Raw genomic sequence first — 55,806 nt, 5'->3', positions numbered from 1 at the left:
CAGCCCGGCCCGTTCACTAGGGAACGAGCTGCCGGGCTTGATGTCGTATCGTGGTCTCTCCTGATCGCCTGGACTGCTTGCTGCCGGCTTCGCGAAGCCGGGCTCAGTCGATCCGCTTGCCTGTCGCCGCATCGAAGAGATGCGTCACATTGGTGTCGGGCGTGATGCCGATGTTCTCGCCGGGCTTCGCATCGATCCGCTCGCGGAAGACGCAGGTCATTTCCTGGCCGCCGCAACGCACCACCACCTGCGTCTCCGAGCCGGTCGGCTCGATGACCACGACCTCGGCCTTCAGGCCGTTGGGATCGAGCCGGAAATGCTCGGGCCGGATACCGTAGACCGCGGCCTTGCCGTTCGAATCCGCCGGGTGCTTGCCGATCGGCCAGGTGACACCGCCCTCGGTCACGAAGCCCTCGGGCTTGATCGTGCCCTTCAGCAGATTCATCGAAGGCGAGCCGATGAAGGCGGCGACGAAGAGGTTGTTGGGCTTGTCGTAGAGATCGAGCGGGGCGCCCATCTGCTCGACGATGCCGTCATGCATCACCACGATCTTGTCGGCCATGGTCATGGCCTCGATCTGGTCGTGGGTGACGTAGACCGTGGTGGTCTTCAGGCGCTGATGCAGCTCCTTGATCTCGGTGCGCATCTGCACGCGCAGCTTGGCGTCGAGATTGGAGAGCGGCTCGTCGAACAGGAAGACCTGCGGATCGCGCACGATGGCGCGGCCCATGGCGACGCGCTGGCGCTGGCCGCCCGAGAGCTGGCGCGGATAACGGTCGAGCAATTTGTCGAGCCCGAGAATCCCCGCCGCCTTGCCGACGCGCTCGTCGATCTCGGCCTTCGGGGCTTTGCGGAGCTTCATCGAGAAGGCCATGTTGTCGGCCACCGTCATATGCGGATAGAGCGCATAATTCTGGAACACCATGGCGATATCGCGCTCTTTCGGCGGCACGTCGTTGACGACGCGCGGGCCGATGCGGATTTCGCCGCCGGAGATGTTCTCCAGCCCCGCGATCATGCGCAGCAGAGTGGACTTTCCGCAGCCGGACGGGCCGACGAGAATGACGAATTCGCCATCGCTGATGTCGATGTCAACGCCATGGATGACTTGCGTCGTGCCATAGGCCTTGCGCACGTCGGCAATCTGGACTGAGGCCATGTGAGCCTTCCTTTGGACTTGCTTCCCCGAGGACATGGTGCCGTCCGGACCAAGGCCCGAGCGTTCCACGCCGCTTGCTCTATCGGCTTCTTGTGACCGATCGATGCCAATGGCCGCAGTCCAGGCCACGCCTGTTGCGTCCAATTTCATCTGCGATAAAGTCATACGATACGGACAGGCGTGTCAAGCGCCGGAAGCGCAGTGAAGGCGCCGGGTTTCCCGGCGCGTTTTGTTGCAATGCGGAAGGAACGCCAAGACGATGCGGGTGCGCGATTTTTCGCGGCCGACGACCTTGAACGCCGACCGCCTGTTCGGGCAGGTCGCGCAGAAACTCGCTGTCGCCATCATCTCCGGAACCTTCAAAGCCGGCGAGCTCTTGCCCAATGAGGACGCGTTGCGCTCCGAGATCTCGGTCTCGCGCACCGCCTATCGCGAGGCGGTCAAGGTGCTCACCGCCAAGGGGTTGGTCGAGTCCCGGCCGAAAAGCGGCACCCGCGTCGCGCCTCGCGAAAGCTGGAACCTGCTCGACCCCGATGTCCTGTCCTGGCATTTCAAGGCCGACCCGAACGAGAAATTCATCCGCGATCTCTTCGAGTTGCGCCGTTTCGTCGAGCCGAGCGCCGCGCGCCTTGCCGCGATCCGCCGCTCTCCCGCCGACCTTGCGCGCATTGAGGCCGCCTATCGCGGCATGACCGACAACCCGCCCTATGCCGAGGCAACGATCCGGGCCGATCTCGCTTTTCACGAGGCGATTTTTGCCGCGACGCAGAACTCCGCCCTGCAATGCCTGACGAGCGTCGTCACCGCGGCGATTCAATGGACGCTGCTGCTCAAATCGGCCGATGACCGCAACTTCTTTGTCGAATCACTCGTCGATCACGAGCGGGTCCTGGAGGCAGTGATACAGCGCGACGGTGACCTTGCGGCCTCGCGGATGACGGCGCTGGTGATCGACGCCCTGAACTCGACGCTGGCCTTTCTGGGGCCGAACAGCAGTGCGCTAACCCACAAAATCGCGTGAATAAATCATACTACATATGCGCTCATCGGTGCTTTTCCCGCATCGCGAGGCGTGTAGAGATGAGTGGCAGTTGCGCGCGGAAGTGCTCGACGTCGCAATCTAATCGATTCAGATTCGCCGAATCAAGTTTTCTCCCATTCTCCCCCAGACGATGGAAACGCACGCCATGACACGGCCCAACGCAACCGAGATCATCATGACGGGCCCGCTGATGGCCTATGCCGCCGACCAGTTGAAGGCGCGCTTCACCGTGCACGAGCTCTGGAAGGCCGAGGACAAGGCCGCTTTCCTGCGCGAGGTTGGCGAGCGGGTGCGCGGCATCGCCGGCGGCGGCCATATCAGGATCGACGGCGCGCTGTTCGACGCCCTGCCCAAGCTGGAGATGATCGCGAATTTCGGCGTCGGCTACGACAATGTCGATGCGACGGAGGCCGGCAAACGCGGCCTCGTCGTCTCCAACACCCCCGATGTGCTCTCCGACGAGGTCGCCGATCTGACCATCGGCCTGCTGCTCTCGACGATCCGGCAGTTGCCGCAGGTCGACCGCTATCTGCGCGAAGGCAAGTGGTTGAAGGGCGCCTATCCGCTGACGACCTCGCTGCGCAAGCGCTCGATCGGCATCGTCGGCCTCGGCCGCATCGGCAAGGCGGTCGCGCATCGGCTCGAGGCTTTCGGCGTGCCGATCGCCTATCACGGCCGCTCGCGCCAGGCCGATGTGCCTTATCGCTACTATCCCTCGCTGGTCGAGATGGCGGCGGATGTCGACACGCTGGTCTCGGTCGCGCCCGGCGGCGCCTCGACCCATCACATCATCAATGCCGAGGTGCTGAAGGCGCTCGGCCCCAACGGCATCGTCGTCAATGTCGGGCGTGGCACGGTCATCGACGAGAAGGCGCTGATCGAGGCGCTGCAGAACAAGACGATCCTCTCCGCCGGTCTCGACGTCTTCGAGGACGAGCCGCGCGTGCCGGCCGAGCTCATCGCGATCGAGCATGCCGTACTGCTGCCGCATGTCGGCTCGGCCTCGGTCCACACCCGCGAGCAGATGGGCCAGCTTGTGGTCGACAACCTGCTGTCATGGTTCGATGGCAAGGGACCCCTCACCCCGGTTCCCGAGACGCCATGGACGAAAGCCTGAGATTGCAGCGCAAACCTCATGGAACGCGTGGCCTGCCATTGCTTGCGGCAGGCCTGATCGCGCTCGCAGGCGCCGCCCACGCCCAGACCCCAGTACCGCCGCGCGGCGCCGACAAGGCGCCCGACAGCCTTCGCCCGCTGCTCGGCGCCTGGGATCTCGAACGGGTCGGCGCATCGCGCAAATGCACCATCACGCTCGGCGTCGAACCCGCCGGCAATGGCCGGCAGGTACGCTTTCCCGCGACCTGCCGCCGAGCACTCCCGCTGCTCGACCAGGTCGCCGCCTGGAGCGTTACGCCCGAGGGCGCCCCGCGCCTCGACGACAGCTCCGGCAAGACCGTGCTCGCCTTCAGCCGGACAGGTACTGAGACCGGGCTGCAGGGCAAAGCGGCGGATGGCCAGCAATATTGGCTCGACCCCAAGGGTTACCCGCGCGCAGCGCGCCGCGCCCCGTCGAACCCGGCCGAGTCAGCCGCGCTCGCGGCCCAGCGGCCGACAGCCGTCGATCCGGCCCGCGCGCCTGCCGCCGACAGCTTGCCCGGCCGCTATTCGGTGATGCGCCAGCAGAACCGCGAGGCCTGCAAGCTCGTCCTGACACCCGGTCCGCTGGACCGCGCGCCCGCCGCTTTGGAAGGGCCGTGCCAGGACACCGGATTGACGATCTTCGATCCCACCGGCTGGCGCTATGCGGCGGGCCGGCTCAGTTTGGTCGCGCGCAAGGGCCATAGCCTCGATCTCGTCTTCGAGAGCGGGCTCTGGCGCAAGGATCCGGCCGTCGGCGCGCCCTTGATGATGCGCAAGCTGCCGTAGAGCACGTCACATTCCAGAAGCTTAGAGCATTGCTCACGCGAAAAACCGGTACCCACTTTTTCGCGCAATGCTCTGGAGCATTTTCGAGCGAAGTGGACGCCGGTTCGCGTGAAGAAAATGCAATAAAACAAGGGCCTAGAGCATTCCTGCGATTCGGAGAAACGCGGAAATACTCTAGCACTCAGATGAAGAACTCGTTCTTCAGTTCTTGCGGAAAAAGCCGCTCGGCATAGAGCTTTCGAAAGCGCTCGGCACCAATCGATTCCGCGACGTCCTGATTCAATCTCAGGATCGAAAGAACATGCCCGGTATGAGCGCCGAAGGGATTCGACGTCAACATCGGGTCGATGCGCAGATCCTTCAGCATCGCCTGCTCGCCGGTCCCTCCTCCCCGATCGTGTTCCTGCTTGAAATGGGCGATATGTCGGATCGTCTCTTCACCGCAGACGCCGTCGATGTTGAGTTGTCTGCCGCTGCCCGGAATGAAATTATACTGTTCGCCGCCGAGCTTCTGCGGCTGGTCCTGAAGCAGCCGGATGAAGAACTGGACGAGCAGGACGTCGCCCCGCCTGTTGGGGCAACTTCGACCGACAGCCTGGTCGATCTGATACATGATCTGGATCGTTTTTGTCTCTCGGGTCAGGACCTTGAGGCGCGGCATGGCTTTTCTCTCCAAACCCATCGCGCCCAAATAATAGCAGAACGCGCGCCGGCTGAATACGAGCCGGCGCGCGCTGTGAGAAAGCCTCTCTTCAGTATCTCAAACCGCAGTTTGCGCCGGCTCGCCCTCGGCGTCGAACCCGGTCTCCTTGTCCAGGATCGCGTGCATGCGCTTCTCGTCGAGCGAGTTCTCCCATTTCGAGACCACGATGGTGGCGACGCCGTTGCCGATCAGGTTGGTCAGCGCGCGCGCCTCCGACATGAAACGGTCGATGCCGAGGATCAGCGCGATCGAGGCCACAGGGATATGGCCGACCGAGGCCAGCGTCGCCGCCAGCACGATGAAGCCCGAGCCGGTGACGCCGGCCGCGCCCTTCGAGGTCAGCAGCAGCACGGCGATGATGCCGATCTCCTGCGAAAGCGTCAGGTCGATATTGGTCGCCTGCGCCAGGAAGATCGCGGCCATGGTCAGGTAGATGCAGGTGCCGTCGAGATTGAAGGAATAGCCGGTCGGGATGACGAGCCCGACGACGCTCTCCTTGCAGCCGAGATGGCTCATCTTGGCGATCATGCGCGGCAGCACGCTCTCGGAAGACGAGGTGCCGAGCACGATCAGGAGCTCTTCCTTGATGTAGGCGATGAACTTCACGATCGAGAAGCCGTGCAGCCGCGCGATCGTGCCCAGCACCAGGAAGATGAAGAGCAGGCAGGTGGTGTAGAAGGCCGCCATGAAGCTGCCGAGCGAGACCAGCGTGCCGATGCCGAACTTGCCGATGGTGAAGGCCATCGCGCCGAAGGCGCCGATCGGCGCCGCCTTCATGATGATGCCGACGATCTTGAAGAAGACATGCGAGATGTCGTCGACGAATTTCAGCACCGGCTTGCCGCGCTCGCCGATCATCTGCAGGCCGAAGGCGAAGAGCAGGGCGAAGAACAGGACCTGCAGGATTTCACCATTGGCAAAGGCGCCGACCACCGTGTCGGGGATGATCGCCATCAGGAAGGCGACAGTGCTCTGGTCGTGTGCCTTGGCCGTGAAAGCAGCGATGCCCGAGGTGTTGATCGTGTTGACGTCGACATTCATGCCGACGCCCGGCTTCCAGAGATTGATCACGACGAGGCCGACGACGAGCGCCAGCGTCGTGACCAGCTCGAAATAGAGCAGCGCCTTGAGGCCGACCCGGCCGACCTTCTTCATGTCGTCCATCGAGGCGACGCCATGGACGACCGTGAGGAAGATGATCGGCGCGATGATCATCTTGATCGCCTTGATGAAGGCGTCGCCGAACGGCTTCATCGCCTCGCCGGTCTGCGGGTAGAAATGCCCGAGCAAGGCGCCGATCGTGATCGCCGTCAGAACCTGCACGTAAAGATGGGTCCACCAGGGACCTTGATGGCCGCGAGTGAGCTCCGCCGTCGCCGTTGCCATGACCGTCCCTCCGAGCGCGCATCTGTGCCGATGCATCACGACAGCCGCTACGCCGATTTCTGCGGGACGACAAGATACCCCAGCGATACCGCCTGGCTGCTCGCGCGGCGGCCTACGCCGCCGCCGCTGTCATTGCGATATTCGCTGGGGCTCGGGCCAGCCGACCTGGCGGCCGAGTTCGGTCGTGTGACAGGCGGAGAGCGCAAGCAGCGCCAACGCCGCGATCGTGAAGCGTATCATGCTGATCTCTAGAGGTTGTTAGGAACTATGGGATGAAGGTCGCCGCGGGCTCTGGCCGCGATGTCTCAATCGTGATCGTCGAAGACCCGGCGGGCGAGGCTTTCGAGCTGGTCGCGATGCGCGAGCACGACGAGCGCGCTGAGAGCGAACAGCACGATCGCCGGGATCCGCGAACCCGGGATGGCGAAGAGATGGGCCAGGGTGGCGCCGACCATGATGGCGGCGAGAAGCACGCCGCCGAAAGCGGCGAAGGCGGGAAGCAGGATCACGACAGCGCCGATCACCTCCAGCGTCCCGGTGACATAGCGGAACCACTGGCCCAAGCCGAGATGCTCGAAATTCTCGACCATCATCGGTACGCCTGCGAGCTTGGCGACGCCGGCCGCGAGGAAAACTGCCGCGAGCAGAACCTTCAGGCTCCATAGACCGATCCGCCGCCAGCGCGGCACCGTCTCAACGTGAGTGAGTGACATGAAATCCTGCCGAATAGGGGTGAAAACGGGAGGAAAACGGCCCTTCACCGACCGCTTCCTTCACTCACAATTCGGACGTAGGATTGAAAACACAAGAAGGATGCTTTTTGTAACGTAGTATAAAAAATAAGACTATTGAAGCCTCGACCCCGATCGACAGCGCCGAATCCGACACGGATTCAAAGGCCTGCGCCGGCGCGACGCCAGTCCGGCAATTTCAGGCGGCGATGCGCATCCTGACCGGCAAATGGAAGGGCGAGATCCTCTGGCAGCTCACCCAGGGCACCTTGCGCTTCGGCGAACTGCGCCGGGCGATCCCCGGCATCACCCAGCATATGCTGACCACTCAGCTACGCGACCTGGAGAGGCACGGCCTCGTCAAGCGCACGCTCTATGCCGAAGTGCCCCCGCGCGTGGAATACGAACTCACCCGAGCCGCCTTCGATCTGCGGCCGGTCTTCGAGGAGATCCAGCGCTGGTCGGAGACACATGCGATCATACTGCATCCCACGGCAGACGAGGCCGAGCCGCATGACGGACTGGCGCGCCCGCGCCGCCCGAAGCTCTGAACGGAAAGCTGCGTTCCAAAGGAGAGGGCGCAGCTTTGCCGCCCTTCACTCCGCCGCCTGCGGAGCGGTGAGAACGCCGCGCCGGATCTGATCCTCCTCGATCGATTCGAACAAAGCGCGGAAATTGCCTTCGCCGAAGCCGTCATCGCCCTTGCGCTGGATGAATTCGAAGAAGATCGGCCCAAGCACCGTGCCGGAGAAGATCTGAAGCAGGACCTTGCTCATGCGGCCCTCCTTCTCGCCGAGAGCGACCGCACCCTCGCCATCGATCAGGATGCCATTCGCCTTCAGCCGCTCGACCGGCTCGCCATGACCCGGCACACGCGCATCGACCTTCTCGTAATAGGTCTCGGGGGGAGCCGGCATGAAAGGCAGCGCATTGCGGCGCAGCTGCTCGACGGTGGCATAGATATCGCGCGCGCCCATCGCGACATGCTGGATGCCCTCGCCCTTGTACTGGCGCAGATATTCCTCGATCTGGCTCTTGTCGTCGAGCGACTCGTTGATCGGAATGCGGATCTTGCCGCAGGGCGAGGTCAGGGCGCGCGAGATCAGCCCGGTCAACTTGCCTTCGATATTGAAGAAGCGAATTTCGCGGAAATTGAACAGCTTGCCGTACCAGTCGGCCCAATGATCCATGCGCCCGCGATGGACGTTGTGGGTCAGGTGATCGAGGTAATACAGCCCGGCCTGCTCGGGATGGGGATCGCGCTCAGCCGTCCACTCGAAATCGACATCCCAGATCGAACCCTTCTCGCCATAGCGATCGACGAAATAGAGGATCGAGCCGCCGATGCCCTTCACCGCCGGGATCGCCAATTCGCCGGGGCCGACCTTGCTCTCATAGGGCTCGGCGCCCAGCGAAACCGCGCGCTCGAAGGCATGTTTGGCGTCGACGACTCGGAAGGCCATGGCGCAGGCGCAAGGGCCGTGCTCGACCGCAAAGCCCTGGGCGAATGAGTTCGGTTCGGCATTGACGACGAAATTGACATCGCCCTGACGGTAGAGCGTCACTTTCTTGGAGCGGTGCTGCGCGACCCGCGTGAACCCCATCCTCTCGAACAGCTCACCCAGCTTTTCCGGCTCGGGATGGGCGTATTCGACGAATTCGAAGCCATCCGTTCCCATCGGATTGGCCTCGGAGATGGCGGGCGGGGCGGCGTCGAATGGAAACGGACCCATGGATATCCTCCTGCAGATGGCTTGCCATTATCAGATGACTTGCCATTATCTTCGCGCGTGAATGCGGCATGGAGCGTGCAAAAGCGCTTGCTTAACCGCAGATTGCGCACAGGATGCGCGTATCTGAGGAGCATCATGCAAACATCGCCCGATCTCGACAGCTTCGACTGGCGCCTGCTCGACGCGCTCCAGCAGGACGCATCGCTGACCAACGGTGCCCTGGCCGAGAAGGTCGGCCTCTCCGCGAGCCAGATCTCGCGGCGCCGTCAGCGGCTGGAGCAGGACGGCACGATCCGCGGCTACCGCGCCCTGATCGAGCCCTCCGCCATCGGGCTCGGCATCACCGTCTTCATCCATGTCGCGCTCAACACGCATTCGCGCGACAATGCGCGGCGCTTCCGCGATCTGGTCCGGCTGACGCCGGCCATCCTCGAAGCCCATGCCCTGACAGGGGAAGCCGATTACCTGCTCAAGGTCGCAGTCGGCGACCTCAAGGAGCTGTCTCGCTTCATCAACGAGATCCTGATGCCGCATGAGAGCGTGGCGCGCGTACGCTCCGAAATCGCGCTGGAGACCCTGAAGGAGCCTGGCCTGCTGCCGCTGCCCGGGCCTTGATGTCGTCATTCTTCCTTCGCATGGCGTGCCCAGAGCAGGATGCGAAAAAGTGGGAACCAGTTTTTCGCATCCTGCTCCCACTCTTCTAGCCGTTGTGTGAGCCCTGGCTTGCGTGCAGGCTGAATCACGATATCGACCAAGGCCTTGCGAAGGAGCCGACCATGTTCAACGCGAAATCACTTCTCGATGCGCTCGTCAGCGCCGGCAGCCAGGCCGGCCAGCAAGGTGGACAGACCGGGGGCCTCGGCGCCGTGCTCGGCAATCTGGCGCAGCAGGCCGGCAGCGCCGGGGGCCTGGCGGGAGGCCTCGGTGGACTCGTCGGCAGCGTCTTCGGGCAGGCGACACAAGGCGTGCAGGACGCCGCACAGCAGACCGGCGCCCAGCAGAAGGCCAACGACATCCTGAGCCAGATCTCCGGCGGCAAGACGCCGGACCAGCTTCTCGAACAGGCCAAGGGCATGTTCAACGCCAACCCGGCCGTGGCGACAGCAGTGCTGGGCGGGCTCGGCGCGCTGGTCTTCGGTTCCTCGGCGGGACGGGCCGTCGTCGGCTCCGCCGCCAAACTGGGCGGCCTCGCGCTGATCGGCGGGCTGGCCTACAAGGCCTATCAGAATCATCAGGCCGGCAAGCCGCTGCTCGACACGCAGGAGCCGGTCCAGCCGGCTCCTGCCGGCACCGGCTTTGAGCCCGCGGCGGCAAACGAGGCGACGGCGCTGATCTTCATCCGCGCGATGATCGCGGCGGCCGCCGCCGATGGGGCGATCGACGAAGACGAGCGCAGCAGCATCCTCGGCGGTCTGCGCGAAGCCGGCTTCGATCCCGAGGCCAATGAGTGGCTCGCCAATGAGATGGCGCATCCGGCCTCGGTCGACACCTTGGTCGAAGGCGCAACCAGCCCCGAATTGGCAGCGCAGATCTATACGGCGGCGCGCATCGCCATCAATCCCGACACGGCCAAGGAGAAGGACTTCCTCGCCGGGCTCGCGGGCTCGCTCGGGCTCGACGCCGAGCTGGTCGCGAATATCGACGCGGCGGCGAGCGCCGCGAAGGTCTGAGCGCCGACGCAGCCCCGAGGTGCGCCGGGCACGGATTGACCATCCGGCGCATCCGGCCGACCTATGCGATATGCAGCCCCCCTCCCCGCATTGGTCGGCGCGCCTGCCATTCTACTATGGCTGGCTCATCATCGGCATCGCCTTCGTCACCATGGCGGTCGCCGTCAGCGCACGCACGGCGTTCTCGCTGCTGCTGCCGCCGCTGATCGACGAGTTCGGCTGGGATCGCGGGCTCGCATCGGGCGCCTTCTCGTTTGGCTTCCTGCTTTCGGCCGCGACCAGCACATTTGTCGGCCGCGTCATGGACAAGCATGGCCCGCGCGTCGTGATCGAGACCGGCGTGGCGATGCTGGCAGCGGGCATGCTGGTCGCGCCTGCGATCAGCGCGGCCTGGCACCTCTACCTGACGCTCGGCATCCTGGTCGGCTGCGGCGCCAATCTGATGAGCTTTTCGGCACAGTCGCTGTTCCTGCCGAACTGGTTCGTGCGCCGCCGGGCCTTTGCGATCAGCATCGCCTTTTCCGGCGTCGGCGTCGGTGCGGTGCTGCTGCTGCCCTGGCTGCAATCGATCATCAGCCGGGAGGGCTGGCGCGCCGCCTGCTGGATCATGGGACTGATCGTGCTGCTGGTCCTCGGCCCGCTCAACCTGCTCGTTCGGCGACGGCCCCAGGATCTCGGCCTGCTGCCGGATGGCGAGACGGGCTCAGCCGGCACTGGCGCGGCACAGCGTGCGGCAGCGGTGGCCGATCCGGCCTGGGTCGCCCTTGAATGGACGCTGGCGCGGGCACTGCGCACCGCGCGGCTCTGGTGGATCATGCTCGGCTATTTCTGCGCATTGGTTGCCTGGTATGCCGTGCAGGTCCATCAAACCAAATACCTGATCGAGGTCGGGTTCAGCCCACTCACGGCCGCCTGGGCGCTCGGGCTGGTCAGCGCCGCCGCCATCCCCGGCCAGATCGGTTTCGGCGCGCTGTCGGATCGCATCGGCCGCGAATGGATCTGGATGGTGGGCTGCCTCGGCTTCGCCATCTGCTATGCCGCGCTGATCGCGCTGGAGCACAGGCCGTCGCCCGTCCTGCTCTATGTCATGGTGATCGCGCAGGGTTTCCTGGGTTACGCACTCGCCTCGGTGATGGGCGCGATCGTCTTCGAGATTTTCGAAGGGCCACATTTCGGGGCGATCTTCGGAACGGTCACGGTGGCACTGCTCGGTGGCGGCGCGGTCGGGCCCTGGCTGGCCGGCACGATTCACGATGCGACCGGCAGCTATCGCCCTGCCTTCCTGCTGGCGATCGCCTGCTGCCTCGTCTCGGCGGCGGCGATCTGGCTGGCGGCGCCGCGGAAGGTGCGGCTGGTACCCGGGCGCGTCAGGCGGCTCAGTGGGCCGCGGATTCCGAGAACAGGTTGATGACGATCACCCCGGCGACGATCATGACCATGCCGATCATCGCCGGGGCATCGAGTTTCTGGCCGAACAGCACGAGCGCGATCAGGCTGATCAGCACGATGCCGACGCCGGACCAGATCGCATAGGCGATGCCGACCGGGATCGTGCGCAGCGTCAGCGACAGGAAGTAGAACGCGCTGGCGAAGGCGATCACCGTGATCAGCGAGGGCACCAGCCGCGTGAACTCGTTTGACGCCTTCAGGGCCGAGGTGCCGATGACCTCGCTGATGATGGCGATCGCGAGATAAAGATAGCTCATGCAGCCAAGCTCCCGGCCCGCATCCGCGAGCGTTCGGTGGTCTTCAGGAAGAGGGCGCAGCAGTCAGCACTCAGGACGTCCGGGTGCAGGACGATGTCTTGCGTCGACCCGCTGAACTCAGGGCGCGCGGCGCACGCCCTGGTCGTCCTCGAAGACCGGCCTGAAGAAGGAGCGCTCATAGCTGAGGATGAAGCGGTCCTTCTCGTTCATGGCGAAGGCGGCCTGGCATTCGGGATCGTCGAAGGAGCGCTTGCGATAGTCCTCGTATGCCGCAAGCGAGGGGAAGCTGAACATCGCCAGCGCCACATTGGAGACGCCCTCCGACGGCATGAAATAGCCGTGATGCTTGCCGCCGAATTTCTCGACGAGCCGGATCCAGAGCTTGCCATAGGCCTCGAAAGCCGGCAGCTGATAGGGGTCGACGATATAGCGCAGATAGCAGGTGATCATGCTCAGATCGCCTTCGCGCTCGTGAGGAAGTCGCCCATCCGCACCAGCGCCCGCTCGATATTCTCCAGCGAGTTCGCATAGGACAGCCGGATATAGCCCTCGCCATTGACGCCAAAATCGGGCCCGCCGATGGTGGCGACGCCTGCCTCCTCCAGCAACGCCGAAGCCAGCTTCTTCGCCTTCCAGCCGGTCTGCGAGACATTGGGGAAGGCGTAGAACGCTCCCTTCGGCACAGCGCAGGAGACATTGGGCAAGGCGTTCAGCCCCTTGACCACGGCCTTCCGGCGCCGGTCGAACTCGGCCAGCATCATGTGGACTGCGTCCTGCGGGCCGGTCAGGGCGGCGAGCCCGGCCCATTGCGCCGGCGCATTGACGCAGGAATGCGAGTTCACCGCGAGCTTGCGGGCGTTCTCGTAAAGCGGCTTGGGCCAGACCGAGAAGCCCATACGCCAGCCGGTCATGGCATAGGTCTTCGACCAGCCATTGAGCAGGATCAATCGATCGCGGATTTCGGGATAGCTCAGCAGGCAGACATGCTTCTCGCCGTCATAGAGCATCTGGTCGTAGATCTCGTCCGACATCACCGCGACATCGGGGAAATCGGCCAGCCCGGCGACCAGCTTGTCGACTTCCGCTTTCGGCGTGACGCCGCCGGTCGGGTTCGCCGGCGAGTTGATGATCAGGAGCCGCGTCTTCGGCGTAATCAGCGAGAGCGTCTCCTCCGCCGAGAAGGCAAAACCGTTCTCCTCGCGGATCGGCACCGGAATCGGCGTCGCCCCGGTGTATTCGATCATCGAGCGATAGATCGGGAAGCCGGGATCGGGATAGAGGATCTCGGCGCCGGGCTCGCCGAACATCAGGATCGCCATGAACATGGTGACCTTGCCGCCCGGCACGATCATCACCGCCTCCGGCGAGACCTCGACCTGGAAGCGCTTGTGCAGATCGGCAGCCACGGCCTCACGCAAGGGCAGGATGCCATTGGCCGGCGTATAGCCATGGTGCCCGTCGCGCAAAGCCTTCACCGCCGCCTCGACGATATGGTCCGGCGTCGGGAAATCGGGCTGGCCGATGCCGAGATTGATGATGTCCTTGCCCTGGCGCTGCAATTCGGTCGCGCGCGCCAGCACGGCGAAGGCGTTTTCCTCGCCGATGCGGGCGAAGGACGGGACGACATGGAGCGTCATGACGGCGTTTCCTTAGGACGGGTCGAGGTCGATGCAGCCCGCTCTCATCGGGGCCTTGGCTTTGTCTTGGCCGCAAAGCCGCACGCGATGCAAGTGTCGCATGCGGGCGGCGCGATTGCGCTGGCCGCTGGCCCGCCCCCGCATTCCCGGCACTTGTCACCCTGGGTCGTCGGGCCTTTCCTGCGCGTTCACGAGATCGAGCGCCTGGCATTGGCGGGCGATCCTGCATGCTGTATGCAGCAATCTCCAATAGTATGATTATCTGCGTCCAGGCCTCTTGCCGCGCCGCGGATCATCGGCAAAGTTGCGTGTCTCAAATCGTTTTAAAGAGACCGGCAAGCGGCCATCAGCGCCGCGCCGCGCGAGAGGAAAAGACGAGGATGGCCAAAGCACCTGCCGGCAAGAAGCCGGTCCGCAAGATCAAGCCCGAACAGCTGCGCTCGAAGGCCTGGTTCGACAATCCCGCCAATGCCGACATGACGGCGCTCTATATCGAGCGCACCATGAATTTCGGCCTGTCGCGCGACGAATTGCAGTCCGGCCGTCCGATTATCGGCATCGCCCAGACCGGCTCCGACATCGCGCCCTGCAACCGCCACCATATCGAGCTCGCCCATCGCGTTCGCGACGGCATCCGCGAGCGCGGCGGCGTGCCCTTCGAGTTTCCGATCCACCCGATCCAGGAAACCTGCAAGCGCCCGACCGCCAGCCTTGACCGCAACCTGCAATATCTCTCGCTCGTCGAGATCCTCTACGGCTATCCGCTCGACGGCGTCGTGCTGACGACCGGCTGCGACAAGACCACGCCGGCCCAGCTGATGGCGGCGGCGACCGTCGATATCCCGGCGATCGCCCTGCCGGGCGGCCCGATGCTGAACGGCAATTTCCGTGGCGAGCGCACCGGCTCCGGCACCATCGTCTGGAAGGCGCGCCAGATGATGGCGGCCGGCGAGATCGACTATAAGGGCTTCGTCGATCTGGTTGCGTCCTCGGCGCCCTCGGCCGGCCATTGCAACACCATGGGCACGGCGACGACGATGAACTCGATCGCCGAGGCGCTCGGCATGACGCTACCCGGCGCGGCCGCGATCCCCGCGCCTTATCGCGACCGCTACGAAATGGCCTATCTCACCGGCCTTCGCATCGTCGACATGGTCTGGGAGAATTTGATCCCGTCCAAGATCATGACGCGCGAAGCCTTCGAGAACGCGATCGTGGTCAACTCGGCCATCGGCGGCTCGACCAACGCGCCGATCTCGGTCAACGCCATCGCCAAGCATATCGGCGTTCCCCTCGACAACGAGGATTGGACGGCGGTCGGCTATGATATCCCGCTGCTGGTGAACCTGCAGCCTGCCGGCGAATATCTCGGCGAGGATTACTACCGCGCCGGCGGCGTGCCCGCCGTGGTCGCCGAGCTTGTCGCCAAGGGCAAGATCAAGCCCGCCATCACCGCCAACGGCAAGACGCTGGCCGAGAATTGCGAGGGCTTCTTCGCCGAGGACCGCCGCGTCATCAAGGCCTATGACGAGCCGATGAAGGCCCAGTCCGGCTTCCTCAATCTGCGCGGCAATCTGTTCGATTCCGCCATCATGAAGACCAGCGTGATCACGCCGGAATTCCGCAAGCGCTATCTCGAGAACCCGAAGGACCCGATGGCCTTCGAGGGCAAGGCGATCGTCTTCGACGGGCCGGAGGATTACCACCACCGCATCGACGACCCGGCCCTCGCGATCGACGAGCACTCGATCCTGTTCATCCGCGGCGTCGGGCCGATCGGCTATCCCGGCGCGGCCGAGGTCGTGAACATGCGGCCGCCGAACTACCTGATCAAGAAGGGCGTCACTGCGCTGGCCTGCGTCGGCGATGGCCGGCAATCGGGCACCTCCGGCTCGCCCTCGATCCTGAACGCCTCGCCGGAAGCGGCGACCGGCGGCGGGCTCGCACTTCTCAGGACCGGCGACAAGGTCCGCATCGACCTCAACAAGCGCAGCGCCGACATCCTGATCTCCGACAAGGAGCTCGAGGAGCGCCGCGCCGCGTTGAAGGCTGCCGGCGGCTACAAATACCCTAGGAGCCAGACCCCCTGGCAGGAGATCCAGCGCAAGATCGTCGGCGAACTCTCCGAGGGCATGGTGCTGAAGCCGGCGGTCAAGTACCAGAAGATCCACAAGAAGTTCGGCGTGCCGCGCGACAACCACTGACGCACGAGCACGTACCGAACGCTATCCTCGTCATTGCGAGCACCCGGGTCTTGCCTTCGGCAAGCCCGAGTACAGACTCCGCGAAGCAATCCAGGAATCACGTACCCCCCTGGATTGCTTCGTCGGCTTCGCCTCCTCGCAATGACGGCGACAGGCGCAGGAGCGCGGAACCATGCAGCTCACGCTGCGCCAGATCGAGGTGTTCCGGGCGCTGATGCGCTGCCGCACCGTGGTCGGCGCCGCCCGGGAGCTGCGCATTGCCCAACCGACCGTGACCAAGACGATCCGGCGCATCGAGGACATTTGCGCGCTTGCCCTCTTCGACCGGCATGGCGGCCGGCTCGTGCCGACGGCGGAAGCGCACCGGCTGCTCGGCGAGGTCGATCTCGCCTTCGAGCAGATGGAGGGTGCGCTCGCCCGTGCGCTGCGCATCACCCGTGCCGATGGCGGCTCGCTGCGACTGGGAGCTTCGCCCAGCGTCGGGCGGCTTCTGGTCCCGCTGGCCACAGCCGATCTGCTGAAGGAGCATCCGGGCCTGAGCCTGCATGTCGATATCCTCTTCGTCAGCCAGGTGATGGACTATCTGCTCTCGGGCCAGGGCGAATGCGCCGTCACCTTGTTCCCGATCCTGCATGCCGGTATCCGCAGCGTGCCTGTCGCCAAGGCTCCGGTCATGGCGGTCGCTCCAAGCGACTGGCTGCCGGCCGGCGACGGCCCGCTGGCGCCGTCCTGCCTGGCTGGCCAGCCGATCATCGTGTTCGAGCCGCATTCGGTGCATGGTCTCGCGGTCGATGCCGTCTTGCGGGCGGGCGGCGTCGCGCCGACGCGCACCCATGTTGCGCGTTTCGCCGAAACCGCGATCGGCCTGGCGGAAGCCGGGATTGGCGTCGCAATCGTCGATGCGTTCAGCGCGCTCGCAGCCGACCGGAGCCGGGTCGCGGTCAGGCGGCTCGACCATCCCCCGCCCTACGACATCTATCTGCATCGGCCGATCGAACGCGCACGCAGCCAGCTGATGCAGCATTTCGAGATGGCCTTGCGGCAACAGGCGGCAGAACTCAGCGCGCAACCATAGCCTCAGGCTATGGCGCACTCCAGATTTCGCCCTTGTAGCCACTCGCCATCGCTGGCTTTCTCGCCGCTAGAGCGTTTTCGAGCGAAGTGGGCACCGGTTCGCGTGAAGAAAACGCGTTAAAACAAAGAGCAGGAGCAATTGAACGATCCAGCCGGATCGGAAATTGCTCTAGCAAAAAAACAAAACTGATCCGGGGAGGATGATCATGACCGAATCCGACGGCGCCCATGGGGGCGACACGATCTCACGCCGCGCGGCCCTGACCGGCGCCTTGGCCATCCTGGCGAGCGCGACAGCGCGGCCCGCCTTGGCGCAGACCTATCCCACGCGCGTGATGCAATTGATCGTGCCCTTCGCGGCAGGCGGTGGCGTCGATGTCGTGGTGCGGGTCGTGGCGGAAGCCGCCGGCGACATCCTCAAGCAGCGCCTCGTCATCGAGAACCGCGGCGGCGCCGGCACGGTGCTGGGCTCGCAGGCCGTCGCCAAGGCCGAGCCCGACGGCTACACACTGCTCGCCGCGCCCACCACCATGGTGATCAACCCGGCGCTGCGCAGCAGCCTGCCCTTCGACTGGAAGACCGATCTCGTCCCCGTGGCGATGATCGCCAAGCTACCCTTCGTGGTGACGTCGGGCCTGAAATTGCCGGCCAAGACGATGAAGGAGCTCGAGGCGCTGGGCAAGACGCGCGGCACGCCGATCACCTTCGGCTCGGGCGGTGCCAACACCGTGGCGCATCTCGCCGGCGAGGTCTTCGGGCTCGTCTCCGGCGCGCCGGTCCTGCATGTCGCCTATCGCGGCGAGGCTCCGGCCCTGACCGATGCGATGAGCGGCAATATCGACGTGATGTTCTCGACGCTGGCTGGCGCCTCCGCTCATGTGAAGGGTGGCACCTTGCGGGCGCTCGGCGTCACCACGGCCAAGCGCACGAGCCTGCTGCCCGATGTCCCGACCGTCGCCGAGCAAGGCTATGCCGGCTACGACCTCTCCGCCTGGGTCGCGCTGGTCGCGCCGAAGAACACGCCGCCCGCCGTGGTCGCGACCCTCAACGCGGCGGTGAACGGCGCCCTTGCCAAGCCGGAGATCGCCGCCCGGCTGATCGAGATCGGCGCAGAACCTGCGCCCGACACCACCGAGGCGCTTGCAAGCTTCATGGCCAAGGATGCGCAGACCTGGGCCGGCGTGATCAAGGCGGCCGGCATCAAGGGCGAATAGAGCGTTTTCAAGCGAAGTGGCTACCGGTTCGCGTGAAGAAAACGCGTTAAAACAAAGACCTAGAGCGTTTTCGACAGGGACAGGGGCATGCTAGCGCTTCGAAAACTCGCGCCCGAGCCGGGCATCGCCCTGTGCGAGGTTCCGGAACCGGCCGCGCCCGGGCCTGACGAGGTCGTCGTCGCGGTCGCAGCCGCCGGCATCTGCGGCACCGACCTCCACATCGCCGACTGGACCGCCGGCTATGCCGCAATGGCGCAGGCGATGCCGGTGACGATGGGCCATGAATTCGCCGGCAGGGTGGCCCGTCTGGGCGAGGCTGTCTCGGACTTGCGCCTCGGCGACCGGGTCGTCATCCGGCCCTCCGTCGTCTGCGGCCAATGCGAACGCTGCCGCAACGGGCAGGCGGAGGATTGCGTCACGCGGCGTGGCATCGGCATCGTGCGCGACGGCGGTTTCGCCGCTCTCGCCTGCGTGCCTGCCGAGAACTGCGTGCCGGTGCCCGAGGCACTGTCCGACGCGCTCGCCGCATTGACCGAGCCGATGACCGTCTCGGCCGAGGCTGTCGATACCGCCGGCGTGAGGCAAGGCGACAGCGTGCTCATCATCGGCCCCGGCACGATCGGCCAAGGCATTGCGCTCTTCGCCGAGGCGGCCGGTGCCAGCCGTATCGTCATCGCCGGACATGACGACGCCGCACGCCTGGCGACCCTGCGCGAAATGGGCTTCGTCGATACGCTCGACACGGTCGGCACCTCGCTGCGCGAAGGCCTAGAACGGGCCGGGTTGCCTGTGTCCTATGACCGGATCATCGAGGCTGCCGGCGTGCCGGCGCTTGTTGGCGAGGCGCTCGATCTGCTCGCCTTGCGCGGGGTGCTGACGATCTGCGGTATCCATGCCAAACCGGCCGCCGTCGATCTGACGACCCTGGTCAGGCGCCACCAGCAGATCCGCGGCTCCTATCGCGCGCCCCTAGCGACATGGCCGCGCGTGCTCGGCTACCTCGCCGCCGATAGTGCGCGCGTCTCCCACATGATCACGGAGGAGGTCGCGCTGGCGGAGGCGCCCGCCGCCTTCGTGCGCGCCAAGAACCGCTCCGCCTCCAAGATCATGCTGCGGCCATGACGGCGAACGGACCTGGCATGGACTGGCGCGGATCCGGCTTCCTCGTCATCGCCAACTCGGTCGAGCCGGCTGCGCTCGCAGACTACGAGGCCTGGCACAGCTTCGAGCATGTGCCGGAGCGTTTGACCATGCCCGGCTTCCTTGGCGGCCGGCGTTTCGTGCGCGGACGGGGGCAGGAACGCCGCTTCCTGACGCTCTACGATCTCGACAGCCCCGACGCGCTGGAAACCCCCGAATATCGCCATCTGCTGGCTAATCCGACGCCAGCCTCGCGCCTTATGCGCCCGCTGATGGGCAATTTCCGGCGCTTCGTCTATCGCGAGCGCGCCCGCTTCGGCGCCGGCTGCGGCAGCCATCTCGGCTTTCTGCGCTGGACCGCGCCGGAGGACGGCATGCAGGACGATGTCGCGGCTCTCGCGGCGATGATTGGGCATAGCGGCATCGCCGAGCTGCGCATCGGAGCCTCCCAAGACACGCAGCCTCATCCCGCCTTCGCGCCCGATCCCGCCCTGTCGGTCAGGCATGCCGCCGCGATGCTGAGCGGAACCGATGGCGCCAGCCTGACGACAGCGCTCAAATCCATCGCGAACCGCCTGAGCGGGCCAGTCCTCGAACGCAGCGTCTATAATCTGATCCTCGCCTATTGAGGCTCATGCCTGAGGCGCATTCGGGGCGAGCGCTTGCGCATGAAACGAAGGGCTGACAAGAACGCTCTTGCCGGACAGTATGGCTGCCCGAAGAACCAGCCGATTTGAAACGATTTAAAATGGCCTACTCCCCTCAGGTCGACGCCTTTCGCAAGCTGCACGAGGCCGGTTGCTTCGTGATGCCCAACCCATGGGATCTCGGCTCGGCGCGCTGGCTGCATGGCCAGGACTTCAAGGCGCTGGCGACGACGAGCGCGGGCTTCGCCTTCACGCAAGGCCGCGCCGACCAGGACGTGCCGCGCGACATGATGCTCGCCCACATCGCCGAGATGGTGAAGGCGGTGCCGGATTTGCCGGTCAATGCCGATTTCGAGAACGGCTATGCCGATACGCCCGACGGCGTCGCGGCCAACACCAAGCTTTGCATCGCGACCGGAGTCGCCGGCCTCTCGATCGAGGATGCGACCGGCCAGCCGGATGAGCCGCTCTACCCGTTCGAGCTGGCGGTCGAGCGCATCAAGGCGGCGCGGCGCGCCGTCGACGAGACCGGCTCCGGCGTCGTGCTGACGGCGCGCGCCGAATGTTTCCTCACCGGCCACCCCGATGCGCTGAACGAAGCGGCGCGGCGCATCGCGGCCTATGCCGAGGCCGGCGCCGACGTGCTCTATGCGCCCGGCCCGAAGACGAAGGAACAGATCGCGACGATCGTCGCGGCTGCCGGTGGCAAGCCGGTCAACCAATTGATCTATGGCGATTTCGGCCTCACCGTGCCGGAAATCGCCGGGCTCGGCATCCGTCGCATCTCGATCGGCGGCGCTCTGGCACGCGCAGCCTGGGCCGCCTTTATCGAAGCCACCCGTCTGATCCGCGACGAGGGCAGCTTCAAGGGTTTCGCCGGCAACGGCCCGTCCGCGCCGCTGAATCCGTTCTTCACCGCCGATCTGAAGGCGCGCGACCTGAAGGCGCATTCGTGAGCGGCACGCTATTGATCGCACCGGCCTGGCTCGGCCTGAGCGGCCTTTGGACGCTCGACGCCAAGGGCAAGCGCAAACCGGTCGATGCCGAGGATATCGGCCTGTCCGAGGAGCTTGCGGACAGGCTGGAGGCCTGGATGGATGCTTTCGACGCCATCTATGAAGAGGACAACGAAGCCCGCTCGCGCTTTCCCGACGCCGTCGAGCAATTGGCCTGGGAGGCCGAGGGCGCAGCCCTCACTGAGGCGATCCGCGCGGAACTCGGCGCGAGCTGGACGGTGACGACGGATTTGAACGGCTGGCGGGAGACGACCCAACCATGACGACGCTGCTCGACTGGAAGGCCCCACCCTTCCCGCCCGCCAAGGTCCTCGAAGGCCAGTATTGCCGACTCGAGCCGATCGATCCCGCCCGCCATCTCGACGACATCTGGGCGGTGAACCAGGGTCACGACCACATCTGGGATTGGATGCCGGCCCATCCGCCGCAATCGCGCGAGAGCTACCGCGAATTGCTCGAGATGATGGCGAGCAAGGCCGGTATCGTGCCCTTCGCGGTCATCGACAAGGCGGACGGCAAGGCCAAGGGCCATCTCTGGTTGATGGAGATCCGTCCCGAGCAGGGCGTCTTCGAAGTCGGCTACATCACCTATTCGCCGGCGCTGCAGAAGACCCGCGTCGCCACCGAGGCAATCTATCTCTGCGGCGAATACGGCTTCTCGCTCGGCTATCGCCGCTTCGAATGGAAGTGCAACAATCTGAACGAGCCCTCCAAGCGCGCCGCCTTGCGCTTCGGCTTCCAATATGAGGGGCTATTCCGCCAGCACATGGTGGTCAAGGGCAGGAACCGCGACACCGCCTGGTTCTCGATCCTCGACAGCGAATGGCCGGTCCGCGCGCAAGGCTTCCGGCGCTGGCTCGCGCCAGAGAATTTCGACGCCAACGGCGCCCAAAAGCTCTCCCTCGCCGCCTTCAACCAGCCGACGGCGCTCGCCGGCACGGTCCCGCTGCGCCGAGCCACCACGAACGACATTCCGGCAATCCTGGCGCTGAAGAACGCGGCCTACACGCCCAATGAAAGCATCATCGGCGTGCCCTCCCTGCCGCGCATCGCCGATTACGCCCAGGTCGTCGCCGAGCACGAAGTCTGGCTGGCCGACGGCGCAGGCGGGCTCGAGGCGGCGCTCGTGCTTGAGATCGAGGACGGCAAGTTCACGCTCTGGAGCATCGCGGTCGCGCCAGAAGCTGCCGGGCGCAAGCTCGGCCGCGCCTTGATGGACTTTGCCGATGAGCGCGCCCAGGCGCTGCAATTCGACGCGGTCCATCTTTACACCCACGCCAAGCTGACCCAGCGCATCGGCTGGTATGAGCGGCTCGGCTACGTCATCACCCATCATCAGGAGTTGGCCGACCGGCGGCTCACTCACATGCGCAAGCAACTGCAAAAAGCCGGCTGAACAGGGACGAAATACCATGGCAGGACGTTTGAAGGGCAAGGTTGCGGTCGTCACCGCGGCCGGACAGGGCATCGGCCGCGCAATCGCCGAAGCCTTCGTCGCCGAGGGCGCGACGGTCTATGCGACCGACAAGGATGTCGCCTTGCTGGAGGGCATTCCCAAGGCGAAGAAGCGCAAGCTCGACGTGCTCTCGACCAAGGCGGTCGAGGCCTTCGCCGAGAAGATCGGCACCATCGACATTCTGGTGAACGCGGCCGGCTTCGTGCACCACGGCACGATCCTGGAATGCGACGACAAGGCCTGGGAGTTCTCCTTCGACCTCAACGTCAAATCGATGCACCGCACGATCAAGGCCTTCGTTCCCGGCATGCTCGCCGCCGGCAAGGGCTCGATCGTCAACATCGCCTCGGGTGCCGGCTCGGTGCGCGGCATCCCGAACCGCTATGTCTATGGTGCGACCAAAGCAGCCGTGATCGGCCTGACCAAGGCCGTCGCCGCCGACTACATCAAGAAGGGCATTCGCTCGAACGCGATCTGCCCGGGCACGATCCAGTCACCCTCGCTCGATCACCGCATCAAGGATCTGGCTGCGCTGACCAAGACCAGCGAGGCCGCCGCCCGCCAGGCCTTCATCGATCGCCAGCCCATGGGCCGGCTCGGCACGGCCGAGGAGATCGCCTGGCTTGCGGTTTATCTCGGCTCCGACGAGGCAAGCTACACCACGGGCCAGATCCATCTCGCCGATGGCGGCTTCGCGCTCTGACGCGCCGCACGAACTGAAGGACAAGACGATGCATATTCTCGTTCTCGGCGGCGCCGGCATGGTCGGCCGCAAATTCATCGAACGCCTGGCCCATACCGGCGAACTCGGCGGCAAGCCGATCGACAAGGTCACGGCACAGGACGTCGTCGCCGCGACTGCGCCTGCGGCGTGCCCCTTCATCTTCGACGCGGTGGTCTCCGACCTCGCCAATGAAGGCGAGGCCGAAGGGTTGATCGCCTCGCGCCCGGAGCTGATCGTGCATCTCGCCGCCGTCGTCTCCGGCGAGGCCGAGGCCGATTTCGACAAGGGTTACCGCATCAATCTCGACGGCACGCGCCATCTCTTCGAGGCGATCCGCAAGGCCGGCGGCGGCTACAAGCCGCGCCTGGTCTTCACCTCCTCGGTCGCCGTGTTCGGCGCGCCGTTCCACGACAAGATCGAGGATGAGTTCTTCACCACCCCGCTGACCAGCTACGGCACGCAGAAGGCGATCTGCGAATTGCTGCTCTCCGACTATAGCCGCCGCGGCTTCTTCGACGGCGTCGGCATCCGCTTCCCGACGATCTGCGTCAGGCCGGGCTCACCCAACAAGGCGGCTTCGGGCTTCTTCTCCAATATCCTCCGCGAACCGCTCAACGGCATCGACGCCGTGCTGCCGGTCTCCGACCAGGTGCGCCATTGGCACGCCTCGCCGCGCTCGGCGGTCGGCTTCCTGACCCATGCCGCGACGATGGATACAGCCGCGATCGGCCCGCGCCGGAACCTGACCATGCCCGGCTATTCCTGCACCGTCGCCGAGCAGATCGAGGCGCTGCGCAAGGTCGCGGGCGACAATGTCGTGGCGCGCATCAAGCGCGTGCCCGATCCGGTCATCGACGGCATCGTCGCCGGCTGGCCGCGCAATTTCGATCCGCAACGGGCGACCGCGCTCGGCTTCACCGCCGAGGCGAACTTCGAGGAGATCATCCGCATCCATATCGAGGACGAACTGGGCGGAAACTTCGTCAGGTAAGGGCATCTGTCTCCGCGAGATTCAGACCCGCCACAAGAGAAAGGCCCCGGATCGCTCCGGGGCCTTTCCTGTTTTCATGCCGGGGCAGGCTTCACGCCGTCATGCCGGGCAGGGCTCGCCGGATGCCGCCTCGACCTCGGGAGCGAAGTCGGGCGCATGGGCCCAGCCGCTCGAGCCCCAGCTCTTCAGCGCCGACCAGGTCGAGCGATCGAGCCGGAACTGCTCGCAGGGGAAGAGCCCGCCACGTGCCGGCAGCGACTTGAGGAAAGAGCCCTCCTGCCGGAAGCCGGACTTCTCCAGCACGCGGCGCGAGGCCGGGTTGATGACGCGGGTGTCGGCATCGATCGCCGGCACGTCGACAAGCGTGAACAGCGTGTCGATCAGCGCCTGCACGGCCTCCGTCGCAAAGCCCTTGCCCCAATGTGGAGTGCCGAGCCAGTAGCCGATGAAGGGGATGCCCGTCGCCTGCTTATGCGCGCCGATCATGCCGATCAGCTCGTTGGGCTTGGCGCGCGGCGTGATCGCAAGCACGAGGTGCTCGCCCAGCGCATTGCCCTTGCGCATCGCGAAGATGAAAGGCTCGACCGCATCGACCGGGTAGGGATGCGGAATCGCGGCCGTCATCTCGGCCACGGCTTTCTCCCCTGCGAGGCGCAGGATGGCGGAAGCATCGGCCATACGGGTCCAGCGCAGCCAGAGACGGCGGGTCTCGAGCCGGAAGACATCGTCGCGGGTCAATTCGGGGAACATCGGTCTCTCCGTCGGCGCAAACGAAAAAAGGAGCTGGGATTTTGTCCCACCTCCCCTTTTCCTTGACCTTCGGGAAACCCGCTTAGGGTTTAGACCCTTGATCCGATCCGGTTCGGTGGAACCGGCGGATCGAGGAAATTCCCTATCCGCCGTTTATTCTGCGGCCTGTTGGGCCGGGACTACGTTCACGAAAGCTCGGCCGAGCTTCGTAATGAATCGGACGCGGCCGGACGTGAGCGCGAACAAGGTATGATCCTTGCCCATGCCGACGTTCACGCCCGCGTGCCATTTGGTTCCGCGCTGGCGGATGATGATGTTGCCGGGAACGACCGCCTGGTCGCCGAAGCGCTTCACACCGAGGCGCTTGCTTTCGGAGTCGCGACCGTTGCGGGACGAACCGCCTGCCTTTTTGTGAGCCATAACGCCCTACCTCAAAAACTCTGTAGCCTGCTTAACCCGAATCGGCGGCAAAAGCCACCGGGTTCGGAGATGAAACTGCGGGGATGCCTGACAGGAGCTGTCAGTAATCCTCGCCGGACGCCAATTCGGCCTGGTCCGCCTTGGCCCGCGGGGGCTTGCCGGCCAGGAGTTCCTTGGCCTGCTCGACCCATTCCTCACGGGTGGCGCGGCCGCGGAGCTTCAGCTCCTCGTCCCACTTGGCGACATCAGCCTCGCTCCAGGCGGCGATCTCGTTCCACGAGACGATGCCGGCAGCGCGCAGCTTCTTCTCGATGGTCGGGCCGACGCCCGAGATCAGCGAGAGGTTCGAAGCGTCGAGGGCCTCGGCCTTGGCAGCGCTCTTGGCGGCCTTCGGCTCGGCCTTGCCCTTGGTCGCGGGCGAAGCAGCCTTCAAAGCCACGGCGGAAGCATCGCCCTTCTTCATCTCCGGCTTCTTGCCGCCGGTGAGGATGTCGGTGATACGCACGATCGTCAGCTCGGCGCGGAAGCCGCGCTTGCGCTTCGAGTTCTGGCGGCGGCGCTTCTTGAAGGCGATGACCTTCTCGCCGCGCGCCTGCTTGACGATCTCGCCGGCGACGGTGATGTCGCCGAGGAAGGGCGCGCCGACGGTCGACTTGTCGCCATCGGTCAGCATCAGCACCTCGCCGAAGGCGACGGTGTCGCCAGGCTCTCCAACGAGCTTGGCGATAGTGATTTCATCGTTCGCGGCGACGCGGAACTGCTTGCCGCCGGTTTTGATGACTGCGAACATCATTGTTCTCCATGTTCAGCCCTGCCCTGTCATGGCCCCCTCGAGGAGGCTCACGCGGGACAGCTTTTTGGCAGTCGGTTGCGTGGTTTGGTTTGCTCTGTCGGGTGCGGCACGCGAAACGCGAAACCAGAACGCCAAAAGAGATCGGGCGCGGGTTTCCCCACGCCGGACGAGGCTCGATAGTCCTTGGGCTAGGCGAGGTCAAGCAAAAGCACGCCGGGCTTGCCGATTTATGACGTTGCCAAGGCTTGTCTCCGCCCGGTGTGGCGTGTAGTAACCAGCCCGCTTCGACGAAGTGCGACCGCGGACAGGTGGCAGAGTGGTTGAATGCACCGCACTCGAAATGCGGCATACCCGCAAGGGTATCGGGGGTTCAAATCCCTCCCTGTCCGCCACTTTCCCTATATTGGGCTGCTATTGTCGGCTCAGGCGACGGACCCTGACTGCAGTTGAAAGGCGTTTTCAGAGCGCGCGAAGGCCGCCAGATGCGCGGGCTACGTTGCTCCTTTTCAGGGCGCCGCGTCGTGTATTTCGGCCGATCGGCTGAGTTACATATGGAGCATTTTCCGCAGTAGTCAGAAACGCACACGCTCTCCCGTCAGCCCCGTTTTCTCGCTCCGAACGGCGACGATCGCGGGGCGAACTTGCACCGGAAGCGGAGTTCGGCGTTCACCAGCAAGCGGACATTAGCTGGCAATCCAGCTAACTACCGTAGACACGGACATAGTCGACCAGCAGCCGAGCCTGCTGATCTTCTGGTCTGAGTGGCTGCGGAAATGGGACGTCGGATCGCAAGGCGAGCGTAATCAGGGGCCAGAAAACGTCGCCCTGCGCGTCGATCTCGCTTGCACGCCCGATCCGCCACTCGAGCGCAGCGCCGGTCTTCGGATCACGGATCGGCTTGCGCTCGAAATAGAGCACGCAACGATCACCATCGATTAGCCCGCCATAGCGGAAATAGCCGCTGGTGAGATCGACTTCCGTGGGGACGCCGACCCCCTCGTGCCGCTCGCCCGGCTGCCCCCATTCGTGCAGATAGGCGCCGTAGAGCCTATGCTCCCAGCCCTTGTGCTCGACGATGTCGATTTCGACGCTGGTCTTCGGGAAGAGGATGCTGCGGCCGTTCATCAGCCAGAAGGCCGGGAAGCTCAGCGGATGAGCCGGGAACCGCATCCGCGCCTCGAAATAGCCGTTACGCCAACCTCGCAGGATGGTGCCGTCCCTGCGTGCCGTCTGGAGGTTGCCGGAAATCCACTGGAACTCCGGCAGCGCGTTGCCGTAATAGGCAGGCACGTTCATCGGCCGCCCAAGATAGCGGGCCGAAATCTCGAGGGCGTGACCTCCGGAGGCGAGCGGATCGGCGACGATCGCATAGGGGTCGAAGCCCTCCTCGCCACCGCGCCGGCTGAAGGCCGAGCGACCATAGAATCCAGGCTCATGGGTGGTCGCCTTGGGGCCGGCCTGCCAGATGGCCGGATCGAGGCTGGCGAAGGATTCATCGAAGACGAGCGTGCGGCCCAGCGTCGGATCCGGCGCATTCTGCTGTGCGTCCACCGAAATGGGACGGGCGCCTGCCGCTGTCGCGAGAGCCGCGGCTGCGCGCAGGAATATCCGGCGAGACGGCATGATCGGCATCGCTCATCTCCGTGTGGCTGTCAGGACTGCCGCAAGCAGCTCCCGCGTCTTCAATTCGTACGGGGCAGCGCCGAGCCGGCCCTCCGGCCGAGCTGCAGGATCGCCTCGTCGTAGAGGTCGAGCGTCTCGCGGGCGACGCGGGCGATCCTCAGATGGTCGATCCGGAGCTGGCTTTGCTCGCGCCAATGACTGATCGCGCCAGGGGTTGCGATCAGCTCGGACAGCGCGGCGGCAAGCGCATCGGGATCGCGGGCCGGAACCAGCACGCCCGCTTCCCCGCCCTCCAGCAATTCGGGAATGCCATCAACCTGCGTCGCTACGATGGCGCAGCCCGCCTCCCTCGCCTCCGGCAGGACAAGCGGCGCGGGATCGGCATGAGAGGGCAACACAAAGATATCGGCGCCGCGCATCCAGGGGAAGGGATCGACCTTGCTGCCTTCGAAGCGCACGGCCTCGCAGCAGGACAAACCGTCGACCATGTCGCGATAGGTCTGCGCGTAGGGTCCATCGCCGACGATGTGCAGGCGCGCCCGCGGATGCCGGCGATGGACCAGATCGAAGGCGACGAAAAGATCGGCCAAGCCCTTGCGCGGGTGCAGCCCGCCGACGAAGAGGATGCTTGGTGAGGCGAGCGTGATTGGCGTGGTCTCGCGGTTTGCCACGCGAGCCGAGCCGATGGTGCCGTTGAGAATGACGCGCAGCTTGGCGGCCGGGATGCCGCGCCGGCGCATCGATGTGCCGACCGCGGCGCTGACCGCGATGACACGGGTCCCGAGCCCCATGAGAATCGCGCTCTTCTCGAATTCATTGTGAACCGTCGCGATCAGCGGGATACCGGCGAGCTTGCAGATCGGCCAGGCAAGCACGGCGCTGGTCATCATATGGGCATGGACGATGTCGGCGCTGAACGTGCCGACCAGCCGCCGCAGCGTCCAGGCGGACCGCAACAGTGTCGCTGCCTTGCGCCGATGGTCGATCGTGAAAACCTTGACGCCGTTGCGGGCGAGCAGCGCATCGAAATCGCCCCCGCTGCTGGCGACAGCGACGATATGGCCGAGGCGGCTCTGCTCGCAGGCAAGGTCGACCGCCGCGTGAACATGCCCGTTCGACTGCGTCGTGTGATTCAGCAAATGGAGGATACGCATGGGCCCATCACGATGCTCGGACCGCCAACTCGCCTGCGCTCGCGCCTCTGCGCCGCTGGACGCGACGGCCTTGCATTTACTGTGCCGAGACCGCGGGAGTACCCCGCAGCGCCGCTTCGGCCTCTATCGTCGAGACCCTTGCCGTCGGTTGGTAATTGAAACCGCCCTGGCGCCCCAGGGATTCGATCCCGAAGGCTTTCAGGGCCTTGACCGCTTCGGCAGCGCTCTCGTCTGCTCCATTGCGATAGATCGGATAGGCGTTGTCGAGGAGTTGGCTGCCTTCGAGCCTGAGATCGCCGCAAAAGAGTCCGTTCGCCGCGACATGCGCGCGGAAATCCGCCTCGGCCTGGGCGACTGACTTGCCGATATGGTTGGCGATCACCTCGACGCCGAAATACTCGCGCCCCTGCGCGCGACCGTAGAAGTCGGAATACATCGTCAGGCGCTTCCAGGCGCCGTCATAGGAGAAATTGTAGATGATCTCCTCATCGAAGCCGCGCGCGCCGTCGAAGCTGAAATAGAGCGCCAGCAGCGTGATCGTCTCGAGCTGCTGCGAGACCGGCAGGTTGCAGAGCGCCTGCAGTTGCGGGATCGGAATCGTCGAAACGACGCGATCGGCGACAATCGCCCGCCCCTCGCGGAACAGGACGAAACGATTGTCGAGTTTCTCGATCCGGTCGAGCTTTGCCCCCATCAGGAAGCTGACGCCACGCGCGGATAACGTCGCGGCCGCAGTGGCGTAGAGCGCCTCGAAGCCTTCGCGCGGGCGGGCCAACTGGCGATTGCTCGGCGCCGACGGCTTCGTTCGGCGCAGACGGCCGAGCATGGCACGCAACGAAGCGTGCTCGCTGATCCATTGCATGCGCTTGCGCGCCAGTTCGATGCCGATCTGATCGGACGCAATGCCGTAGAATCGGGTCATATAGGCGTCGAGGCCCGAGCGATGCAGCAGCCGGGCCCCAATCCAATGGCGGGCAAACTCGCGGGCGTTGCGCATGCGCCGTTTGAAAAGGCGGGCATAGGCCGCCGATGCCAAGATGCGAGCAACCTCGAGCGGCCCGGCGCGCAGGATGTCGTCCTTTACCGAGATCGGATATGCCGTGATGAGGCGCTGCGGGTTTAGCCTTGCCCAGCGCGGCTGGATAGGCACGTAAAGTGGCAGCAGTTCCGGGAAATGCTGCAGCAGCGGCGAGTCGTCCTGGAAGATCAGGCTACCGACGTCGAAGGTGTAGTCGCCCGACGACCAGTTGATGTGATTGCCGCCGATGTGCGGGTATTCGTCAATGACGACGATCCGCCTGCAACCCTGCTGTGCGAGCACCGAGGCCGAGACCAGGCCGGAGACGCCCGCGCCCAGGACAATGACGTCGCAGCGCTCGGCAGCCGTGCTGTCGGCATCGCCAATCTGCTGGATCACCTCTTCCATTGCCGAGCCTCATTGATCGGGTGTGAAAGAAGGCTAGCCCCCCTCAAGATCAGCCGAAAGCAAAACTCGCCGGCACGCCGTGCCTTTTCCTGCTCAATCATGCGCCGAATGCGATCAGAATGAGCAATCTCTCCCTCGATGCGCCGAAGTAACCATCCTGAACTGGCACGGTCCCTGCTTCATCTACGTAAGGCATGCGTTTTCGCATGCAGCTGTCGGTTCCTCACGACAGCGTCAACCATTGCCTCTGAGCACGGAGCGTATGATGCCGGGCTGGCCACATCCGAACGAGGCGGAGCTGTTGGAGGGGATCGAGCTGGTCTCGACCGACCTGTTCGACACCTTGCTGTTGCGCACGCTGCGCTCGGAGCGCGCTCGTATCGTCGGCGGCGAGCGCATATTCGCTCGCAGGCTGGCCGAACAGGGCCTGCCGGTTTCGGAGAGCTGGCTGGTCGAAGCCCGTCTGGAGGCGCAGCGGCTCGCCTATCGCGCGCTCGACATGGCGGAGCAGGACGGCGAGGTCATGCTGCGCGACGTCATCGCGCGCCAGCTCGCCATTCTCGGCTTGCCCAAGACGCGAATGGCGGCGCTGTGCGAGACGCGGCTCGCGATCGAGCTCGACATTGAAAAGGCGTCGCTACGCCCTAACCTGCAACTCGCAGCACTGCTGCGCCGCTGTCGCGGAGAAGGCCGGCGTGTCATCGCGATCAGCGACATCGGACTGCCGGTTTCGGTGCTCGGCGCGTTGGTCGGCCAGCTTCATGGCCCAGAGCTACTCGACCGGATTTATTCCAGCGCCGATCTCGGCCTGACCAAGCGGCGTGGCGAGCTCTTCCATGCCGTGCTTGCGGCAGAAGGCGTCGATGCCGGGCGGACCTTGCATATCGGCGACGATCGGCTCGCCGACCACGTCGTACCGTCCTCTCTGGGCCTGCGCACGCTCCACCTCCCGCGCCCAAAGCTGAAGCGTCATCTGTCTCGCCTTCACGGCGGGGCGAACGAGCTCGGCCGCATCATCCGAAGGCGACGGGCCCATGCCGGCACGCCAGCTGGACATGCTCATGATCCCCATACGTTCGGGCGCGAGGTGCTCGGCCCGATCGTGGCCGAGTTCTGCCTGGCTATCTGGCTCTACGCCGACGAAGCCCGCAAGCGCGGCGACGCGGCCCTGCTGTTCTGCGCGCGCGGCGGGCTCGGCATCCGGGCGGCGTTCGAGCGGGTCGCCGAGCGGCTGAACCTGCCGCTCGCAATGCCCCGCGAGAACCTGATGATTTCGCGCCTGGTTGCGGCAAGAGCGGCCGTCATGATCCGCAGCCCGGCGGCGCTCGACGAACTCGGGCGCGAATTCCGCGGCAGCAGCTTCGCCGACGTCGCCACCGCGTTGGGTGGCAGTCGCTATCAGCTGCTCGAGTCATGGAACGAACGATTCGTGCCAGAGCGCTTCTTCGCCATGCTCGACAGGCCGGCCGGTGCAGCCGTCACCGCCGACATCGACAGGCAGAACGCTCTCTTCCAACGCCATCTTTCCGCAACCAGCTGCGGCTCAAAGCGGATCATCCTGTGCGACACGGGGCTTTACGGCAGCACCCAACGCCTGCTCGCAGTTGGCCTGCCGGATTTGAGCTTCGAGACCATCCAGCTCGCGCGCTGCAACTACAAGGGCCTCAGCGAAGAGCATTTTCCGCGCGTCGTCGGGCTTGCCGTCGAGCGCAGCCGCTACAGCCCCCTCGCTGTCCGATCGACGGTGCTGCGCTATTGGCAATTGATCGAGAGCCTGTTCGAGCCGGCGATTCCGTCTGTACGATCCTTCGCCGAAGGCACAGACGGCGCGATCATCTGCAACTCCGGCGACATTGCCTTTGGGGCCGTCGATCCTGCCGCCGGCAATCCTCTTCTGTCCGGCGCCCTCGCCTATATCGACGACGTCGACGGCGGAACGGCGATCATGGCCGATGCGGCCCGAGCCTGGCCGCGGCTCAAGCAGGCTATCACTCGGCCGGCCGAGGCCGACCTCGCGGCGCTGGCTATCGGCGAGCGCTCCGTCGATTTCGGCCGGGCCGGCACTGTCGGAGATGGCGTCGCGCTGCCGGGCAGCGCGCTGTCCCGTCTGGCATCGATCCGCACTCAGCTTTGGCGCGAAGGCGCGATCGTGCGAGCCTTTCCGCGCTCGCGCTTGCCGTTGCTGACGGCGGTCGAAACCTTTCATGCGCTGCGCGGGCTCTCCACCGGTTTCCACCGCTGATGGGATGCCGTGCAATCCAGGCGACTCCCAGAGCGCTCGCCGCAGGCCGAGATTTGTGCCCGCGCGTGCCGCACAGCTTTGAGGACGGATCGCCATGTTGGCGATGAAGGCCTTCCAGGGCGCTGGCTGGCTGGTAGCGTCACGCTTCCTCGGCCGATTCATCGACTTCTTCACGCTCTTGATCATGGCAAGGATGCTGACGCCGGCGGATTTCGGTCTGATGGCGCTCGCCTTGTCCTGCGTCGCGATCGTCGACGTGGTGCTCGAGATTCCGGTGACGCAGGCGCTGGTCCGCCTATCTCATGTCGACAAGGCGCATCTCGACACCGGCTTCACGCTCGGCGCGCTGCGCGGCCTCGCAATTTCCCTGGTTCTGCTCGCCGTCGCCTGGCCATTCGCGTGGATCAACGGCGATCCGCGGCTCGTCCCGGTCATTCTCGCGCTCGCCTTCGCACCGATCGCGCGCGGCCTCGCCAGCCCCGGCCTCGTCATGTTCATCCGCGAGCTCGGCTTCCTGCGCAATTTCCTGCTTGAGACCGGCGGCAAGCTCGCAGCCTTCGGCCTCGCCATCGCGACGCTCCTGTTCGGCGGCGGCTACTGGGCCCTGGTCGTCAACTTCGTCGCCGCACCCGTCTTCAGCTGCGCAATCTCCTACCTGCTCGCACCCTATCGGCCGGCGCTGTCGCTGTCCCGATTGGCGGATTTTGCCAGTTTCGTTGGTTGGTTTACCTGCTCCCAGTTCGTCTCAGCGGTGAACTGGCAGTTCGATCGCATTCTGCTCGGGCTCGGCGGCGCCAAGGAGACACTCGGCCGCTACGCGGTCGCGGCCGACCTGTCGGTTATGCCGACGCAGAGCCTGATCGGGCCGGCGCTGCAGCCGATCATGGCCGCGTTCGCCCGGATCAAGGCGGAGGATCAGCGCCTGCGGCTCGCCTTCCTCAAGGCGGCACGCTTCAGCATGCTCGCTTCAGTGCCTTGCAGTCTGGGAATCGCGCTGACGTCGGATCTGATCGTCGAGGTCCTGCTCGGCCCGAAATGGCATGGCGCCGATTGGCTGCTGAGCCTGCTGTCGCTCTCGGTGATGGCGACGCCCTATTTCCAGACGCTGTATTCGCTGAGCCTGGCGCTTGGCCGGCCTGAGGTGATCTTCCGGCTCAATCTCTATGATCTCGCCATTCGCACTCCCGCCGTGATCATCGGCTTCCTGCAATGGGGCGCCATCGGCATGGCGGCCGCTCGGCTCATCGCGGCTGCGATCATGGCGGCTTTCTTTCTACGCTGGATCCGCAGCCTGCTGGGGATCGGCATCGTCGAGCAGCTCCTCAATCTCTGGAAGATTGGCGTTGCGGCGGCCGTAATGACGGCCGGCGTGCTCGGCCTGCGTGGCGTCCTCACCCCTTGGCATCTGCCGGCACCAGCCGAACTCGCACTCGTCGCGGCACTCGGCGCATCGCTCTACGGGCTGACCCTGCTCGCTTGCGGCATGTGGCTCGCGATCGGCGCCGGGCGCCTGGAGCTCACTGACCGTTGGTGGCGCTCACGGATCGGCGCAGACAAGCCTGGAGACGCTCGTGACTCAGAGACTTGATAATCTAGTTTTGGGGCATCAACAGGTTTTCCTGATTGAGAGCGAGTCTGCTGATCGGGGTATTGGCATGGATGCCACCGTGTGGTCGATGCCAGTCGTAATGATGGTGATATTGAAACTTCGCAACCTCAGCTTCCTCGCTCGGGACCGGATGGACAACCTAGTGAGAGTTCACAGTAAGCGTTCGCATAGTCGCTATTATGGAACAGAGCGAGCCGCAACTGATGTCCTCAACGCATATGGTTAGGTCGACCGTCACAAACACTTCCAATTGCGAACTTTTTCCATATACTCGCAGATCAATCTTTTGGAGTGATGGCGCATGAGCATCTTGAGGAAGACTGCCTGGAACACGAGTCGGCTCATCGCACAAAATGGCGGGGCTGTTTCCAGGGCACTATATAAAGTCGCCAATTTATACAAAAAGACCTACAATAATTTGAATTATGACATGAACACGAATGGAGAATACTATTTATTAGACAGACTTTCAACCGCAGAAATGAAGACCGTTCTGGATGTCGGCGCTAATAAGGGAGATTATACGCTCGCATGCCTAAGCAGATTCAAAGACGCAAATGTCCATTCTTTTGAAATTGCTCCCCCCACATACCAGAAATTGACAAATAACGTCTCGTCGAAACGTGTAAAACTGAATAATTTTGGCTTATCGAATAAAGACGGGTCTTTTTACTTGAACTACAATCCTGATGATGATGGCTCGTCATCTCTTGTCGAAGGAAGCAACATTCACGATGGAAATTGGTCAAAAATCCAAGTTAATGTTATAAGAGGTGACGATTACTGCAAAAATGAATGCATAAATTCAGTAGACCTTCTAAAAGTTGATGTTGAAGGCGCAGAGCACCTAGTATTTGATGGTTTCTCCGAAAGTTTCGAAAAAAATATGATATCTACCGTGCAATTTGAATTTGGAATGGTGAATATATATTCCAAATTTCTCCTAAAAGATTTCTATGATTTATTCAGTAAGCACGGATTTGTATTGGGTCCGGTGATGCCTAGCGGCGTTGATTTCAAAGAATACAACACTCGCGACGAAGATTTTCAAGGCCCGCCTAATTTTTTCGCAGTCCATAAGTCAAAACCAAGAATAATAGAGGCTGTTAAAAAATAACGACACCAATTTTATCTGAAACACAAGCACTTTGCATTGGATTTTCGACCCTGTGGTCTCAATCGCTTGCGCGGCGCTAGAGTCAGGTGCAGAATCTTTGCATGATTGGCTAGGCCCGCGCCAGCATCTCCGGCCAGACTCTAGCCGCCCAGATCGAGCAGCTTAAGTCGGTAGGCTGCATGATATTCTTTCAGGAAACGGTGCCAGGAGCGCGGACTGATCGGCCGCAGCTCAAGAAGGCAATGGCCGCACTCCCTTCCATGGTGTGTTGATGATAGCGGGGTTTGATCGTCTCGCTCGCAGCACCCGCGACCTTCCCAACCTATAGACGGGTTACGCGGGGTTGCGGCAGTCGCGGTCGTGATCTTCCACCTGATGTCGGCCTTTGGCGCCTTGGCTGGTGCCGGAACAGCAGCCTGGCGCGCGTTGCCTCGCCTAAACGCCCCGTGCCGTTGCCTGGAACGGCACCTTCGCGGTGTCGGTGTTCTTCGTCCTGAGCGGCTTCGTCGTGACCAGTGCGACGCTGCGCAAATCTGACCCGATATGGATCAACGTCCCGATCCGCTATCTGCGGCTCGCGATCCCGGCGACGGCCAGCACGCTTGCGGCCTGGCTCTTGCTGAGCGTTTCCCCGACCTCTGCAACGCAACTCGCCACGCTCAGCGGCAGCCGCTGGCGCGGTTGGACCTATCAGGGATCGCCCCCTGGTCCGGCGGCGGCGATCTCCAACGGCTTGGCCGGGGTCTTCCTGAGCGGCGGCTCGTTCTTCAACAATGTCCTGTGGACGATGCGGCCCGAGCTGCTGGGCTCGATCCTGTGCTTCGCGGTCTGCGCTTTTGCAAGACCGCGGTTCCGGCTCGCGATCGCGCTCGGCAGCGTCGTGATCTTCATCGCGCTGCGGCGCTACGACTATGTCTGCTTTCCACTCGGCATCATTCTGCGCGAGGTTTGGGCTTCAGGACGATTACCATCAGCCCTGCCAATCTTCGCGATGCTGCTGGGCCTCATGATCGGTTCGCAGAGCGGCAATGCGGCCCAGCTGTTCGGTCTGGACTGGCTGCCGGAAGCCTTGAAGCCGGAGAAGAAGGGCGGTTTGCTCTATCCGATCGCCGCGACGCTCATCGTCTATGGCTGCCTCCGCTCGCCCCGGCTGGTAGCGACTCTCTCGGGCCGGATCGGGCGATATCTGGGCGCGATCTCGTTCCCGCTGTATCTGATCCATGTGCCATTCATTTATACGCTCGTGGCGGAGGCTTATATGCACACAAACCTCACTCTTCCCGCGCGTGCCTGCCTTCTGACAGGAAGCCTCGTACTGATGTTCGCCACGGCCCATGCTGCCGAGCGCCGGCTCGAGCGACCGTTTCTCGGCTTGCTCGGCCAATTGCGCGGACGACTGAGGGAATTCAGGACCGAGCGCCGCAATGTCCATGGCACAGCCGGCTGAGAAGAGCGTCGCCTTGCCGCGACACTTGGCGCATCGCTCTACGGGCTGACCCTGCTCGCCTGCGGCATGTGGCTCGCGATCGGCGCCGGGCGCCTGGAGCTCACTGACCGTTGGTGGCGCTCACGGATTGGGGCCGACAAGCCTGGAGACGCTCGTGACCCAGAGACTTGACCATCTAGCTGTGGAGCCTCAACGGGTTTTCCTGATTGAGAGCGAGTCTGCTGATTGGGGTTTTGGCATGGATGCCACCGTGTAGTCGATGCCAGCTGTAGTGATGGAGAGATATTGAAGCTTCGCCACCTCAGCTTCCTCGCTCGGGACCGGATGGACAGCCTAGTGAGAGTTCACAGCGAGCGTTCGCATAGTCTCCATTATGGAACAAATACTCTGGTGAGAATCTTCCTCAATGGCCGATCATAAATGTAGTATAACAAAAATGAAGTTATAAGGCATACAAGTACTGAGGCCAACGCAAGAGCATAGACGTGATCATTTAGTTTGAACAGCTTCGCGAAACCAGCAGCGAACATTAATAATGGAACATGAATAGCATAAAGCGGGTAAGAAATATTACCGATTAAGCGAAATAAACGCCGTTCAGATCGATAATTTGCGCTGATTGCTAAACTAACAATAAATGGAAATCCTAATCCGATTGCAACGACATCGAATATTGGGCCAAAGTCAGGGCATATGAGAATGCATACCAATAAAAATGCTGCAGATACGTAGTATACGAAAGACTTAACAGGTTGTGGACGATAACGCCATATCAGTATACCGGTAAAAAAGCCAAATATTACTCGTGAAACACCTCCAAAATAAGTAGGCCAAGTTGCGCCAATATCAGCTGTGCCATGATAAATCGTAATAACACACAAACATACGGCTGATAATGCAACAATAATAATCAATAAATAGGATTGTATTCTGTATAAGAGTAATGCCCATGCAAAATTTATAAACACTTCGAGTGAAAGAGACCATAATGGCGTATTAGAAGGAAATATTGTGTCAGTTGGCGCTGGCGTCATCCATGGTTTCGGAATCAAAAACAGATTAAATACAGTAGATAACATGATGTCATTTAAGCTATACATGGATTTATCTTGGGTGAAGTATCGGAGTAAAAAATATGAGCTGCCAAAGAACAAACCTAAGACGCTTAACGGCATAATTCTTATTAGGCGTTGGCGTAGAAAAGCAAAAAATCCAATTGATGGAAGCCGGTTAGTGTATGCGTGAGCCAATACAAAACCGCTTAGTATAAAGAAAAAATCGACAGCCAAATAACCGTGACGGGCAATAGGTAGGCCAATTATTGTAAGATGAAAAAGCGTTACCCCAACGGCAGCAATGCCTCTCAAACCATCTAAAACTTCATATCGATGTTGTGATATCAATATCTATTGCCTCACATCGATCAAACACAGTATAAGTGATTGATGTACGAAATATCGGGTTGATATATTCAGATGTTCTCCATTATGGAACCTTTTAGAGGGGCGTAAGTGGCCGAAGAACCGCGGCGATGCGCTGCGGCCGCATCACGACCTGCCACGATTGATCACGGCGCCGATGACCGTGACGCCGGCGCGCTGGAGGACACCGAGGGCGTCGTTCAATTCGTCATAGCTCGTTGCACCCTCGGCGGCGACGAGGACGACGATGTCGGCATGGGTGGCGAGCGCAGCCGCATCGGAGGATTCGCCGAGTGGCGGCAAGTCGATCAGCACCTCGCCACGCTGCCTTGCCTGCGCGATCACCAACCCCGCACGCACATCACGGAAGTCTACGAATCGGTTCAGCTGTGGCGTTTCCGAGCGGATAGGAAGCAGGCGGACCCCGTCAATATTGGCAAACGCGGCCTGCACCGTACTGCCGGAGGCGATCACGTCGGTCAGCGATGGTCCGGCGGGGCCACCATCCGCTCCACGCGCCGAAGATGCATCGGCGCTGAAAACGCTGACCCGCCGGCCACGACGATGGAGCAGCTGGGCCAGGTTCATCGTCAACAGCGTAGCACCGGTGCCCGGTCGCCAGGAGCCGATCGCCACGACTGGGCTGCCTTCGGAACGCCTTGTAGCCCAGGCGATATCGATGGCCGTTCCCAGATCGCGGATTCCTGCCGCGAAGAAGCCGGCATGCTCGCGCGCCACCAGCATCGCGCTGTCCGAGGCCGAGGCGCTCCCCTGCTGGCGCCCGCCAGCGATCTCGGGGATGGCGGCGAGGCAGGACAGGCCGGTTTCGCGCAGGAGATCCTGGGGACGGCGGACGCGGCGATCGAAGACCGAGGCCAGCGCCGCGACGAACACACCGCCGAGCAGCCCGAAAACGCCCGCGAACGCTAAGATCAGGCTGCCGCGCAGAGAGGACGGGCCGAGCGGCGCCTGAGCCGCGCCGATGATCCGTGCATCGGCATCCGGGATCGGCTGCACCGGCAGGGCGCCGGCCTTCACCGCGGCCGCAGCCGCTCCGACCTGGGTCGAGAGCGCATCGAGCCGGCCCTGAAGGAATTCGGCGCCGCTGCGTGCGGCATCGGCCTTGAACGCAACCGATTGCAGGAGATAGGCGGAAGCGGCCGCATTCGCGACCCGGGCCGGCAGCTCGGGATCGGCCGACACATAGCTGATCTCGAGCACATAGGACTGGCCGACGCGCCGCGCCGAAAAGCGCCGCGCGAAATTCTCGAAGGCGTTGCGCCGCGGATCGACGCGAAGCGAGGCTTCCGCCCGAGGCGCGCCGGTCGATAGGGCCCAGACACTGTGAAGGGCCGCGCCGGCGCGGTTGGCCAGCATTTGCAGCAGCCCCGGGGGCTGCGGGCCCAGTTCCGGATGGTTGCTCAAGGCCAGCGCATCGAAGACCGTGCTCAGCAGGCGCTCCGAGCGGATCACCTGCAGTTCGCTGTCGGCAGCGTTCAGGTCGAGCGAACTCGGTGCGGCGATCTCGCGCGCCGCACTCGGAACCTGCCGCCGTGGCTCGAGCAGCACGGTTGCAGCCGCCGTGTAGGTCGGTGGCGTCGTTCGAACATAGGCCGCCGCCGCCGCAAGACAGAGCGCGACCCAGATCGCCAGCCTGCCCTTGTGACGCAGGCCAGCGGCACCGATCGTGCGAAGCAAGGCGACCGGGCCGTCATTGCTCTGGGGTGTGACGGGATCCTGCTGGGGCAGTATCCGGAATGACGCGCGGGATGCGCCTGGCTTTCCCAACATCATCTGAATTTCCCCCTCGGCTGCAACGCGGCGGCGCGCTCAGGCTGCAAGCGACCGCGCAGGATGTCGGCAATCCCGAGCAGGTTGCCCCTGAGACGGCCGCGACGATCGATGAACGGCTCGGGGCGCAGCGAGCGTCCGAGATTGCTCGACATGTTCCGGAAGAGATGGTCGGCGACCTGACTGAGCGTCATCGTGCCCTTGCGCAGCATGTAAAGCGGATTGACGATCTGCGAGTAACCGAAGCGCTCGCCTGCCATGCGGCCGCCCTTGACGCCCATATGGACGCCTATCGCGCCGGCGGACTTGACCAGACGCCCGCCGCCCCGCCGTGCCAGAGCCGCCGCGAAATCACGGTCCTCGAGCCAGCCATAGAGCACCAGCCGCTCGTCGAAGCGCAGGTCTCCGATACTGGCAAGGCGAAAGGCCATGTTGCATCCGTATGGGCTGTAGGGCTCGATCCAGGACCAGTCGCTCGGCGGCGGGGCGGCAACCAGCCTCATCGCCTCTGCAAGCGGGATGCCGGGGCCGGTCGCGCCGTCGGCCAGGACCCGGCCGGTGAAGGCGCCGATGCCGGCTTCGTCGCGGAACGTCTGGGCCGCCGTGGCCAGCCAGTCCTCATGGGCGACGAAGTCGTCGTCGAAGAAGGCGACGATCTCGGTGCCGCGTGGCAGATGCGCGAGCGCCGTGTTGCGCTGGGCCGCCAGCCCGGCAGGCCCGGTCAGCACCACGACATCGTTACGGCCCTGCAGGCCGCCGGCATCGGCCGGATCGATGCAGGAGACGATGATGCTGTCGGGCTTCAGCGTCTGATGGGCGAGCAGGTGCAGGACCGTCTCCGTCACCACCTCCGGCCGGCCACGGGTGGCTATGACGGCCGCGATGCGCGGGGCCGGAGTTGCGGGCAGCGCCGGTGCAGCGCGGCGTCCATTCGGCGACTGCGCCAGATCCAGGTAGCCCTCGGCGGTGCTGCGCCAGGAGAACAGCGGCAGGCGCCCGCGGCCGCGCTCGCTCAATTCCTGCCGCAGGGCGGCCGACTCCGCCAGCATCCTGACATGCCCGATCCACGCGGCCGGGTCGGCAGGCGATGCGAGCAACGCGGCATCGCCGCAGACCTCCGGCATGCTGGCGCGATCGGACGAGACGACCGGGCAGCCCCGCGCCATCGCCTCGAGGATCGGCAGGCCGAACCCCTCGGTCCAGGACGGGAAGGCGAGACAGAGCGCGCGCTCGAGCAGGAAGGCGAGGTCGTCGTCGCTGACCCGCCCCAGCAGCCTGACATTGGCGGCGTGCGGAAGCTGCTCCTCCGCGAAGATGCCGCCGCCGCCTCCGGCGATGACGACGTCGAGGCCAAGATCGGCCAGGTGCGGCGCGATCTCGACCAGGAGGGCGAGGTTTTTGTGGCGCCCACGCGAGCCCAAAGCGAGGACGAAGGGCCGCTCGGCATCGGCTCGCGCCGCCAGCAGCCCCTGAGCCCGATCCGACTTGGCAGGATCCCAGGCCAGCGCATGCTCGTGGCCATTCGGCAGCACGGCGATATCGGCGGCGCGAAGCGGCAGATGTCGCGCCAACTGCCGGGCCGAGGCCTGCGAGACGGTGGCGATCCGTGCGCTGCGGCGCGCCAGCAGCGGCTGCAACGCCCGGTATGCCGTGCGAAAGCCGCGGCCATAGCTCTCAGGCGCGGTGAAGACATTGGTGTCGTGGATGCAGACGATCTGGTCGCCCTTCATTGCCGGCGCGGTGTTGCAGAGGTTGAGGAGCCGACCCGGCCAGAGCCGCGGCAGTTCGATCTGCTCCCAGCCATGCCCGTTCAATCGCCCGCTGCGGACGATATCGATCGCCTGCAGCGCCATGGCGTCGGCGCCCCGTGGCGCGATCAAGGTGGCTTTTTGGCCGGCCGCGGCGAGGCTCGCATCGAGCGCCGCGACGACATTGCGCGCGTAGCGCTGGACGCCGGTCAGATCCTGCGACAGGAAGCGGCCGTTCACCGCGAAGCTCTCTGTCATAGCCTTGCTCCGGCGACCAAAGGAACAGGCCGGGGGACATCCGAGCCTCGCGGCTTGATCGCCGCGGCGACCGCGGCCAGCATGCAGAAGAATAAGCCTTGATCGATGACCGGGCCGACGAGGAGGTCGCCGATGAGCAGGCCGGCGTAGCCGTTGCGCGCGGCAACCGCGATGTCGGCCTCCAGGCTCCCCGGCTGGCCACGCGGCCGCGCGAAGCATTCGAAGACGAAGACCGCATAAAACAACGCGCCGGGGATCCCGACGCTCGCGAGCAGCGCGACGGCGAAGCTCGAGGCACGGGCAGTGCCGAGCCCGACGCCGAGCCCCCAGCTGTCTAGAAAGTTCTGGAAGGAGACGACATTCCAGGAGCTGCGCTCCACGCCGGAATCGGAACTCGCCTTGTTGAGCACGACGAGATCGACATAGCCGTAGATTTTCGCAGTGACCTCCGGATTGAGCAGGAGCAGCAGGACCACTGCCAGCCCAATGAATGGCGCACCGAGGGCGAACATCGCGGCTTGGCGCCCGGCATTGCCCTGGACGAGCCGGGCGAAGGCAAAGCCGTAAAGCAAGAGCAGCATCATCGGCGCGCCGGCAAGTCCAGTCGAGGAGGTCGACAGGACGATCAGGACGAGCGACATCGTGGCGATCGTGCCAGTGAGCGCCGGGCGCACGCCGCAGAGCCACAAGGTTCCGGTGAAGCCGAGCACGCCGAGCGTCGAGCGCGCGAAGACCGAGGCCTCGGTATACGAGCCGACGATCCGCTTCATGCCGGCGATCTCGGAGTCGGTGTGCAGCGTATAGCGGGCATTGCGGATGAAGCCGAGGAGGTCCTGCGTTCCAGTGGCGTAGGTCGCGACGTCGAGGATAGCGAAGGCCGTGTTGGCGATGCAGCAGGCGAGAAGCGCGTTGAAGACGGCCGAGAAGCCCTCACGCGTCGCGGCAACGGCCGTCAGTGTGACCAGGCAAAGCAGGGTAGCGGAGAGATAGAGGCTCTGCGTGACATTGCTGGAGACAGGCGTCAGCGGCACGGTCGAGCCCGTATCGTCGAAGGCGGTGGTGCCGAGCGGGATAATCTCGGTCATGCCGGCGAGGATGCGCGGCATCAAGAAGGCGCTGGCGACGCCATAGGCGACGAGGCAGGTGAACCAGAAGCCGGGTTCGTTTGGATGCAGCGCACGGAGGGCGGCAGCCGCCTCGCGGCGGTGGCTGAGGACGCCAAAGGCAAGAAACATCAGCATCACATGCCCAGGCTGGATATTGGCGGCGCCGATGAGCATGGCTGCGGCCGCCCCGAGGACTGCCATGATCGCCAGCCCCTGGACGAGCGCGCCCGTGCCCAGCATCAGGCAGACCAGCCCGATGAGGAGGGTCAGCACTCCGATCGGCTCGATGCTCATGGCGCCCGCGCCTTTCGCTGCGGCGCCCCCCGCCGGCCTCCGCTCCGGTCGCGCCCGCCAGCCATGGTCATTCGGCCAAGACCAGCAGCGAATAGCCGCCGAGCACGCGCACCGTCAGATCGGGGTTGAGCGAGAAGCAGAGCCGGCGCGGCCAGCGCATCAATCGGCTGCTCAGCGTCTGGTTCGGCAACTCCAGTCGGCTCGCCGTATAGGCGTGATCGACGACTTTGTAGCCGCAATCGGCCAGGGTCGCGAGCGCGGTCTCCTTGAAGAAGTAGTGCAGGTGACCGACATTTTCGCGCAGCTTGGTGATCGGCCAGCCGCGCAGCAGCGACTGGACGGAGAGATCGAGCGGGATGTGGAAGACCTTGTAGCGGCCTTTGCCGCGCAGCGCCTTGATGAAGGCGATGTAGTCCTCGACATGCTCGATCACGTCGGCAATCACGAGCAGATCGTAATCCGACGCGCCCTCTGCCGTGAAATCTCCGAGTGAGAAGCTGACCTTGTCGGTCTCCTTATACTTGGCGCGCTGATAGGCGTGCGGCGAGATTTCATAACCGTGGAAACGCGCCGTCGGGAAGGCCTTCGCCAGGTTGAACAGGATCTCGCCGGTCCCGCAACCGACCTCGCACGCCGTATCGAAGCTGATCGCGTTCTTGCGCAGGATCGTCTCGATCTGCCGTGCCTTCCACGGCGAATCTTCTTCGTGCCAGCTCGGATTCAAATCGGCGTAGACTTCACTCTGGTAAATCGTCTGCATTGGATTCTTTCCGGATATCGCAAGGGGGCAGCGTCGATCACGCCAAACTCTGGACCAGGGCTGGGCGTTGCTGCGCCGTCGGCATGTTCATCGAGATCGTCCCGGCCAGCGGTTTGAGCAGCTGGTTGATGTGGAGCCGCATCTGCTTCTCGAAGACCGCCGTCGAGAAATTGCGCGCATAGGCCGCGATCTCGCGCGGCTGCCAGGCGATCGCCCGCGCTCGCTCCTCGGCGGCTATGATCGCGTCGACGCTCTGCTCATCGAAGAAGACGCCGCTCACGCCGTCGATCACCGTCTCGGTTGCGCCACCGCGGCGGAAGGCGATCACCGGCCGCCCGCTCGCCATGGCTTCGACCGGCACGATTCCGAAGTCTTCCTCGCCGGGAAAGATCAGGGCTCGGCAGCGCGAATAATGGTGGCGCAGCACACTGAAAGGCTGCGGCCCGAGCACGGTCACGTTCGGCTTGGCGATGCGGCGCAGTTCGGCCAGCATCTCGCCGCCGCCGATCACCACCAGGCGCCGGCCGGTGCGATTGAAGGCTTCGACGGCGAGCTCTGGCCGCTTGTAGCCGACGAGCTCACCGACCATCAGGCAATAATCCTCGATGAAGTCGTTCGGGAGCACTTCAAACGCATCGACGTCGACCGGGGGATGGATCACGGTCGAGGCGCGGCGATAGTAGCGGTGGAGCCGGGCGGCGACCGTCTCGGAGTTGGCGACAAAGTGATCGACGCGATTGGCCGAGATGCTGTCCCAATTGCGTATGTAATGCGCCAGTACCGGCATGACGAAACGTGTGATCGGCCCGGAACGCTCCCTGTATTCGTGGAACATGTTCCAGATATAACGCATCGGCGAATGGCAATAGCAGATGTGCATCGCGCCTGGCGGAGGCACGATGCCCTTGGCCGGTCCGGACTCGCTGGAGATGATCAGGTCGTAGCCGCGCAGGTCGAGCTGTTCGAGTGCCAAAGGCATAAGCGGCAAATAGCGCTGATAGAGCTTCGCTGCGCGCGGCAGCCGACCGATGAAGCTCGTCGCCACCTTGTGGCGCCTGATTTCGTCGGAGACTGCGTCGGGCACGTAGACATGGGTGAACACGTCGGCGTCCGGATACATCCGGCACAGCGCCTCGATCACTTTCTCGCCGCCGCGCATCCCAACAAGCCAGTAGTGAACGATTGCGACTTTCATGGCCCGATGAACTCCAGGGAACCGACTTGGTCTGGGCGTGAATTTGCTTGGCAGGCTCGCGGCTCGGGACGGCCCCTAACGACTACCCTTCTGCATCAGCACCGCAGGCACCGTCTTCACCAGGATTTTGGCGTCGAGCAGAAGATGCCAGTCAGAGGCATATTGGCTGTCGAGCGAGATACGGGTGGCATAGGAGCAGTCGCTGCGGCCGCTGATCTGCCAGAGGCCGGTGAGCCCCGGCGGGACCGAGAAGCAATGGTTGAAGGCCTCGCCGTAGCGCTCGCGCTCGGCCGCCACGATCGGGCGCGGCCCGACGAAGCTCATATCGCCGGAGACGATGTTGAAGAGTTGCGGCAGCTCATCGAGACTCGAGCGCCGCAGGAACGCGCCGACAGGCGTGATCCGCGGATCACGGGTCAGCTTCTGACTTTCAGCCCACTCCTGCGCTGCGGCCGGATCGGAAGCGAGCAGACGCTGGAGCGCTTCGTCGGCGTCGCTGGCCATGGTGCGAAACTTCCAGCAGCGGAAACTCTTGCCACTGCGGCCGACCCTCGCCTGCCGGAAGAACGCAGGACCGCCGTCGCCTGCCCTGATCAAGCCGGCGATCAGAAGCATAAGCGGCGCCAACAGAAAGAGCAGAGCCACACCTGCCGCAAGGTCGAATGCTCGCTTTACCGAAAGCCCGGTCAACTTGTATTCGCCACGCAACGCACGCGTGGGCAGAGAGAAGGACGCCGGCAAATTTTGAGAGTCCGGGAATCGGCTCATTGCTGCACCCTACACATAGACCGCATCTTAATAGATTATTAACGCACGCCGAATACATAACAATAGGCTTTTTTGCGCTGCAGCATATTTATTCAGGGCGCTTTGAAATCGGCCATGACTTGGGCGTTGTCAGTAATTTCCCTGACAAATTCTATACGATTCCGCCCCTTTCCATGGCATCTCGGCGAACGGACCATCAAACCTGAACAGGTCTGCGGCCGCGTCCCGGTGACGCAGATGGAGGTTCGACGAGAACGTCCAGATCAATCTGCAGAAATTATTTGATCGAGCTACTGAAACCACCCTTTGGTGATGGCGTACCGCACGATCTGTTGGCGGCTATCGATGCTCAGCTTATTGCTCGCACGTGCCTTGTAGGTTTCGGCCGATTTGGTGGTAATACCGATGCGCTCGGCCGCTTCACGAATACTGAACCCCAGGGCGATCAAGCGCAGAATTTCTTGCTCCCGATCGGTCAGGACCGATCCGCGCCGCTTCCCCGCTGGCGTCTGCACGGCATCGGCGGCATCAAGAAAGTGGCCGCCGCGAAGAATCGTTGCGATCGCCTTGCACATGACGGAGCCGGGCGACTGTTTCAGGACATAGCCGCGCGCGCCCAAGGCCAGCAACTGGTGGGCCCGCGCATTATCGAGTTCTTCCGCCACGACGAGCACCCGTTGCGATGGAAGATCATTCAAAATGCCCTCAGCTACTGAGACGCCGTTGAAGCTCTCACTCACGACCGCGACATCGGGAGCGGCCTTCCCGATGACTTGCGCGAGATGGGCAGACGAATGAGCTTCGCCTATCACGTCGATATGAGGCTGCTCAGCCAGACAAAATCGCAACCCCGCCAAGAAGATCGGGTGTTCGTCCGCGAGAAAGATACGAGCGGGCCGCTCGAATGACAGCATAGGCCAACCTCCATATGGACGGGGGAGCCCGGGTACAGCCGATCGCAGATCGGCTGTAGATGTCCGCGAAATGCTAGTTCTGCGCACCCGCAGCGGTCGGAGGCAGCGAGGAGATGATCGATTGCAGCGAGGCCCGCTCCACCCTGATGATGTCCCCGGGCAGGATCGGCGACGTTTCCTCGATCGCGATGTCGTTGATCGTGCCACCTTGGCGTCGCTGAACGCTGAAGCGGATACGCGCGAGCTGCTTCTCCTGCTGGTTCTGCAATCTCGGCGCGAGCGTGGTCGATTCGTGGATGAGCGCGCGCAGCGCGATGATTCTGTCATCCGTCTGCTTGAGTGACAGTTGCGTTTCGCGCAATTCGCGCCCGATATCGATCTCCCGCTGGTTCTCGAGATCCGACAAGGTCCGGCCGATCCGGCTGATCTCCTGTTTCGCCCTGGCCGTTGCGAGCATCAGGTCAAGCGCCTGACTCTCGGATTGCGCGAGATTCTGTTCGACGGCGAGCTGGCGCGGGCTCACTGCCAGCCCCTTGCTGATCAGACCGTTGATATTGTTGAGTTCGCGCCGAACGAGATCCTGCTGACGCTGCTGTGTCACGGCCTTGGCGTCGAGCGTGCGCAACTCCTCTTCAAGCAGGGAGCGCATTTGCTGCAGGAGATCCCCCTGTGACCGGGCGGCCTTGCGACGCGAGGCGAACAACGCACTTTCCTCGCGCATCGCCTGAGCGGCGCCGTCGTTCAAACTCCGGCGGATGTCATCCGAGAAGGTGATCGCCTCGGCCTTGCGTGCCTCTGCCAGAAGCCTGTCGCGACGCACTTGCATGGCGAGCAATTGTGTCTGCTGCACATTGATTTCACCTTCGGCGATGATCGTCTCGCGCTCGAAGCGGCCAAGCGCGAGCTCCATGCGCTGGAATCCGCCGGCAATGGCGACCGCCTGCAGCGCAGTCATCGTTGGCCGGAAGGCGTATTCCCCGGGCTTCTCGACCGTCCCGACCACGTAGATCGGCCGGTACTGTGCGATCTCTACGGCTGCCGCCGGTGCATTCACAAGCCCGGCGGTGCCCTTCAGCCGTTCTGATATCAGCGCTGCAATCTCGGCGGGCGCCTTTCCGTCAACCGAGAAAGTACCCACGACAGGCAGCGAGAGCATGCCGGTCGAACTGACGGCGAACTCGCCGCTCAGCGCCGACCATTCGAAAAGCTCGCGTGAGTTCGGCCTCCATTCCGACACCTTGATCTTCAGCCGATCCTGCGCGGCGACACGGTACTCGAACTCGCTCGCGCTGACCTGAAGGTCACCACCAGTGACGATAACCAGAGGCAGCGCCGCTACTAGCAGCGCGAGCGCTCGGCCCGAGGCTCGGGCGCACTTCAGCAAAAGACGGTTAGGGAGGGTGAGATGCCTCACGAAACACTCCACTGCAGAGACTTCGGCAGCTCCCCAGCAAATCCCTTGCCAGTTCAGCGCAGAGCGTTAGCACGCCCTTAACCATGACGGCTCAGTCTGGTGGATATCCCTTGCGCCCCTGAAGCCTTTCGCGGGCAGAGGAGCGAAGCTATAGTCACGGGCCTATAGCGAGCCGCGAAAGCACGAGTGATGCTGATCGTCTTATTCCTGGCGGCCCTTGTCAGCGGTGCACTGACCCTCTGGCTGATGTGGTCGCACGGCTTGCTGGTGGCGTTGATCGCCACCGCCGTTGTCGCCAGCGCGACCGTCGCTGTTTTGGCTGTCGTGCTAACCGCCCTCAGGTCTCGGGTCGTGACGAACGACGAGCAACGGCCACGCGGCGTCCTCGATATCCTCGGGCCCCGCCCGCGGCGCTGATCGGCCGCGCGACCGATTTTCTGGCACATGAATTGCTGATCGTCCCCGCAAGGGTGGTTGGCGCAATCGCGCTCCGGACCGCCGCCAGCCATTGCGATGGGAGACGGGGCAATGATGCTTCCGGCGCGGTTTCGTAATTCGCATCGCGACCGCCAGACGGATCTCGACAGGCTCGGACCGCTGTACCGGCAACTCGGGCAGGCCCTTGCCGGGATCGAACGCGAACGCACCGGGCTATCGGGCCGGCTCGACGAGGCCCGCACCCGCGCGGCAGCGCTGATGGGCAATGAGGACGGCATCTATTTTGACCGTGAGCCGGCCGACGAGGCCAAGCTGGTCGAGGCAGAGGCGCAGATGATGGCGGCCTTCGGCCGGCTCGAGCAATTGCAGGCGCAAAGGTCGATGCTCATCGCCTGGCGCGTCGAGATCGAGGATTCGGGCGTTGGCGGCGCGTTACGCCAGTGGGCAGGCTCGGGCGGATTGTTGCAGTGGTTTCTGCGCATGCTGCGGACGCGGATAGCGGCGATCAGGCGTCTCTCCCGCTTCTCCGCCTGGATGCTCCTGAGCGTCATCGTCTATGCGACGGTGTCTGGCGTCGAGCAGCGGCCATCGGTGCCGTGGCTGATGCCCGATGTCGAGCGCAGTCTTGCCTTCCTGGCCGCTGCGGCGGCGTTCGCACTCGGCTATCCTCGGCAACGGATTGCGATCTTCACCATCGGTCTTGCCGCGGTCGTCACGCTCGAGTTCGCCCAAGCTTGGGTACCAACACGCCACGGCACCTTGCACGACGTCTTGGTCAAGGCCGTTGGACTTGGCCTCGGCCTGCTGCTCGTCTCTGGTTTGGAGCGGCTCAAACCATCTGTGAGGGCCTTGTGAAGCTCGCCCCCCTTACGCAGGCGTCGATAGTCGCCGCCGCGCCCTCGACCGTCATGAATATCGCCGATACGATTGTACCCATCGTGCTCTGCGGCGGAGCCGGATCGCGGCTTTGGCCCGCCTCGCGGGAAGCTTTTCCGAAACAGTTCATCTCGCTGCTTGGCGAGGAATCGCTGTTCCAGCAGACGCTCGGCCGAATCCGGCATCCGCTGTTTCGCGCCCCGGTGATCGTCACCCATGACGATTTCCGCTTCCTTGTGCTGAGCCAGATGAAGCAGGTCGGGATGACCGGTGAGATCCTGCTCGAGCCGGCACGCCGCGATTCCGGGCCCGCAATCGCCGCCGCCGTGAGTTTCGTCCAGAAGCGCGATCCGCACGCGCTCTTGCTCGTGCTCGCTTCCGACCATTTGATCGGCGACCTCACGGCGTTCCACGCCACGGTCGAGACTGCCGCAGCGGCTGCCACCCAGGGCCGGCTCGTGACGTTCGGCATCATCCCCGACAAGCCCGCTACGGGCTATGGCTACATCCGACCGGAGCCGGGCAGCGAAGGCGCCCGCAAGGTGGTGAGCTTCGTCGAGAAGCCTGATGCGGCAACGGCGGCGCGTTATCTCGACGAAGGCTATCTCTGGAACAGCGGGATGTTTGTGTTCCGCGCCGACAGCTTCATGACCGAACTCGCCAAGCACGAGCCGGCCATGGCGAGTGCGGCGATAGCAGCGGTGGCGGAGGCGCGCGAGGATATCGGCTTCCATCGCCTCGACGCCGAGCGTTTCGGTGCCGCGCCGCGCAAGTCGATCGACTACGCCATGATGGAGCGGACCGAGCTGGCAAGTGTCGTGCCCGCCTCTTTCGGTTGGTCGGATGTCGGCAGCTGGTCGAGCGTCTGGGAGGCTTCGGCGCGAGACGAGACCGGCAATACCGGCGGTGAGAATGTCGAATTCGTCGACAGCCGCAATTGCTATGTCCAGAGCAGCGGCCCGCTCACCGTTCTGGTCGGCATCGAGGACGCCGTTGTCATCGTCGAGAATGATGCGGTGATGGTGACGAAGCGCGATCGCGCCGAAGAGGTCAAGGGCGCCTTCGAGCGGCTCAAGGCCGACGGGCATCCAGCCGTTGTCAGCTCCCGCCGGGTCTATCGGCCATGGGGCTATTATCAGACGCTCGATCTCGGCGCCCGTTTCCAGGTCAAGCGCATCGTCGTTGATCCCGGCCAGAAGCTGTCCCTGCAAAGCCATCATCATCGTGCGGAGCATTGGGTCGTGGTCCGCGGCATCGCGGAGGTGACGCGCGACGACGAGACCATCCTCGTGCACGAGAACGAGTCGATCTATCTGCCGATCGGCTGCGTCCACCGGATGGCCAACCCTGGCAAGATCCTGCTCGAGATCATCGAGGTGCAGTCCGGCTCTTATCTCGGCGAGGATGACATCGTTCGCTACGAGGACATCTATCGCCGGGTGTGAGCCGCAACCGCTCCCTCGTCAGGATGCTCCGGCGAGTTCGGCGTTCACCGTGTTGAGCGGCGGCCGCTCGACGCGCCCGGCGGCCGCGAGCAGGGCTCGTGCATGCGCATGCACAACCTTGTCGAGGCTGAAGCGATTGATGTAATCGGCCCGATACTGCGCATGGCGGCGCTCGGACACGGCATGGTCGCGGTAGTACACCATCGCGGCGACGAAGCCGGCCATATCCCCCGGCGCGACGAGGCGGCCGATCCGCTCATCGATAATGATGTCGCTTGGTCCAAACTCGCAGTCGAAGGCGACGACAGGCAACCCGAACCGCAGCGCCTCGCAAATGGCGAGCGACCAGCCCTCCCAGCGTGCACCCGAGAGATAGATGTCGCTGCACGAGAGCGGGATCGCCGGGCTGTCGGGATGATGTTCGATCGTCACTTTACCGGCAAGGCCGAGTTCGTCGATCAAGGCACGGATCGTCGGCTCCTCTTCGCCATAGCCGACGAGGACCAGCTCGGCGCCCTCGCGTTTCTCGCAGAAGGCCGCGAAGACGCGCAGCAGGATGTCGTAGCCCTTCTGGTAGGTGAAGCGGCCGACTGTGACGAAGCGGACCGGACTGCCCGGGGCTGGCGCCGGCGCCGGCATGTCAAACGAGCGCACCGGATTGGGCACCCAGACATGTTCGACCCTGCTCGGGTAGTCGGTCCGGAAGGCTTCGAGCTGGCGCGGCGACGTGCCGAAGACGCGCGCGAGACGCGGCAGTACCAGGAACCGCATCGCCTCGAACAGCAGGCTCGCCTTGAGCGAGCGTCGCTCGAGCCTGGGATTTCCGTGGAGATGGAGGATGAAGCGGCGCCGGATGCCGAGGCAGCAGAGCCAGAAGACCGCCGTCGGCTCGACCTGCGGCACGATGACGAGGTCAAATTGCCCATTGGCGATCGTTCGCCTGACCCGGCGCAGCAGATCGAGCCGTCCCTTGGAGAAGCTCAGAATGACGTGGTATGGCCGTTGCTGGCCGATAATCTGCTCGAAAGGCGAGGTGTAGAGGACGGAGACCTCGAGATCCAGCTCGTAACCGGTCGCCAATGCCGAGCAAATCGAGTCGGTGACGCGCTCAATACCCGCGAACGAACGGGTCGGCGGAACGATGTAGAGAAGCCTGGTCTTCCTGCCCGACATCGCGCTCCCGATCGCCATCGACCCAAGCCTCCGGCTGGTCAGCTCTGCGGTACAGCTCTTGCAATGTCTGCGCCAAGGGATGCTTGACGCCCGGTGGCGCCCACCATGCCACTATTGCGAACGGCGCCGGAATCGAAGCCTTAGCGGAGCGGCGCATGACCGGCTCGATGTTCAAGATCGCGGTGATAATCAACTGCTACAACTACGCCGAATATGTCGAGCGCGCGATCCGCAGCGTCGTTGCGCAGAACCGCAGCGATTGCGAACTCGTCGTCATAGATGACGGCTCGACGGACGCCTCATGGGAGGTGATCAGCCGGACGGGGGTCACCGCCTACCGGATCGAGAATAGCGGCCAGCGCCGGGCCTGCGCCTTCGGTCTCGATCAGACGGTGGCGCCGTTCGTGTTGTTCCTCGATGCCGACGACGAACTCGCTCCGGGGGCGCTCGATACGATCGTCCCACATCTGCAGCCGTCGATCGCAAAGGTGCAATTCTGCCTGAGCCGCGTCGACGGCGGCAGCACCTCCCTGGGTTCGGCGGTTCCTGAACCTGAGCTGATTCGCGAGCCCGGCAACCTTAGGGAGCGTGTTCGCAGGACAGGTGTCTATGTAAGCCCGCCGACCTCCGGGAACGTGTTCAGGCGCGATCTCTGCGAATTGCTGCGCGACGCCGATTATGACGATGCGGTTGACGGGATCATCATTCTCGCCGCCCCCTTCTTCGGCGAGATCGTATCTCTCCCGGTGGAGCTCGGGCTTTACCGTGTCCACAGCCGCAACATGTCGGGGGTGGGGCGCACGATAGACACGGACAAGATCGAACAGCACATGAAGCGCTTCGAGCACCTGATCGACCATCTCAACATGGTCATGCCCAAGGATTCGAAATCGCGGCAGCTCGATGTCAAGCGAACGTTCTTTTACCTGGAGAAGAAACTGATCCTTGCTTCGATCAACGGAGACGCCAATCGTTATTTCCAACTTCCCCGGTTGATTGGGGTCGTCGCTCAAGAGTACTTCTCACTGCCCAAAAAATTTGTGCTTTCGCTGTTTCATATCCTCATCGCCCTTCTACCCGCCGGCATGTCTCGCCATCTCATCGAAATCCGCTACCGCCCCGAGCAGCGGTCAGTTGGCGCGCTCACGAAGACGCTGATCGGTAACACGATCTGACATTGGCCACCCGAATGGAAGCAGACGCTCGCGAAGCGCGGCCCTTTTTCGACCGTATACGGAGGTTCACGTCGCAACCTCTCACGTTACGCCCGGCTGCGATGCTGGCTCGATCCTCCACCTCCCAGGCCGTCGGCAAGCGGGGCCAACGGTGGCACATGCGGAATGCTGATGGACATTTCACGGTGGGTGGCGTGAAACCCATAGCGGCGATGCAAGAGCGCCGCTATGGGCGGAGGGCCATCAGCTTGGGCCGACCTGCCGAAATGGCATTTGGCCTACCGGCAGAACGACCGGCAGCCCTTCGCTGACCAGAATGCGCTCTTTCCTGCCGTCCGGCAGGACACGCAGAACGCCTTCCGATTCATCAAGAAAATAAGCCGGGATGCCTGCTTCCCGCGCTTTCTCGACCGATTTGCACCGGAACTCCCTCAGTCTCTCGTGGAGCATTGTATCCCTCCGCCAAGTGACCCCTTTAAATGAGAGATAGTCCGCCACCCGGCTTCTGCAAGCGATGCGCTGTCTCACGAGTCGTTGATTTTGGAGTCCTCGCATCTGGAGCCCCTCGGCGCGGCCTGCGGCTCAACGGCCGCGCGCAATTTCGTGCGGATCCTAGCGCGACGCGCCAGGTCTCAGCGGACAACCTGGCCCCGTGCCCGGCCGCCAGTCGGCAAGCGGCATGAGCATCCGGTTCCGACAGGCGCCGGGCTCGCCAGAACGCAAACCCTCCGCTCGCTTTGGCAGCGACGCCCGAGCCGCGGGGCTTGGTTTGTCTCGGCGCCGAAATACCCCAGCGATTGCCGGCGCCCATAGGGGTCGATGTCGCGGCGTCCGTAATCGATCGGCGGCCCCGCACCGGGAATGCCGCCTCCATCCGAGTGCAGTCGGAGATCGGGCACATTATCGGTAATCGAGGGTGGGCCAAGACCGCGCCGAGGACCATCGGGAGTGAGCGGGCCATTGCCTGGCGTCCCGACAAGCTGCGCATTCGCTGGAAGCGCGGCGAGCAGGGCCAGCGACAGCGCCAATGCGGGCCTCAACCTCATCGCGCTTCGCTCCGCTCAAATATTGCTGTCCTCATGCCGAGCCTCCCGTTTTTCATCCGTCTGCCGGAGCCTTCAGCTGTTCCGCCGCCCGGTCTTGCGCGTCCGTTTCGATGGTCATCGCACCGCGTTTCCGTTGGCTGAAGACGCAACGCATCGACAAGGAGCTTGATCCGACGCTCACGCGCTTTTCATCGCAGCGCCTCCTTTCAACCGCCGACGGGGGCTCGGCGAGGTTGACCCGGCGGCGATTTCCGCGAGCAATGGGCGCCTCACCCGAATCTGAGCCGGACCATCTCCCATGACCATGCACCAGCGCGCCACCTCTCCCGCTATCGACCCTGTGAAGCTCGACAAGCTCGCCGAAGTCGCCATCCGGGTCGGGCTCAACCTGCAGCCTGGCCAGGATCTGTTCCTGACGGCGCCGATCGCCGCGCTGCCGCTGGTGCGCCGCATCGCCGAGCATGCCTACAAGGCCGGCGCCGGCCTCGTGACGCCGATCTTCTCCGATGAGGAGATCACGCTGGCGCGCTATCGTTTCGCGCCCGATGAGAGTTTCGACCGCGCCGCCGGCTGGCTCCATGAGGGCGTAGCAAAAGCCTTCGCCAACAATACGGCGCGGCTCGCCGTCGTCGGCGACAATCCGATGCTGCTCTCGGGCGAGGACGCAGCCAAGATCGGGCGCGCCAGCAAGGCCAACTCCATCGCCTATCGCCCGGCGCTGGAGAAGATCACCGGCTTTGACATCAACTGGAACATCCTCGCTTATCCCAGCGCCTCCTGGGCCAGGCAGGTCTTTCCCGACGATGCCGAGGAGATCGCGGTCGCCAAGCTCGCCGACGCCATCTTCGCGGCCTCGCGGGTCGATCTCGACGATCCGATCGCGGCCTGGACCGCCCATAACGCCGCGCTGCGCAGCCGCAGGGAATGGCTCAACGGCCAGCGCTTCCAGGCGCTTCGCTTCCGCGGTCCCGGCACGGATCTGACGGTTGGGCTGGCTGACGGCCATGAATGGCAGGGCGGCTCCTCCACCGCCAAGAACGGCGTCACCTGCAACGCCAATATCCCGACCGAAGAGGTCTTCACCACGCCCCATGCCCGGCGTGTCCAGGGCCATGTCTCCAGCACCAAGCCGCTCTCCTATCAGGGCACGCTGATCGACAACATCGCGGTGCGCTTTGAGGAGGGCCGCATCGTCGAGGCCAAGGCCACGCGCGGCGAGGAGGTCCTGAACAAGGTGCTCGATA

The 55,806-nt window shown here is 63.8% G+C and carries 52 protein-coding genes and 1 tRNA gene (1 of these 53 running past the window's edge); 28 read left to right on the top strand and 25 right to left on the bottom strand.

Features of this window, described 5'->3' with window-relative positions:
- Positions 1-103: 103 nt before the first annotated feature.
- Entirely contained in the window at positions 104-1,159 is a 1,056-nt protein-coding gene (locus ACSQ3P_RS18880; protein ID WP_310159570.1) for an ABC transporter ATP-binding protein, read from the bottom strand.
- A gap of 259 nt (positions 1,160-1,418) precedes the next feature.
- Between ACSQ3P_RS18880 and ACSQ3P_RS18875 the strand changes: the two genes are divergently transcribed.
- The 3 genes from ACSQ3P_RS18875 (at position 1,419) to ACSQ3P_RS18865 (ending at position 4,127) form a co-directional block, all read left to right on the top strand.
- Positions 1,419-2,180: a FadR/GntR family transcriptional regulator gene (locus ACSQ3P_RS18875; protein ID WP_436167038.1), complete on the top strand. Its 762-nt coding sequence runs from the start codon at positions 1,419-1,421 to the stop codon at positions 2,178-2,180.
- A gap of 166 nt (positions 2,181-2,346) precedes the next feature.
- The gene (locus ACSQ3P_RS18870) at positions 2,347-3,318 is read left to right on the top strand and encodes a 2-hydroxyacid dehydrogenase (RefSeq protein ID WP_436167037.1); all 972 of its coding nucleotides are present in this window, start codon (positions 2,347-2,349) and stop codon (positions 3,316-3,318) included.
- The gene (locus ACSQ3P_RS18865) at positions 3,303-4,127 is read left to right on the top strand and encodes an AprI/Inh family metalloprotease inhibitor (protein WP_436167036.1); all 825 of its coding nucleotides are present in this window, start codon (positions 3,303-3,305) and stop codon (positions 4,125-4,127) included. The genes ACSQ3P_RS18870 and ACSQ3P_RS18865 overlap by 16 nt, the downstream gene beginning before the upstream one ends.
- 181 nt (positions 4,128-4,308) lie before the next feature.
- Here the strand turns inward: ACSQ3P_RS18865 and ACSQ3P_RS18860 are convergent, their stop codons facing one another.
- The 3 genes from ACSQ3P_RS18860 to ACSQ3P_RS18850 form a co-directional block, all read right to left on the bottom strand.
- Positions 4,309-4,788 (bottom strand): hypothetical protein, encoded by a 480-nt coding sequence (locus tag ACSQ3P_RS18860; RefSeq protein ID WP_436167035.1) that lies wholly within the window; start codon positions 4,786-4,788, stop codon positions 4,309-4,311.
- A gap of 99 nt (positions 4,789-4,887) precedes the next feature.
- Positions 4,888-6,216, bottom strand: a complete 1,329-nt coding sequence (locus ACSQ3P_RS18855) for a dicarboxylate/amino acid:cation symporter (protein ID WP_436167034.1) — start codon at positions 6,214-6,216, stop codon at positions 4,888-4,890.
- A 305-nt stretch (positions 6,217-6,521) separates the two neighbouring features.
- A complete protein-coding gene (locus ACSQ3P_RS18850; protein ID WP_436167033.1) occupies positions 6,522-6,929 on the bottom strand; it encodes a DoxX family protein in 408 nt (135 codons plus the stop codon).
- 227 nt (positions 6,930-7,156) lie between these two features.
- On the opposite strand from ACSQ3P_RS18850, the gene ACSQ3P_RS18845 reads away from it, so the two are divergent.
- Positions 7,157-7,498, top strand: a complete 342-nt coding sequence (locus tag ACSQ3P_RS18845) for a winged helix-turn-helix transcriptional regulator (protein ID WP_436167032.1) — start codon at positions 7,157-7,159, stop codon at positions 7,496-7,498.
- Positions 7,499-7,543: 45 nt separating this feature from the next.
- Here the strand turns inward: ACSQ3P_RS18845 and hppD are convergent, their stop codons facing one another.
- A complete protein-coding gene (gene hppD / locus ACSQ3P_RS18840) occupies positions 7,544-8,680 on the bottom strand; it encodes a 4-hydroxyphenylpyruvate dioxygenase (RefSeq protein ID WP_436167031.1) in 1,137 nt (378 codons plus the stop codon).
- A 135-nt stretch (positions 8,681-8,815) separates the two neighbouring features.
- Here hppD and ACSQ3P_RS18835 point away from each other — a divergent pair, with 135 nt between their 5' ends.
- The 3 genes from ACSQ3P_RS18835 (at position 8,816) to ACSQ3P_RS18825 (ending at position 11,758) form a co-directional block, all read left to right on the top strand.
- Positions 8,816-9,295 (top strand): Lrp/AsnC family transcriptional regulator, encoded by a 480-nt coding sequence (locus ACSQ3P_RS18835; protein WP_436167030.1) that lies wholly within the window; start codon positions 8,816-8,818, stop codon positions 9,293-9,295.
- Positions 9,296-9,456: 161 nt separating this feature from the next.
- Positions 9,457-10,350, top strand: coding sequence for a tellurite resistance TerB family protein (locus tag ACSQ3P_RS18830; RefSeq protein WP_436167029.1), 894 nt, complete (start codon positions 9,457-9,459; stop codon positions 10,348-10,350).
- A 70-nt stretch (positions 10,351-10,420) separates the two neighbouring features.
- A complete protein-coding gene (locus tag ACSQ3P_RS18825; protein ID WP_436167028.1) occupies positions 10,421-11,758 on the top strand; it encodes an MFS transporter in 1,338 nt (445 codons plus the stop codon).
- Here ACSQ3P_RS18825 and ACSQ3P_RS18820 read toward each other — a convergent pair.
- The 3 genes from ACSQ3P_RS18820 to ACSQ3P_RS18810 all read right to left on the bottom strand — a co-directional run bounded on the left by ACSQ3P_RS18820 (position 11,727) and on the right by ACSQ3P_RS18810 (position 13,693).
- Positions 11,727-12,056 carry an SMR family transporter gene (locus ACSQ3P_RS18820; protein WP_069688764.1) on the bottom strand — a complete coding sequence of 110 codons (330 nt, stop codon included), beginning with the start codon at positions 12,054-12,056 and terminating at the stop codon, positions 11,727-11,729. The two genes, ACSQ3P_RS18825 and ACSQ3P_RS18820, sit on opposite strands and share 32 nt — an antisense overlap.
- Before the next feature lie 117 nt (positions 12,057-12,173).
- Positions 12,174-12,506, bottom strand: coding sequence for an NIPSNAP family protein (locus ACSQ3P_RS18815; RefSeq protein WP_069688765.1), 333 nt, complete (start codon positions 12,504-12,506; stop codon positions 12,174-12,176).
- 2 nt (positions 12,507-12,508) lie between these two features.
- Positions 12,509-13,693, bottom strand: a complete 1,185-nt coding sequence (locus ACSQ3P_RS18810; RefSeq protein WP_436167027.1) for a pyridoxal phosphate-dependent aminotransferase — start codon at positions 13,691-13,693, stop codon at positions 12,509-12,511.
- 380 nt (positions 13,694-14,073) lie between these two features.
- Here ACSQ3P_RS18810 and ACSQ3P_RS18805 point away from each other — a divergent pair, with 380 nt between their 5' ends.
- From ACSQ3P_RS18805 to denD, 10 genes are all read left to right on the top strand, one after another.
- A complete protein-coding gene (locus ACSQ3P_RS18805; RefSeq protein ID WP_436167026.1) occupies positions 14,074-15,897 on the top strand; it encodes an IlvD/Edd family dehydratase in 1,824 nt (607 codons plus the stop codon).
- 172 nt (positions 15,898-16,069) lie between these two features.
- Positions 16,070-16,972, top strand: coding sequence for a LysR family transcriptional regulator (locus ACSQ3P_RS18800; protein ID WP_436167025.1), 903 nt, complete (start codon positions 16,070-16,072; stop codon positions 16,970-16,972).
- A gap of 205 nt (positions 16,973-17,177) precedes the next feature.
- The gene (locus ACSQ3P_RS18795; RefSeq protein WP_436167024.1) at positions 17,178-18,185 is read left to right on the top strand and encodes a Bug family tripartite tricarboxylate transporter substrate binding protein; all 1,008 of its coding nucleotides are present in this window, start codon (positions 17,178-17,180) and stop codon (positions 18,183-18,185) included.
- Between the two features lie 87 nt (positions 18,186-18,272).
- Positions 18,273-19,307 (top strand): zinc-dependent alcohol dehydrogenase, encoded by a 1,035-nt coding sequence (locus ACSQ3P_RS18790; protein WP_436167023.1) that lies wholly within the window; start codon positions 18,273-18,275, stop codon positions 19,305-19,307.
- A 17-nt stretch (positions 19,308-19,324) separates the two neighbouring features.
- On the top strand, positions 19,325-19,954 hold the full coding sequence (locus ACSQ3P_RS18785) for a hypothetical protein (protein WP_436167022.1): 630 nt from the start codon (positions 19,325-19,327) through the stop codon (positions 19,952-19,954).
- A 119-nt stretch (positions 19,955-20,073) separates the two neighbouring features.
- Entirely contained in the window at positions 20,074-20,928 is an 855-nt protein-coding gene (locus tag ACSQ3P_RS18780; RefSeq protein ID WP_436167021.1) for an isocitrate lyase/PEP mutase family protein, read from the top strand.
- Positions 20,925-21,251 (top strand): hypothetical protein, encoded by a 327-nt coding sequence (locus tag ACSQ3P_RS18775; protein ID WP_436167020.1) that lies wholly within the window; start codon positions 20,925-20,927, stop codon positions 21,249-21,251. Before ACSQ3P_RS18780 ends, ACSQ3P_RS18775 begins: the two co-directional genes overlap by 4 nt.
- The gene (locus ACSQ3P_RS18770; RefSeq protein ID WP_436167019.1) at positions 21,248-22,384 is read left to right on the top strand and encodes a GNAT family N-acetyltransferase; all 1,137 of its coding nucleotides are present in this window, start codon (positions 21,248-21,250) and stop codon (positions 22,382-22,384) included. Before ACSQ3P_RS18775 ends, ACSQ3P_RS18770 begins: the two co-directional genes overlap by 4 nt.
- A gap of 16 nt (positions 22,385-22,400) precedes the next feature.
- Positions 22,401-23,147, top strand: coding sequence for an SDR family oxidoreductase (locus ACSQ3P_RS18765; protein ID WP_069688774.1), 747 nt, complete (start codon positions 22,401-22,403; stop codon positions 23,145-23,147).
- 28 nt (positions 23,148-23,175) lie between these two features.
- A complete protein-coding gene (gene denD / locus ACSQ3P_RS18760) occupies positions 23,176-24,159 on the top strand; it encodes a D-erythronate dehydrogenase (RefSeq protein WP_436167018.1) in 984 nt (327 codons plus the stop codon).
- Between the two features lie 99 nt (positions 24,160-24,258).
- Here the strand turns inward: denD and ACSQ3P_RS18755 are convergent, their stop codons facing one another.
- From ACSQ3P_RS18755 to ACSQ3P_RS18745, 3 genes are all read right to left on the bottom strand, one after another.
- Positions 24,259-24,909: a GNAT family N-acetyltransferase gene (locus tag ACSQ3P_RS18755; protein ID WP_311912623.1), complete on the bottom strand. Its 651-nt coding sequence runs from the start codon at positions 24,907-24,909 to the stop codon at positions 24,259-24,261.
- Positions 24,910-25,062: 153 nt separating this feature from the next.
- Positions 25,063-25,329, bottom strand: coding sequence for a 50S ribosomal protein L27 (rpmA, locus tag ACSQ3P_RS18750; RefSeq protein WP_092171825.1), 267 nt, complete (start codon positions 25,327-25,329; stop codon positions 25,063-25,065).
- A gap of 100 nt (positions 25,330-25,429) precedes the next feature.
- Positions 25,430-26,119, bottom strand: coding sequence for a 50S ribosomal protein L21 (locus tag ACSQ3P_RS18745; protein WP_436167017.1), 690 nt, complete (start codon positions 26,117-26,119; stop codon positions 25,430-25,432).
- A 305-nt stretch (positions 26,120-26,424) separates the two neighbouring features.
- Here ACSQ3P_RS18745 and ACSQ3P_RS18740 point away from each other — a divergent pair.
- A tRNA-Ser gene (locus ACSQ3P_RS18740) sits at positions 26,425-26,514 on the top strand.
- Positions 26,515-26,821: 307 nt separating this feature from the next.
- Here ACSQ3P_RS18740 and ACSQ3P_RS18735 read toward each other — a convergent pair.
- From ACSQ3P_RS18735 to ACSQ3P_RS18725, 3 genes are all read right to left on the bottom strand, one after another.
- Positions 26,822-27,754 carry a 1,3-beta-glucanase gene (locus ACSQ3P_RS18735; protein WP_436167016.1) on the bottom strand — a complete coding sequence of 311 codons (933 nt, stop codon included), beginning with the start codon at positions 27,752-27,754 and terminating at the stop codon, positions 26,822-26,824.
- Positions 27,755-27,804: 50 nt separating this feature from the next.
- Positions 27,805-28,899: a glycosyltransferase family 4 protein gene (locus ACSQ3P_RS18730; protein WP_436167015.1), complete on the bottom strand. Its 1,095-nt coding sequence runs from the start codon at positions 28,897-28,899 to the stop codon at positions 27,805-27,807.
- Between the two features lie 76 nt (positions 28,900-28,975).
- Positions 28,976-30,325, bottom strand: a complete 1,350-nt coding sequence (locus ACSQ3P_RS18725) for an FAD-dependent oxidoreductase (protein WP_436167014.1) — start codon at positions 30,323-30,325, stop codon at positions 28,976-28,978.
- Between the two features lie 265 nt (positions 30,326-30,590).
- On the opposite strand from ACSQ3P_RS18725, the gene ACSQ3P_RS18720 reads away from it, so the two are divergent.
- From ACSQ3P_RS18720 to ACSQ3P_RS18700, 5 genes are all read left to right on the top strand, one after another.
- Positions 30,591-32,567, top strand: a complete 1,977-nt coding sequence (locus ACSQ3P_RS18720) for a hydrolase (RefSeq protein WP_436167013.1) — start codon at positions 30,591-30,593, stop codon at positions 32,565-32,567.
- Positions 32,568-32,661: 94 nt separating this feature from the next.
- Entirely contained in the window at positions 32,662-34,155 is a 1,494-nt protein-coding gene (locus ACSQ3P_RS18715; RefSeq protein WP_436167012.1) for a lipopolysaccharide biosynthesis protein, read from the top strand.
- 322 nt (positions 34,156-34,477) lie between these two features.
- A complete protein-coding gene (locus ACSQ3P_RS18710; protein ID WP_436167011.1) occupies positions 34,478-35,293 on the top strand; it encodes an FkbM family methyltransferase in 816 nt (271 codons plus the stop codon).
- A 125-nt stretch (positions 35,294-35,418) separates the two neighbouring features.
- Positions 35,419-35,565, top strand: a complete 147-nt coding sequence (locus ACSQ3P_RS18705; RefSeq protein WP_436167189.1) for a hypothetical protein — start codon at positions 35,419-35,421, stop codon at positions 35,563-35,565.
- A 203-nt stretch (positions 35,566-35,768) separates the two neighbouring features.
- Entirely contained in the window at positions 35,769-36,740 is a 972-nt protein-coding gene (locus tag ACSQ3P_RS18700; protein WP_436167010.1) for an acyltransferase family protein, read from the top strand.
- 371 nt (positions 36,741-37,111) lie between these two features.
- Here the strand turns inward: ACSQ3P_RS18700 and ACSQ3P_RS18695 are convergent, their stop codons facing one another.
- The 9 genes from ACSQ3P_RS18695 to ACSQ3P_RS18655 form a co-directional block, all read right to left on the bottom strand.
- Positions 37,112-38,143: an acyltransferase family protein gene (locus ACSQ3P_RS18695; RefSeq protein WP_436167009.1), complete on the bottom strand. Its 1,032-nt coding sequence runs from the start codon at positions 38,141-38,143 to the stop codon at positions 37,112-37,114.
- A gap of 144 nt (positions 38,144-38,287) precedes the next feature.
- A complete protein-coding gene (locus tag ACSQ3P_RS18690) occupies positions 38,288-39,955 on the bottom strand; it encodes a Wzz/FepE/Etk N-terminal domain-containing protein (RefSeq protein WP_436167008.1) in 1,668 nt (555 codons plus the stop codon).
- Positions 39,952-41,958, bottom strand: coding sequence for a glycosyltransferase (locus ACSQ3P_RS18685; protein WP_436167007.1), 2,007 nt, complete (start codon positions 41,956-41,958; stop codon positions 39,952-39,954). Before ACSQ3P_RS18685 ends, ACSQ3P_RS18690 begins: the two co-directional genes overlap by 4 nt.
- Positions 41,955-43,358, bottom strand: a complete 1,404-nt coding sequence (locus ACSQ3P_RS18680; protein ID WP_436167006.1) for a hypothetical protein — start codon at positions 43,356-43,358, stop codon at positions 41,955-41,957. Before ACSQ3P_RS18680 ends, ACSQ3P_RS18685 begins: the two co-directional genes overlap by 4 nt.
- 67 nt (positions 43,359-43,425) lie before the next feature.
- A complete protein-coding gene (locus tag ACSQ3P_RS18675; protein WP_436167005.1) occupies positions 43,426-44,118 on the bottom strand; it encodes a class I SAM-dependent methyltransferase in 693 nt (230 codons plus the stop codon).
- A gap of 37 nt (positions 44,119-44,155) precedes the next feature.
- Positions 44,156-45,313, bottom strand: a complete 1,158-nt coding sequence (locus ACSQ3P_RS18670; protein WP_436167004.1) for a glycosyltransferase — start codon at positions 45,311-45,313, stop codon at positions 44,156-44,158.
- Positions 45,314-45,388: 75 nt separating this feature from the next.
- Complete coding sequence (locus ACSQ3P_RS18665) at positions 45,389-46,081, bottom strand: sugar transferase (RefSeq protein ID WP_436167003.1); 693 nt, start codon at positions 46,079-46,081, stop codon at positions 45,389-45,391.
- Between the two features lie 290 nt (positions 46,082-46,371).
- On the bottom strand, positions 46,372-46,995 hold the full coding sequence (locus ACSQ3P_RS18660) for a LuxR C-terminal-related transcriptional regulator (RefSeq protein ID WP_436167002.1): 624 nt from the start codon (positions 46,993-46,995) through the stop codon (positions 46,372-46,374).
- A 73-nt stretch (positions 46,996-47,068) separates the two neighbouring features.
- Complete coding sequence (locus ACSQ3P_RS18655; protein WP_436167001.1) at positions 47,069-48,409, bottom strand: polysaccharide biosynthesis/export family protein; 1,341 nt, start codon at positions 48,407-48,409, stop codon at positions 47,069-47,071.
- A gap of 186 nt (positions 48,410-48,595) precedes the next feature.
- On the opposite strand from ACSQ3P_RS18655, the gene ACSQ3P_RS18650 reads away from it, so the two are divergent.
- The 3 genes from ACSQ3P_RS18650 (at position 48,596) to ACSQ3P_RS18640 (ending at position 51,168) form a co-directional block, all read left to right on the top strand.
- Complete coding sequence (locus ACSQ3P_RS18650) at positions 48,596-48,826, top strand: hypothetical protein (RefSeq protein WP_436167000.1); 231 nt, start codon at positions 48,596-48,598, stop codon at positions 48,824-48,826.
- Positions 48,827-48,937: 111 nt separating this feature from the next.
- Positions 48,938-49,702, top strand: coding sequence for a hypothetical protein (locus ACSQ3P_RS18645; RefSeq protein ID WP_436166999.1), 765 nt, complete (start codon positions 48,938-48,940; stop codon positions 49,700-49,702).
- The gene (locus tag ACSQ3P_RS18640; RefSeq protein WP_436166998.1) at positions 49,699-51,168 is read left to right on the top strand and encodes a mannose-1-phosphate guanylyltransferase/mannose-6-phosphate isomerase; all 1,470 of its coding nucleotides are present in this window, start codon (positions 49,699-49,701) and stop codon (positions 51,166-51,168) included. Before ACSQ3P_RS18645 ends, ACSQ3P_RS18640 begins: the two co-directional genes overlap by 4 nt.
- 18 nt (positions 51,169-51,186) lie before the next feature.
- Here ACSQ3P_RS18640 and ACSQ3P_RS18635 read toward each other — a convergent pair whose 3' ends face one another.
- Positions 51,187-52,359, bottom strand: a complete 1,173-nt coding sequence (locus tag ACSQ3P_RS18635; protein WP_436166997.1) for a glycosyltransferase — start codon at positions 52,357-52,359, stop codon at positions 51,187-51,189.
- 137 nt (positions 52,360-52,496) lie between these two features.
- Here ACSQ3P_RS18635 and ACSQ3P_RS18630 point away from each other — a divergent pair, with 137 nt between their 5' ends.
- A complete protein-coding gene (locus ACSQ3P_RS18630) occupies positions 52,497-53,516 on the top strand; it encodes a glycosyltransferase family 2 protein (RefSeq protein ID WP_436166996.1) in 1,020 nt (339 codons plus the stop codon).
- Between the two features lie 243 nt (positions 53,517-53,759).
- Here ACSQ3P_RS18630 and ACSQ3P_RS18625 read toward each other — a convergent pair whose 3' ends face one another.
- Positions 53,760-53,966, bottom strand: a complete 207-nt coding sequence (locus tag ACSQ3P_RS18625; RefSeq protein WP_436166995.1) for a hypothetical protein — start codon at positions 53,964-53,966, stop codon at positions 53,760-53,762.
- Positions 53,967-54,860: 894 nt separating this feature from the next.
- Here ACSQ3P_RS18625 and ACSQ3P_RS18620 point away from each other — a divergent pair.
- A protein-coding gene (locus ACSQ3P_RS18620; RefSeq protein WP_436166994.1) for an aminopeptidase crosses the window boundary here: on the top strand, positions 54,861-55,806 show its 5' portion. The gene runs 311 nt beyond the window's last position; only the first 946 of its 1,257 coding nucleotides appear in the window; it begins with the start codon at positions 54,861-54,863; its stop codon lies beyond the right edge, outside the window.

The sequence above is a fragment of the Allobosea sp. LjRoot9 genome (assembly GCF_964252745.1).
Classification (GTDB): Bacteria; Pseudomonadota; Alphaproteobacteria; order Rhizobiales; family Beijerinckiaceae; genus Allobosea.
Note: the sequence above shows the minus strand (reverse complement) of the source record. Positions and strands in the feature narration are given on the sequence as shown.

What these genes read in the sequence shown, in the direction of transcription:
- ACSQ3P_RS18835 (WP_436167030.1), top strand. Translation starts at nt 8,816, where the DNA reads ATGCAAACATCGCCCGATCTCGACAGCTTCGACTGGCGCCTGCTCGAC.
- ACSQ3P_RS18670 (WP_436167004.1), bottom strand. Translation starts at nt 45,313, where the DNA reads ATGAAAGTCGCAATCGTTCACTACTGGCTTGTTGGGATGCGCGGCGGC.
- ACSQ3P_RS18860 (WP_436167035.1), bottom strand. Translation starts at nt 4,788, where the DNA reads ATGCCGCGCCTCAAGGTCCTGACCCGAGAGACAAAAACGATCCAGATC.
- ACSQ3P_RS18785 (WP_436167022.1), top strand. Translation starts at nt 19,325, where the DNA reads ATGGACTGGCGCGGATCCGGCTTCCTCGTCATCGCCAACTCGGTCGAG.
- ACSQ3P_RS18765 (WP_069688774.1), top strand. Translation starts at nt 22,401, where the DNA reads ATGGCAGGACGTTTGAAGGGCAAGGTTGCGGTCGTCACCGCGGCCGGA.
- ACSQ3P_RS18815 (WP_069688765.1), bottom strand. Translation starts at nt 12,506, where the DNA reads ATGATCACCTGCTATCTGCGCTATATCGTCGACCCCTATCAGCTGCCG.
- ACSQ3P_RS18735 (WP_436167016.1), bottom strand. Translation starts at nt 27,754, where the DNA reads ATGCCGATCATGCCGTCTCGCCGGATATTCCTGCGCGCAGCCGCGGCT.
- ACSQ3P_RS18725 (WP_436167014.1), bottom strand. Translation starts at nt 30,325, where the DNA reads ATGGAAGAGGTGATCCAGCAGATTGGCGATGCCGACAGCACGGCTGCC.
- ACSQ3P_RS18805 (WP_436167026.1), top strand. Translation starts at nt 14,074, where the DNA reads ATGGCCAAAGCACCTGCCGGCAAGAAGCCGGTCCGCAAGATCAAGCCC.
- ACSQ3P_RS18875 (WP_436167038.1), top strand. Translation starts at nt 1,419, where the DNA reads ATGCGGGTGCGCGATTTTTCGCGGCCGACGACCTTGAACGCCGACCGC.
- ACSQ3P_RS18755 (WP_311912623.1), bottom strand. Translation starts at nt 24,909, where the DNA reads ATGTTCCCCGAATTGACCCGCGACGATGTCTTCCGGCTCGAGACCCGC.
- ACSQ3P_RS18820 (WP_069688764.1), bottom strand. Translation starts at nt 12,056, where the DNA reads ATGAGCTATCTTTATCTCGCGATCGCCATCATCAGCGAGGTCATCGGC.
- ACSQ3P_RS18690 (WP_436167008.1), bottom strand. Translation starts at nt 39,955, where the DNA reads ATGATGTTGGGAAAGCCAGGCGCATCCCGCGCGTCATTCCGGATACTG.
- ACSQ3P_RS18845 (WP_436167032.1), top strand. Translation starts at nt 7,157, where the DNA reads ATGCGCATCCTGACCGGCAAATGGAAGGGCGAGATCCTCTGGCAGCTC.
- ACSQ3P_RS18710 (WP_436167011.1), top strand. Translation starts at nt 34,478, where the DNA reads ATGAGCATCTTGAGGAAGACTGCCTGGAACACGAGTCGGCTCATCGCA.
- ACSQ3P_RS18660 (WP_436167002.1), bottom strand. Translation starts at nt 46,995, where the DNA reads ATGCTGTCATTCGAGCGGCCCGCTCGTATCTTTCTCGCGGACGAACAC.
- ACSQ3P_RS18830 (WP_436167029.1), top strand. Translation starts at nt 9,457, where the DNA reads ATGTTCAACGCGAAATCACTTCTCGATGCGCTCGTCAGCGCCGGCAGC.
- ACSQ3P_RS18880 (WP_310159570.1), bottom strand. Translation starts at nt 1,159, where the DNA reads ATGGCCTCAGTCCAGATTGCCGACGTGCGCAAGGCCTATGGCACGACG.
- ACSQ3P_RS18715 (WP_436167012.1), top strand. Translation starts at nt 32,662, where the DNA reads ATGTTGGCGATGAAGGCCTTCCAGGGCGCTGGCTGGCTGGTAGCGTCA.
- ACSQ3P_RS18850 (WP_436167033.1), bottom strand. Translation starts at nt 6,929, where the DNA reads ATGTCACTCACTCACGTTGAGACGGTGCCGCGCTGGCGGCGGATCGGT.
- ACSQ3P_RS18675 (WP_436167005.1), bottom strand. Translation starts at nt 44,118, where the DNA reads ATGCAGACGATTTACCAGAGTGAAGTCTACGCCGATTTGAATCCGAGC.
- ACSQ3P_RS18665 (WP_436167003.1), bottom strand. Translation starts at nt 46,081, where the DNA reads ATGAGCCGATTCCCGGACTCTCAAAATTTGCCGGCGTCCTTCTCTCTG.
- ACSQ3P_RS18770 (WP_436167019.1), top strand. Translation starts at nt 21,248, where the DNA reads ATGACGACGCTGCTCGACTGGAAGGCCCCACCCTTCCCGCCCGCCAAG.
- hppD (WP_436167031.1), bottom strand. Translation starts at nt 8,680, where the DNA reads ATGGGTCCGTTTCCATTCGACGCCGCCCCGCCCGCCATCTCCGAGGCC.
- ACSQ3P_RS18635 (WP_436166997.1), bottom strand. Translation starts at nt 52,359, where the DNA reads ATGGCGATCGGGAGCGCGATGTCGGGCAGGAAGACCAGGCTTCTCTAC.
- ACSQ3P_RS18865 (WP_436167036.1), top strand. Translation starts at nt 3,303, where the DNA reads ATGGACGAAAGCCTGAGATTGCAGCGCAAACCTCATGGAACGCGTGGC.
- ACSQ3P_RS18795 (WP_436167024.1), top strand. Translation starts at nt 17,178, where the DNA reads ATGACCGAATCCGACGGCGCCCATGGGGGCGACACGATCTCACGCCGC.
- rpmA (WP_092171825.1), bottom strand. Translation starts at nt 25,329, where the DNA reads ATGGCTCACAAAAAGGCAGGCGGTTCGTCCCGCAACGGTCGCGACTCC.
- ACSQ3P_RS18780 (WP_436167021.1), top strand. Translation starts at nt 20,074, where the DNA reads ATGGCCTACTCCCCTCAGGTCGACGCCTTTCGCAAGCTGCACGAGGCC.
- ACSQ3P_RS18645 (WP_436166999.1), top strand. Translation starts at nt 48,938, where the DNA reads ATGATGCTTCCGGCGCGGTTTCGTAATTCGCATCGCGACCGCCAGACG.
- ACSQ3P_RS18685 (WP_436167007.1), bottom strand. Translation starts at nt 41,958, where the DNA reads ATGACAGAGAGCTTCGCGGTGAACGGCCGCTTCCTGTCGCAGGATCTG.
- denD (WP_436167018.1), top strand. Translation starts at nt 23,176, where the DNA reads ATGCATATTCTCGTTCTCGGCGGCGCCGGCATGGTCGGCCGCAAATTC.
- ACSQ3P_RS18855 (WP_436167034.1), bottom strand. Translation starts at nt 6,216, where the DNA reads ATGGCAACGGCGACGGCGGAGCTCACTCGCGGCCATCAAGGTCCCTGG.
- ACSQ3P_RS18800 (WP_436167025.1), top strand. Translation starts at nt 16,070, where the DNA reads ATGCAGCTCACGCTGCGCCAGATCGAGGTGTTCCGGGCGCTGATGCGC.
- ACSQ3P_RS18625 (WP_436166995.1), bottom strand. Translation starts at nt 53,966, where the DNA reads ATGCTCCACGAGAGACTGAGGGAGTTCCGGTGCAAATCGGTCGAGAAA.
- ACSQ3P_RS18790 (WP_436167023.1), top strand. Translation starts at nt 18,273, where the DNA reads ATGCTAGCGCTTCGAAAACTCGCGCCCGAGCCGGGCATCGCCCTGTGC.
- ACSQ3P_RS18720 (WP_436167013.1), top strand. Translation starts at nt 30,591, where the DNA reads ATGCCGGGCTGGCCACATCCGAACGAGGCGGAGCTGTTGGAGGGGATC.
- ACSQ3P_RS18825 (WP_436167028.1), top strand. Translation starts at nt 10,421, where the DNA reads ATGCAGCCCCCCTCCCCGCATTGGTCGGCGCGCCTGCCATTCTACTAT.
- ACSQ3P_RS18745 (WP_436167017.1), bottom strand. Translation starts at nt 26,119, where the DNA reads ATGTTCGCAGTCATCAAAACCGGCGGCAAGCAGTTCCGCGTCGCCGCG.
- ACSQ3P_RS18680 (WP_436167006.1), bottom strand. Translation starts at nt 43,358, where the DNA reads ATGAGCATCGAGCCGATCGGAGTGCTGACCCTCCTCATCGGGCTGGTC.
- ACSQ3P_RS18810 (WP_436167027.1), bottom strand. Translation starts at nt 13,693, where the DNA reads ATGACGCTCCATGTCGTCCCGTCCTTCGCCCGCATCGGCGAGGAAAAC.
- ACSQ3P_RS18730 (WP_436167015.1), bottom strand. Translation starts at nt 28,899, where the DNA reads ATGCGTATCCTCCATTTGCTGAATCACACGACGCAGTCGAACGGGCAT.
- ACSQ3P_RS18870 (WP_436167037.1), top strand. Translation starts at nt 2,347, where the DNA reads ATGACACGGCCCAACGCAACCGAGATCATCATGACGGGCCCGCTGATG.
- ACSQ3P_RS18630 (WP_436166996.1), top strand. Translation starts at nt 52,497, where the DNA reads ATGACCGGCTCGATGTTCAAGATCGCGGTGATAATCAACTGCTACAAC.